This window comes from Cohnella sp. GbtcB17 (assembly GCF_019091135.1).
GTDB lineage: Bacteria > Bacillota > Bacilli > Paenibacillales > Paenibacillaceae > Cohnella.
This window is the reverse complement of the sequence record NZ_JAGXJW010000032.1, coordinates 1-56,249: the sequence shown is the minus strand read 5'-3', so window position 1 is coordinate 56,249 and position 56,249 is coordinate 1. Positions and strand designations below refer to the sequence as shown.

Annotated in this window: 57 protein-coding genes and 1 pseudogene (1 of these 58 running past the window's edge); 27 read left to right on the top strand and 31 right to left on the bottom strand. The window is 60.0% G+C overall.

Going from position 1 to position 56,249, the window contains the following annotated elements:
• Positions 1-191, bottom strand: the 5' portion of a protein-coding gene (locus KVT38_RS18350; RefSeq protein ID WP_217595194.1) for a CTP synthase C-terminal region-related (seleno)protein. 532 nt of this gene lie to the left of the window's left edge; only the first 191 of its 723 coding nucleotides appear in the window; the start codon lies at positions 189-191; the stop codon falls past the left edge of the window.
• A 352-nt stretch (positions 192-543) separates the two neighbouring features.
• Entirely contained in the window at positions 544-1,503 is a 960-nt protein-coding gene (locus KVT38_RS18345; protein ID WP_368859122.1) for a helix-turn-helix transcriptional regulator, read from the bottom strand.
• 167 nt (positions 1,504-1,670) lie between these two features.
• Between KVT38_RS18345 and KVT38_RS18340 the strand changes: the two genes are divergently transcribed.
• The 4 genes from KVT38_RS18340 to KVT38_RS18325 all read left to right on the top strand — a co-directional run bounded on the left by KVT38_RS18340 (position 1,671) and on the right by KVT38_RS18325 (position 4,422).
• Positions 1,671-2,909, top strand: a complete 1,239-nt coding sequence (locus KVT38_RS18340; RefSeq protein ID WP_254639334.1) for an epoxide hydrolase family protein — start codon at positions 1,671-1,673, stop codon at positions 2,907-2,909.
• A gap of 127 nt (positions 2,910-3,036) precedes the next feature.
• Positions 3,037-3,318 (top strand): hypothetical protein, encoded by a 282-nt coding sequence (locus KVT38_RS18335; RefSeq protein WP_217595192.1) that lies wholly within the window; start codon positions 3,037-3,039, stop codon positions 3,316-3,318.
• Between the two features lie 52 nt (positions 3,319-3,370).
• Positions 3,371-4,144: an AAA family ATPase gene (locus KVT38_RS18330; RefSeq protein ID WP_217595191.1), complete on the top strand. Its 774-nt coding sequence runs from the start codon at positions 3,371-3,373 to the stop codon at positions 4,142-4,144.
• A gap of 74 nt (positions 4,145-4,218) precedes the next feature.
• Entirely contained in the window at positions 4,219-4,422 is a 204-nt protein-coding gene (locus tag KVT38_RS18325) for a zinc ribbon domain-containing protein (protein ID WP_217595190.1), read from the top strand.
• Positions 4,423-4,483: 61 nt separating this feature from the next.
• On the opposite strand, the gene KVT38_RS18320 is transcribed toward KVT38_RS18325, so the two are convergent.
• On the bottom strand, positions 4,484-5,380 hold the full coding sequence (locus KVT38_RS18320) for a LysR family transcriptional regulator (protein ID WP_217595189.1): 897 nt from the start codon (positions 5,378-5,380) through the stop codon (positions 4,484-4,486).
• A gap of 105 nt (positions 5,381-5,485) precedes the next feature.
• On the opposite strand from KVT38_RS18320, the gene KVT38_RS18315 reads away from it, so the two are divergent.
• Together KVT38_RS18315 and KVT38_RS18310 are read left to right on the top strand one after the other, a co-directional pair.
• On the top strand, positions 5,486-6,481 hold the full coding sequence (locus tag KVT38_RS18315) for an acrylyl-CoA reductase family protein (RefSeq protein WP_217595188.1): 996 nt from the start codon (positions 5,486-5,488) through the stop codon (positions 6,479-6,481).
• A 34-nt stretch (positions 6,482-6,515) separates the two neighbouring features.
• A complete protein-coding gene (locus KVT38_RS18310; RefSeq protein ID WP_217595187.1) occupies positions 6,516-6,920 on the top strand; it encodes an SRPBCC family protein in 405 nt (134 codons plus the stop codon).
• Positions 6,921-6,972: 52 nt separating this feature from the next.
• Here KVT38_RS18310 and KVT38_RS18305 read toward each other — a convergent pair whose 3' ends face one another.
• Positions 6,973-7,680, bottom strand: a complete 708-nt coding sequence (locus KVT38_RS18305; RefSeq protein ID WP_217595186.1) for a GDSL-type esterase/lipase family protein — start codon at positions 7,678-7,680, stop codon at positions 6,973-6,975.
• Positions 7,681-7,713: 33 nt separating this feature from the next.
• Complete coding sequence (locus KVT38_RS18300; protein WP_217595185.1) at positions 7,714-8,301, bottom strand: TetR/AcrR family transcriptional regulator; 588 nt, start codon at positions 8,299-8,301, stop codon at positions 7,714-7,716.
• Positions 8,302-8,472: 171 nt separating this feature from the next.
• On the opposite strand from KVT38_RS18300, the gene KVT38_RS18295 reads away from it, so the two are divergent.
• Together KVT38_RS18295 and KVT38_RS18290 are read left to right on the top strand one after the other, a co-directional pair.
• Positions 8,473-8,832: a DoxX family protein gene (locus KVT38_RS18295; protein WP_217595184.1), complete on the top strand. Its 360-nt coding sequence runs from the start codon at positions 8,473-8,475 to the stop codon at positions 8,830-8,832.
• A gap of 666 nt (positions 8,833-9,498) precedes the next feature.
• Positions 9,499-10,107, top strand: a complete 609-nt coding sequence (locus KVT38_RS18290) for a hypothetical protein (protein ID WP_217595183.1) — start codon at positions 9,499-9,501, stop codon at positions 10,105-10,107.
• Between the two features lie 512 nt (positions 10,108-10,619).
• Here KVT38_RS18290 and KVT38_RS18285 read toward each other — a convergent pair.
• A complete protein-coding gene (locus KVT38_RS18285) occupies positions 10,620-10,799 on the bottom strand; it encodes a hypothetical protein (protein WP_217595182.1) in 180 nt (59 codons plus the stop codon).
• 526 nt (positions 10,800-11,325) lie between these two features.
• On the opposite strand from KVT38_RS18285, the gene KVT38_RS18280 reads away from it, so the two are divergent.
• The 8 genes from KVT38_RS18280 (at position 11,326) to KVT38_RS18245 (ending at position 19,834) form a co-directional block, all read left to right on the top strand.
• Positions 11,326-12,324, top strand: coding sequence for a beta-ketoacyl-ACP synthase III (locus KVT38_RS18280; protein WP_217595181.1), 999 nt, complete (start codon positions 11,326-11,328; stop codon positions 12,322-12,324).
• Positions 12,314-13,558 (top strand): ATP-grasp domain-containing protein, encoded by a 1,245-nt coding sequence (locus tag KVT38_RS18275; RefSeq protein WP_217595180.1) that lies wholly within the window; start codon positions 12,314-12,316, stop codon positions 13,556-13,558. The genes KVT38_RS18280 and KVT38_RS18275 overlap by 11 nt, the downstream gene beginning before the upstream one ends.
• Positions 13,555-14,553 carry an NAD-dependent epimerase/dehydratase family protein gene (locus KVT38_RS18270; RefSeq protein WP_217595179.1) on the top strand — a complete coding sequence of 333 codons (999 nt, stop codon included), beginning with the start codon at positions 13,555-13,557 and terminating at the stop codon, positions 14,551-14,553. Before KVT38_RS18275 ends, KVT38_RS18270 begins: the two co-directional genes overlap by 4 nt.
• On the top strand, positions 14,550-15,458 hold the full coding sequence (locus KVT38_RS18265; RefSeq protein WP_217595178.1) for an MBL fold metallo-hydrolase: 909 nt from the start codon (positions 14,550-14,552) through the stop codon (positions 15,456-15,458). Before KVT38_RS18270 ends, KVT38_RS18265 begins: the two co-directional genes overlap by 4 nt.
• Complete coding sequence (locus tag KVT38_RS18260; RefSeq protein WP_217595177.1) at positions 15,455-16,780, top strand: F390 synthetase-related protein; 1,326 nt, start codon at positions 15,455-15,457, stop codon at positions 16,778-16,780. Before KVT38_RS18265 ends, KVT38_RS18260 begins: the two co-directional genes overlap by 4 nt.
• Complete coding sequence (locus KVT38_RS18255; RefSeq protein WP_217595176.1) at positions 16,777-17,937, top strand: GNAT family N-acetyltransferase; 1,161 nt, start codon at positions 16,777-16,779, stop codon at positions 17,935-17,937. The genes KVT38_RS18260 and KVT38_RS18255 overlap by 4 nt, the downstream gene beginning before the upstream one ends.
• Before the next feature lie 21 nt (positions 17,938-17,958).
• The gene (locus tag KVT38_RS18250; RefSeq protein WP_217595175.1) at positions 17,959-18,822 is read left to right on the top strand and encodes an SDR family oxidoreductase; all 864 of its coding nucleotides are present in this window, start codon (positions 17,959-17,961) and stop codon (positions 18,820-18,822) included.
• 130 nt (positions 18,823-18,952) lie between these two features.
• Positions 18,953-19,834, top strand: coding sequence for a FecCD family ABC transporter permease (locus KVT38_RS18245; protein ID WP_306795332.1), 882 nt, complete (start codon positions 18,953-18,955; stop codon positions 19,832-19,834).
• A gap of 57 nt (positions 19,835-19,891) precedes the next feature.
• Here the strand turns inward: KVT38_RS18245 and KVT38_RS18240 are convergent, their stop codons facing one another.
• On the bottom strand, positions 19,892-21,376 hold the full coding sequence (locus KVT38_RS18240; RefSeq protein ID WP_217595174.1) for an MDR family MFS transporter: 1,485 nt from the start codon (positions 21,374-21,376) through the stop codon (positions 19,892-19,894).
• A gap of 117 nt (positions 21,377-21,493) precedes the next feature.
• Here KVT38_RS18240 and KVT38_RS18235 point away from each other — a divergent pair, with 117 nt between their 5' ends.
• Positions 21,494-22,045, top strand: a complete 552-nt coding sequence (locus tag KVT38_RS18235; protein ID WP_368859121.1) for a PadR family transcriptional regulator — start codon at positions 21,494-21,496, stop codon at positions 22,043-22,045.
• A 7-nt stretch (positions 22,046-22,052) separates the two neighbouring features.
• On the opposite strand, the gene KVT38_RS18230 is transcribed toward KVT38_RS18235, so the two are convergent.
• Positions 22,053-22,322 carry a hypothetical protein gene (locus KVT38_RS18230; RefSeq protein ID WP_217595173.1) on the bottom strand — a complete coding sequence of 90 codons (270 nt, stop codon included), beginning with the start codon at positions 22,320-22,322 and terminating at the stop codon, positions 22,053-22,055.
• A gap of 305 nt (positions 22,323-22,627) precedes the next feature.
• The gene (locus KVT38_RS18225) at positions 22,628-24,400 is read right to left on the bottom strand and encodes a glycerophosphodiester phosphodiesterase (protein ID WP_217595172.1); all 1,773 of its coding nucleotides are present in this window, start codon (positions 24,398-24,400) and stop codon (positions 22,628-22,630) included.
• A 166-nt stretch (positions 24,401-24,566) separates the two neighbouring features.
• Here KVT38_RS18225 and KVT38_RS18220 point away from each other — a divergent pair, with 166 nt between their 5' ends.
• Complete coding sequence (locus KVT38_RS18220) at positions 24,567-24,884, top strand: hypothetical protein (RefSeq protein WP_217595171.1); 318 nt, start codon at positions 24,567-24,569, stop codon at positions 24,882-24,884.
• A gap of 42 nt (positions 24,885-24,926) precedes the next feature.
• Positions 24,927-25,220, top strand: coding sequence for a transporter (locus KVT38_RS18215; RefSeq protein ID WP_217595170.1), 294 nt, complete (start codon positions 24,927-24,929; stop codon positions 25,218-25,220).
• Between the two features lie 59 nt (positions 25,221-25,279).
• Here KVT38_RS18215 and KVT38_RS18210 read toward each other — a convergent pair whose 3' ends face one another.
• From KVT38_RS18210 to KVT38_RS18180, 7 genes are all read right to left on the bottom strand, one after another.
• Complete coding sequence (locus KVT38_RS18210) at positions 25,280-27,298, bottom strand: AraC family transcriptional regulator (RefSeq protein ID WP_217595169.1); 2,019 nt, start codon at positions 27,296-27,298, stop codon at positions 25,280-25,282.
• Positions 27,299-27,444: 146 nt separating this feature from the next.
• Positions 27,445-28,713, bottom strand: a complete 1,269-nt coding sequence (locus KVT38_RS18205) for a hypothetical protein (protein WP_217595168.1) — start codon at positions 28,711-28,713, stop codon at positions 27,445-27,447.
• Positions 28,700-29,236, bottom strand: coding sequence for a sigma-70 family RNA polymerase sigma factor (locus KVT38_RS18200; protein WP_368859120.1), 537 nt, complete (start codon positions 29,234-29,236; stop codon positions 28,700-28,702). Before KVT38_RS18200 ends, KVT38_RS18205 begins: the two co-directional genes overlap by 14 nt.
• Before the next feature lie 91 nt (positions 29,237-29,327).
• Positions 29,328-29,777, bottom strand: coding sequence for a toxin-antitoxin system TumE family protein (locus tag KVT38_RS18195; protein ID WP_217595167.1), 450 nt, complete (start codon positions 29,775-29,777; stop codon positions 29,328-29,330).
• Complete coding sequence (locus KVT38_RS18190; protein WP_217595166.1) at positions 29,764-30,387, bottom strand: MerR family transcriptional regulator; 624 nt, start codon at positions 30,385-30,387, stop codon at positions 29,764-29,766. The genes KVT38_RS18195 and KVT38_RS18190 overlap by 14 nt, the downstream gene beginning before the upstream one ends.
• Positions 30,388-30,603: 216 nt before the next feature.
• The gene (locus KVT38_RS18185) at positions 30,604-31,413 is read right to left on the bottom strand and encodes a TerC family protein (RefSeq protein WP_217595165.1); all 810 of its coding nucleotides are present in this window, start codon (positions 31,411-31,413) and stop codon (positions 30,604-30,606) included.
• A gap of 284 nt (positions 31,414-31,697) precedes the next feature.
• Positions 31,698-33,656 (bottom strand): GTP-binding protein, encoded by a 1,959-nt coding sequence (locus tag KVT38_RS18180; protein WP_217595224.1) that lies wholly within the window; start codon positions 33,654-33,656, stop codon positions 31,698-31,700.
• A gap of 576 nt (positions 33,657-34,232) precedes the next feature.
• Here KVT38_RS18180 and KVT38_RS18175 point away from each other — a divergent pair.
• The 3 genes from KVT38_RS18175 (at position 34,233) to KVT38_RS18165 (ending at position 41,046) form a co-directional block, all read left to right on the top strand.
• Positions 34,233-35,711, top strand: a complete 1,479-nt coding sequence (locus KVT38_RS18175; RefSeq protein WP_217595164.1) for an Lsa family ABC-F type ribosomal protection protein — start codon at positions 34,233-34,235, stop codon at positions 35,709-35,711.
• Between the two features lie 176 nt (positions 35,712-35,887).
• Positions 35,888-38,959, top strand: a complete 3,072-nt coding sequence (locus KVT38_RS18170) for an AfsR/SARP family transcriptional regulator (RefSeq protein WP_217595163.1) — start codon at positions 35,888-35,890, stop codon at positions 38,957-38,959.
• Positions 38,960-39,159: 200 nt separating this feature from the next.
• On the top strand, positions 39,160-41,046 hold the full coding sequence (locus tag KVT38_RS18165; protein ID WP_217595162.1) for an S-layer homology domain-containing protein: 1,887 nt from the start codon (positions 39,160-39,162) through the stop codon (positions 41,044-41,046).
• A 306-nt stretch (positions 41,047-41,352) separates the two neighbouring features.
• Here the strand turns inward: KVT38_RS18165 and KVT38_RS18160 are convergent, their stop codons facing one another.
• The 5 genes and pseudogenes from KVT38_RS18160 to KVT38_RS18140 all read right to left on the bottom strand — a co-directional run bounded on the left by KVT38_RS18160 (position 41,353) and on the right by KVT38_RS18140 (position 45,561).
• Complete coding sequence (locus tag KVT38_RS18160) at positions 41,353-41,805, bottom strand: helix-turn-helix domain-containing protein (protein ID WP_217595161.1); 453 nt, start codon at positions 41,803-41,805, stop codon at positions 41,353-41,355.
• A gap of 217 nt (positions 41,806-42,022) precedes the next feature.
• On the bottom strand, positions 42,023-42,937 hold the full coding sequence (ligD, locus tag KVT38_RS18155) for a non-homologous end-joining DNA ligase (RefSeq protein ID WP_217595160.1): 915 nt from the start codon (positions 42,935-42,937) through the stop codon (positions 42,023-42,025).
• 302 nt (positions 42,938-43,239) lie between these two features.
• Positions 43,240-43,644: pseudogene (mgsA, locus tag KVT38_RS18150) on the bottom strand (methylglyoxal synthase); the annotation flags it as partial.
• A 221-nt stretch (positions 43,645-43,865) separates the two neighbouring features.
• Complete coding sequence (locus KVT38_RS18145) at positions 43,866-44,417, bottom strand: PspA/IM30 family protein (RefSeq protein WP_217595158.1); 552 nt, start codon at positions 44,415-44,417, stop codon at positions 43,866-43,868.
• 25 nt (positions 44,418-44,442) lie between these two features.
• Positions 44,443-45,561 carry a hypothetical protein gene (locus KVT38_RS18140; RefSeq protein WP_217595157.1) on the bottom strand — a complete coding sequence of 373 codons (1,119 nt, stop codon included), beginning with the start codon at positions 45,559-45,561 and terminating at the stop codon, positions 44,443-44,445.
• A 256-nt stretch (positions 45,562-45,817) separates the two neighbouring features.
• Here KVT38_RS18140 and KVT38_RS18135 point away from each other — a divergent pair, with 256 nt between their 5' ends.
• Positions 45,818-46,291, top strand: a complete 474-nt coding sequence (locus KVT38_RS18135) for a C40 family peptidase (RefSeq protein WP_217595156.1) — start codon at positions 45,818-45,820, stop codon at positions 46,289-46,291.
• Between the two features lie 223 nt (positions 46,292-46,514).
• A complete protein-coding gene (locus tag KVT38_RS18130; protein WP_217595155.1) occupies positions 46,515-48,746 on the top strand; it encodes a heavy metal translocating P-type ATPase in 2,232 nt (743 codons plus the stop codon).
• A 51-nt stretch (positions 48,747-48,797) separates the two neighbouring features.
• On the opposite strand, the gene KVT38_RS18125 is transcribed toward KVT38_RS18130, so the two are convergent.
• From KVT38_RS18125 to KVT38_RS18110, 4 genes are all read right to left on the bottom strand, one after another.
• A complete protein-coding gene (locus tag KVT38_RS18125; protein ID WP_217595154.1) occupies positions 48,798-49,667 on the bottom strand; it encodes a M56 family metallopeptidase in 870 nt (289 codons plus the stop codon).
• Positions 49,664-50,032 (bottom strand): BlaI/MecI/CopY family transcriptional regulator, encoded by a 369-nt coding sequence (locus KVT38_RS18120; RefSeq protein ID WP_306795333.1) that lies wholly within the window; start codon positions 50,030-50,032, stop codon positions 49,664-49,666. Before KVT38_RS18120 ends, KVT38_RS18125 begins: the two co-directional genes overlap by 4 nt.
• A 376-nt stretch (positions 50,033-50,408) precedes the next feature.
• On the bottom strand, positions 50,409-50,864 hold the full coding sequence (locus KVT38_RS18115) for a C40 family peptidase (RefSeq protein WP_217595153.1): 456 nt from the start codon (positions 50,862-50,864) through the stop codon (positions 50,409-50,411).
• Positions 50,865-51,034: 170 nt separating this feature from the next.
• Positions 51,035-51,517, bottom strand: a complete 483-nt coding sequence (locus KVT38_RS18110; RefSeq protein ID WP_217595152.1) for a PCYCGC domain-containing protein — start codon at positions 51,515-51,517, stop codon at positions 51,035-51,037.
• 74 nt (positions 51,518-51,591) lie between these two features.
• Between KVT38_RS18110 and KVT38_RS18105 the strand changes: the two genes are divergently transcribed.
• Positions 51,592-52,542: an ATP-dependent DNA ligase gene (locus KVT38_RS18105; RefSeq protein ID WP_217595151.1), complete on the top strand. Its 951-nt coding sequence runs from the start codon at positions 51,592-51,594 to the stop codon at positions 52,540-52,542.
• A gap of 22 nt (positions 52,543-52,564) precedes the next feature.
• Here the strand turns inward: KVT38_RS18105 and KVT38_RS18100 are convergent, their stop codons facing one another.
• From KVT38_RS18100 to KVT38_RS18085, 4 genes are all read right to left on the bottom strand, one after another.
• Positions 52,565-53,038, bottom strand: a complete 474-nt coding sequence (locus KVT38_RS18100; RefSeq protein ID WP_217595150.1) for a MarR family winged helix-turn-helix transcriptional regulator — start codon at positions 53,036-53,038, stop codon at positions 52,565-52,567.
• Between the two features lie 135 nt (positions 53,039-53,173).
• On the bottom strand, positions 53,174-53,776 hold the full coding sequence (locus KVT38_RS18095; RefSeq protein WP_217595149.1) for a DUF2812 domain-containing protein: 603 nt from the start codon (positions 53,774-53,776) through the stop codon (positions 53,174-53,176).
• Between the two features lies 1 nt (position 53,777).
• Positions 53,778-54,083: a PadR family transcriptional regulator gene (locus KVT38_RS18090; RefSeq protein ID WP_217595148.1), complete on the bottom strand. Its 306-nt coding sequence runs from the start codon at positions 54,081-54,083 to the stop codon at positions 53,778-53,780.
• Positions 54,084-54,212: 129 nt separating this feature from the next.
• Positions 54,213-54,566: a DoxX family protein gene (locus KVT38_RS18085; RefSeq protein WP_217595147.1), complete on the bottom strand. Its 354-nt coding sequence runs from the start codon at positions 54,564-54,566 to the stop codon at positions 54,213-54,215.
• Positions 54,567-54,707: 141 nt separating this feature from the next.
• Between KVT38_RS18085 and KVT38_RS18080 the strand changes: the two genes are divergently transcribed.
• Complete coding sequence (locus KVT38_RS18080) at positions 54,708-55,052, top strand: winged helix-turn-helix transcriptional regulator (protein WP_217595146.1); 345 nt, start codon at positions 54,708-54,710, stop codon at positions 55,050-55,052.
• A gap of 10 nt (positions 55,053-55,062) precedes the next feature.
• Here the strand turns inward: KVT38_RS18080 and KVT38_RS18075 are convergent, their stop codons facing one another.
• The gene (locus tag KVT38_RS18075; protein ID WP_217595145.1) at positions 55,063-55,308 is read right to left on the bottom strand and encodes a hypothetical protein; all 246 of its coding nucleotides are present in this window, start codon (positions 55,306-55,308) and stop codon (positions 55,063-55,065) included.
• 115 nt (positions 55,309-55,423) lie between these two features.
• Between KVT38_RS18075 and KVT38_RS18070 the strand changes: the two genes are divergently transcribed.
• Entirely contained in the window at positions 55,424-55,561 is a 138-nt protein-coding gene (locus KVT38_RS18070; RefSeq protein ID WP_217595144.1) for a hypothetical protein, read from the top strand.
• A gap of 64 nt (positions 55,562-55,625) precedes the next feature.
• On the opposite strand, the gene KVT38_RS18065 is transcribed toward KVT38_RS18070, so the two are convergent.
• On the bottom strand, positions 55,626-56,249 hold a 624-nt coding region (locus tag KVT38_RS18065), incomplete at its 5' end, for a LuxR C-terminal-related transcriptional regulator (protein ID WP_217595143.1).

The window sequence follows — 56,249 nt, the reverse complement described above, 5'->3', positions numbered from 1 at the left end:
GCCGGTGCGATCCATAGTGCCTGATATGCCGCCAGCTTTGACTCGTACGCATCCGCGAGCGCGGCCGTAGGAACCCAGTCGCAGTCGACCTGCAAGTCGAGCGCTTCGGCGGTCAGCCGCAACGCCTGCGGAATAGCGATATGCGCCTTGACCTCCGCTTTGTAATCCCCGATCACGCCGACTCGAATCATTGTTATCGCTCCCTGTTTGCGAAATTTGCTCTTCACGCAGCAGCGCTTTCCTCGCTTGCAGCGACTTCCGCCGCCCTCCGCTGCCCTCCGCGCCGCTCCAGCCGTGCTTTTATCGCTTACAGCAGCCCGCTTTTCACGCAGCAGCGTTTTCCTCGCTTGCAGCGCCCTCCGCCGCCTCCGCGCCGCTCCAACCGCGCTTTTATCGCATACAGCAGCTCGCTCTTCTCGCAGCCGCGCTTTCCTCGCTTGCAGCGCCCTCCGCCGCCCTCCGCGCCGCTCCAACCGCGCTTTTATCGCTTACAGCAGCCCAGCTACCGCCTGACCAACTCTCCACGCAGCTTCCCCGCTTCTATCACGTCACGGCCGCATCCGTCTCCGCGCCTTCATAGATCGCGGCGATCTGCGCCCCTACCGTGCGAATCCTCGCCGCTACGGCGGCCGGCTCCAGCACCTGGACGTCCGCGCCGTAGCCGAGGATCATGCCGTACAGCCAGTGGTTGTTCGGGTAGCTGGCCCGGACCAGCAGCGAGCCGTCCTCCCGCACCTCCACCCGGTCCGCGCCGAACGTCTCCTCCACGCGCACGCGCAGCCTCGGGCGAAACAGCAGCGTCAGCTCGATCTCCGGCCCCCGCTCCTGGTTGCCCCAACGCGCGTCGAGCTCCTCCATCCGCACGCCGCGATTCGCGAACCGCTCCATGTGCACGCGCAGCCCGTCCAGCCGGGACAGCCTGAACGTCCGGTAATCTCCGCGCAGCCTGCAATACGCATATAAATACCACGCATACCCTTTCCACGCCAGACCGATCGGCTCGACCTCCCGCTGCTCCGCCTCCCCGTCCGTATTCGTATACGCGAACGACACGACCGTGCGGTTTTTCGACGCCTGTCTCAGCTGCGCCAGAATCGTCCGATCCTTGATCCCGCCGCCGTGCCACAGGTTCGTATCGAAGATCAGCGTATCCCCCGCTTCCTCCAGCTGCTTCTGCTCCGACCTTGCGACCAGCGCCTTGATCTTCGTCAGCAGCCCGTCCATCTCCTCGTCGTCAAGCGAAGCCCGGACGCCCTTGAGCGCGGCGAGAATCGACTGCAAATCATCCAAAGTAACGATCTGCCGATCGATGCGATACTGCTCCATAATCTCGTAGCCTCCGTCGCTCCCCGTGAACGATACGATCGGAATGCCCGCGGCATTGATCGTCTCCAGATCGCGATAGATCGTCCGGTGCGAGACCTCGAACTTGTCGGCCAGCGTCTGGGCGTTCACCCGGCGCCGGCTCAGCAGCATCATCGTGATGCCGAGCAGCCGTTCCACCTTCAAGGACGCCACCTCCCTCTTTATCCCATATTTTAAGGAATCCTTGCAGCGGCGTCGAATCCTTTCTGATTTTTTCGGAGCCCGCTTCTCTCTGACAGACAGTTGTCAGAAAGGGTCCTCTACAATAAGTACATAAGCACCACCACCAAAGGGAGGCCAAAATCATGAACACAGGCATGGGCGAAAAAAAGAACGCGCAATACAAGGCGGCGGGGAGCGGGAACGGTACGGCGAGCAGCGGAGAAGCGGCGGCGAGCGCGATTCGCCCCTTCCGGATCGAGACCTCCGAGGCCGAGCTGGACGACCTGAAGCTGCGCCTCTCCATGACGCGCTGGCCCGACGAGCTGCCGGGCGCCGGCTGGGACTACGGCGCGCCCCTCTCCTTCGTCAAGGAGACGGCCGAGTACTGGCGCACCTCGTTCGACTGGCGCCGCCAGGAAGCGCGCCTCAACGAGCTGCCGCAGTTCACGGCGACGGTGGACGGCGCCAACATCCACTTCTTCCACGTCCGGTCGCCCGAGCCGAACGCCACCCCGCTGCTGCTTGTGCGCGGCTGGCCCGGGTCGCCGGTCGAATTCCTGGACTTGATCGGCCCGCTGGCCGACCCGGCCTCCTACGGCGGCGACGCGGCGGACGCCTACCACCTCGTCATCCCATCCCTGCCGGGCTTCGGCCTGTCGGGGCCGACGACGGCCAAGGGCTGGACACACGGCCGCGCGGCCGCCGCGCTCGCGACGCTCATGGGCCTGCTCGGCTATGCGCGCTACGGCGTGCAGGGCGGCGACATGGGCGCGATGATTGCGCCGGAGATCGGCCGCATCGCGGCGCCCAGCGTCATCGGCGTCCATGTCAACGCCGCCACCGTCGGCTTTATCCCCTTCGGTCAGGTCGAAGACGAAGCATTCGCGACGCTCACCGAAGCGGAGATGGTTCGCCTGGCGCGCCTCGGCCACTTTATGCAGGAGCGCTTCGGCTTCAACAAGCTCATGTCGACACGCCCCCAGACGCTCGCCTACGGCCTGCACGACTCGCCCGTCGGCCTGCTCGCCTGGACGTGCGAGCTGTTCTACAGCTTCGGCGACGCCCCGGACGCCGTGGACAAGGACCGCTTCCTGACCAACCTCATGCTGTATTGGCTGACCGGCACGGCCAATTCCTCCGCGCGCATGTACTACGAAGGCGCGCACGACCCGGCCGCCTGGATGCCGAAGGACCCGTCGCCTACGCCGGTAGGCGTCGCCGTCTTCCAGCAGTCCGACGTCGCGATCCGGCGCTTCGCCGAGGCCGCCAACCATATCGCGCGCTGGAGCGAGTTCGACCGCGGCACCCACTTCCCGGCGATCGACGCGCCGGACTTAATGATCGCGGACATTAGGGCGTTTTTCCGAGAACTTCAGCAGTAATAGTGAACCCCCTTCGGTCCTATCTGGAGGGGGTTGTGATTTGTATTTACATGATGCAATTCCACATATGGTAGTATTAGGGTGATCGCTGTACAGGATTACCAACTATACTACGAGGTGAGAAGTAATGACGCAGAAAAATGTTTTTGCTCTAATTATAATGATATGGGTGACCGTTCTAACGGTCTGGGCGGTTAATAAAGTCGTTGTTCCTCTTAGCTATCACAGCAGCTCGGTGTCGGTTCAAGGCATACCCGGTCAACCCGTGCCTCCAGCTATTTCTACGGTTCAAATAGATAAAGACACCGTATGGATTATCGACGCCAATAGCAGCTTCATCAAGGTGATTACGCATGATGAAAGCGGCTTCCATATAGTCGGCTCGGAGATGACTTATCAAGAGCGGTAACAAGCGAACAGGATTACGATCACCCTTTGATCGCTGAATGGAGTGAACCCCAGTGAACTTCGCGTCCTCCTCCTATTTACGGCAAGTTCAGCTGAGAAGGCAGCAAATCCCTGCCTTTAACCAGTATCCATTCAATCTGCCGGTTATCCGGAGTCTGGATACGCTTGATTTCCACCCCAAGGTCACCTATATCGTAGGCGAAAACGGCATGGGCAAATCGACCTTGATGGAGTCTATCGCCGTCGCTTGGGGATTCAACCCGGAGGGCGGGACGATGAACTTCTCTTTCTCGACCCGAGCGACCCATTCGAGCCTGTTCGACTACATTCAATTGGTCAAAAGTCCGCGGCGCCCGAAGGACGGCTTCTTCTTTCGCGCCGAGAGCTACTACAATCTCGCCACGACGATCGACGAGCTGGACAGCGAGCCTTCGTACGGTCCGCCCATCAAAGATTCGTACGGCGGCAAGTCCTTGCATGAGCAGTCGCACGGGGAGTCGTTCTTCGCCACCTTCGTTCATCGGTTCGGAGGAAACGGGCTGTACATCCTGGACGAGCCTGAGGCGGCCCTGTCTCCGCTTCGACAGATGGCGATGCTGACGCGTATTCATGAGCTTGTGTCGAAGAACTCCCAATTCATTATCGCGACCCATTCCCCGATCGTGATGGCGTATCCGGATTCAATCATTTACAATCTGACGCCCGACGGCATCGAGGTTCAGGCGCTGGAGGACACGGATCATTTTGTGATCATGAAGGAGTTCTTAAACAATAAGGATAAGATGCTCGGGGAATTGTTCGGAGAGGCGCGCGGGAACGGGGATTGAGACGCTGTCGCAAGAGCAACGCCCGCCCGCAAAGGGTATAATAGAGGCAAACCAAAAGGCTTGGAGGGAGTCCGATGAGCGACAAAGGATGCATCAAATGCGGCAGCCAGGACGCGAGGACGAAGGAAGTGGCGATGACCGGAACGGGGCTCTCGAAAATGTTCGACATTCAGCACAACCAGTTCGTTGTCGTCTACTGCGCGAACTGCGGCTATTCCGAATTTTATAACAAGCAATCGTCGGCCGGCTCGAACATTTTGGATTTGTTCTTCGGTTGAGCCGTCTTGCATGACAAAGCTGCCAGCCTGCCTGGCAGCTTCTTCGTGTTTAGTCTACGGTTTACTCCGCAGTTCCCGATCGATACCTCTCCCGAATGAAATCGAGAAAAACCTCGCACACCGGCGTCAACTGCCGGTTCTTCTTCCACACGAGGCCCACTGTCAGCTGGCTTGCGGGATCGTTCAATTGCACCCAAGCCATCGGATAATTGCCGACGCCCAGCGTCTTCGGCAGCAAGGAGACGCCGAAACCCGCCGATACCAAGCCTGCGACCATATCCAATTCATCCGCGCGATACAGGGTATTCGGTTCGACACCGGCACCCGCCAGCAGCTCTTCCACCGTATAGCTTAATGCGCAGGAAGGCTTTAATCCGATATACGCTTGCCCGCCGAGCTCTTCCAGCCGGATGCTTTTTTTGTCCGCCCAGGGGTGATGCAGGGGGACCGCCAGATAGAGCGCGGACTTGCCGATCAACTGCCATTGAAATTCATCGTTCACGGATTCCCTCGTCGTAATCCCAAAGTCGCAGTCGTTGTTCAGAATTCTCACGTTCAGCTCGGCAAGCGAGCATTGATTCAGTTCGAAGCGTATGTCCGCGTATCGCTCACGGAAAGCGCCTAGCATCGTGGGGAACAACTCAGCACCAAGAATATGGGGAAAACAAAGCGATAGGACGCCCGACCACGGGTTGATTTGATTCGCGATCTCTTGCTTGGCCTTCTCGATCTCCATCAAGGCGTTCTGCGCCCGCTCCAAGAAAAGCTGACCGTAGCGATTAAGCGCCAAATTGCGTCCGCGGCGTTCGAACAGCTCCACGCCCACTTCCTTCTCCAGCGCGGCGATGGAACGGCTTAACGCAGGCTGCGTGACGGACAGCCGACTTGCCGCATTCGTCATATGCTGCATCTTCGCTACTGCGATGAAATATTCGATCTGCTGCCATTCCAATTCCATCAACCTTTCGACTGATTACAAAATGTCATTAATTTAATGAGAATTATAAATTAGACGCATGAGCGAGGCAAGCTTAAGATGGAGGAAAGAAAGGAGACTTGCGAAATGGAAGTTTATCGAGCGTTAACGGTGGATTGGAAGGATTCGAAGCTGCAGCCGGAGATCCGCGACTATTCCGTAGACGATCTTCCCGAAGGGGAGGTGACGATTCGGGTCGCCTACTCGAGCGTCAACTACAAGGACGGACTCACGACGATCCCGGGAACCGGAATCGTCAGCCATTACCCGCATGTTCCCGGCATCGACTTGGCCGGCACGGTACTTGCCTCGTCCGATCGTTCGTTTAAGGAAGGGGATGAGGTGCTCGTAACCGGATACGGGCTCGGGGCGTCTCATCCCGGCGGGTTTAGCGAGCTCGCGCGCGTCCCTGCGTCGTGGGTCGTCCCTATGCCGTCCGGTCTGACTGCCAAAGCCGCGATGGCTCTCGGCACCGCCGGATTCACGGCCGCCTTGTCCATCCACCGCATGGAACAGAACGGCCTGAAGCCTGGCCAAGGTCCTGTCCTGGTGAGCGGGGCTACGGGAGGCGTCGGCAGCTGGGCCGTCTCGATGCTGGCGAAGTCCGGCTACGAGGTGACGGCCAGCACCCGCAAGAGCGCGGAGATCGAATACTTAAAAAGCATCGGCGCACAGGAGACGATCTCGCCCTCGGAGCTGGAGGCGCCGGAAGGGAAGTCGCTAAGCCGCGAGCGGTGGGCCGGTGCGGTCGATCCGGTCGGCGGACCTTTCCTGACGCACGTTTTGAACGCGGTCCGTTACGGCGGCTCGGTCACGCTTAGCGGCTTCACGGGCGGAACGGAGCTGGCTTCCACGGTCTACCCCTTTATTCTTCGCGGCGTTAACCTGATCGGCATCGACTCGGTGTTGTGCCCGATGGACGTGCGCCGCACGGTGTGGGACCGGATCGCCGCCGAATGGCAGCCGGACGGCGCGCTTCTGGACGCGATCGTGCACGAGATCCCGTTGTCCGAACTTCCCGCCGCGATCGCGCAAGTGCTGCAAGGACGCATGCGCGGTAGGTCGGTTGTCGCGCTGTCCTGATCCGTATCCGGGAACGCAAGGAGGAGATTGCCAGATGCCGTCGATTAGAAAGGAAATATACGTGGATCGATCGCCCGAGCAGGTGTGGGATGCAGTAAGAGACGTAGGGGCATTCCATGTTCGTCTCGTGCCGGGCTATACCGAAAATACGCTGCTGGACGGATACGAACGAACGCTTACCCTGCCGGATGGCGGCTCGGTGCGCGAGCTGATCGTGGCCGTCGATGAAGGAGAGCGCCGCATGGTATTCGCCGTAAAAGAAGGACGAATGCCGCTTCTTCATCACCATGCGTCGTTTCAAGTATTCCCTGACAGCGGTAGGGGCAGCATGCTCGTCTGGGTAACCGACTTTCTGCCCGAGGCGCTGGCGCCGCAAATTCAAGCGCAGGTAGACCGGGTGTCCGCCGTAATCAAACAAACAATCGAGAACGCCAATTGAACCAAACAGCGGCAGTCCGGGACCTTATTCAAGCTCCGGGCTGCCGTTTTGGCTATGGACGCTGCGGCAGCAGCGGACGCAGCGCTTCCGCCCAATGCCTGTAGCCCCGTTCCGTCAGGTGGCAGTAGTCCGGCGCGTTCTCCTGCGACAGCGTGCCGTCGACTTCGAGCAGCTGCGGGCCGATGTCGACGAACGCGTACCCGCGCTCCCGCGCGATCGTCGCGTACCGCTCGTTGATCTCGGCAATCGTCCTGCGCCTGGGATGGTCCGGCTCATGCTCGCGCGGGAACACCGCCATAACGACGATCTTCACGCCGGGCACCTTGGCCTCCACGCGGTCGCAGATCGCGCGCAGTCCTTCGGCGATCTCCTCCGGGCTGTTCGCCCGCGCATTTTCCGTCTCGCTCGTATTGTTCGTCCCGATCAGGATGACGACCGTCTGCGGGCGAAGTCCGTCCAGCTGTCCGTGATCGAGCCGCCACAGCACGTTCTGCGTACGGTCCCAGCCGAACCCCATATTGAGCACCCGATAAGGAGCGAACACTGAATTCCAGGCCGCCCGGCTCCCGTGCACATTTTCCGACCAAGGCTCTCCTCCCCAGAAATGCGTGATCGAGTCGCCGATCAGGACGACCTCCGGATCGATCGCCGCCTGCTCGTTCAGTACTTGCTCGTGCCGCGCCCACCAATCGTAGCTGTCTTCTTCGAGCTTGGACGCCGGGATGACCGCCGTGTTCACCGTTTTGCGCTCGTTCGTCATCGTCTCTCCTCCGTTTATTCGTGTCCTCGCCTCTCAGACCGAGAGCCCGATCCCGTCGATCTCCCGCATCGCCGCGGACAACGTCGCGCAAGCCTGCTCGGCCAGCCGCTCGGGCGGTACTTTTCGGCCCTCCGCCTTCCAATCCCTCGTTAGGCCGTACGCGATCCAGCTGAGCATGGCGGACATCTTCTGCGCCTCCGCGTCGTCCAGGTACGCTTTTTGAATCAGCAGCTGTTGGAATACGCCCTTTAAAAGCGTGATCAGCTTGTTCTCGATATAGGGGCTCATAGCCTCGTAGCTTCGCTCGCACTGCCTGCTGAAATTCTCGTGAAACTCGCACAGCGTCACGATAATGCCTCTCAGCGTCTCCCGGTTCAGCTCCGCGTGGCAGGACAGCTTCTGCATCAAGCTTTCTTTGAACATTTGCGAGAGCGCATCTTCCATCAGCTCGTATTTGTCCGCGTAATGGGCGTAAAAGGTCGCGCGATTGATCGTCGCCCGCTTCGTGATGTCCCCGATCGTAATGTCCTTGATATCCTTGTTGGGGACCAAGGCATAGAACGCATCCAGTATGAGCTGCCGCGTGCGCAGAACGCGCGGGTCCGTCCGGGTCTCCTCCATCTCTCTTTCCCCCTTCGCCGATTCGTCCACTTTCAAGACAATGCGGCCTTTTTGTTGCTTAAGCGATATTCTGCGTCAACTTGACGGTTGTCGGCTGGTTACCGTTATCTTATCATACCTAAAGCAACAGTTGTTGCATAAGCGCAATCACAAGAGAGGGGATAAGCTGTCATGGTTCTCGTTCTTCAAATCCTACTGGCATTGGCGTTCGCCGTCTCCGGACTCGGCAAGGTCGCGGGGATCAAGATGCAGGTTGAAAATTTCGGCAAATTGGGGCTGCCGCAATGGTTTCGCGTGGTGACCGGGCTGCTGCAGCTGGTCGGCGTCGCCGGTCTCGTCGTCGGCTTCTGGCGCGACAGCTGGGCCGCCTGGGGCGCCGTCCTCATCGGCGTCATCATGCTCGGCGCCGTCGCCTTCCACCTGCGCGCCAAGGACAAATTCAGCGCGGCCGCGCCTGCGCTTGTGCTGGCCATCCTCGCCATCGTGCTCGCCGCGCTGGTCGGCTCGGACCTGGGCGACTTCCCGAACTAAGCTTATGGAAGTTAAGAAAACCGTCAGGGAGTATCGCCCTGACGGTCTATTTAGGTTTGGCGGCGATGCGAAATGTCTATCGATGGCTCATCCGACAGCCGTTCCGATGAGCCGTCCGATCGTCGCCCGCCCCTTTCCTTCGCCGTAAAGTCTGCAAATATACATCTTATTTCGCCGTTGTCTACCCTTGCGAGCAGGAAAGATACAAATGGCAGTTTTTGACCCGCAAAACATTCGAAGCTCCAGCACGGCGCAAGCCCCTCCCTACCTTCCCGCCGACACTCCGAATGCTCGCTCGCCTTCCCTCCGCCCCACGCGTTGAAGGTTGAGAACTAACGAACACAGCGTTGCTGACATTCACATTATTATCAATACCAGCCACGACACGACAAAATAGACATGCGTGCTATATAATAGCAATGCTGCAGTAATCAGGACGGAACACGCAGTCGGGAGGCGACGCAATTGTACATCCATTTGGGCGGCGAGGCGATCATAACTGCTTCGGGTCGTGCCACTCGTACAGCGCAATCGATACGGCTGCGAGGAGGAGGCGGCGGATTTGTATATTCATTTAGGCGGGGAGAAGATCATACGGGCGCTGGATCCTGCAACCGGCGGACGTAAAGGAGCACTCACTTAATATTAATTGCAGGAGGTAGTGTCGTGGCTGTTGTTAAAGTCCAGCTTAAGGATACACTCATCGAGTTCGATGATGTGATCCAACTCGAAACTGCTCAGCTGCAGCAGATCATCGAGCGAGCAGAGACCAAAACGCAAGCGCAATGGCGGAAGCCGTCAACGAAGGGCGTTCGGATCCTGCTGACAGAGAAGCAAAAACAGGCCGTACTTGAATATAAGAACCGAATGGTGAACGGACATACTGGCGAGAGTTTGATCGAAGCAGACTTAATTCGGTTCAGTCACCATTCCAAAGAGCGGATAGCGTCGAGGATCGACAAGGACATTTTCCCGGATCCCGACACGCTTATAGGCCTCGCTGATCTGCTCATTCGCTCTCAGGAGCTCGGGGAGAACGCGGACTGGCGCGGGTTCGAAGGTTTAAGCTATAGCTTCAACGGGGACTATGATGGTAAGGCGTGCACAATGGCCATTGTGTTCGATGGCCCCATGGTCGTTGTCACGGTCATTACGGACGAGCCCACGCCGGCGGCCTACGCCTTAGGAACGCTGAACCCTTCAATGACGGAAAAGCTTCAGAAAGCGCGGCTAGAAGCTGTTGAACGAGCAAAACGGAACGGCAAGAGGAAGTGACGCACCGGACTCCGACGGACAACAGCGTTAATGACCGGTCATTAACGGACAGTAGCGGAAAATAGCGCCCTGTTGTATAATGACGTAACAATGCATCATAAAATAAGGAGGTTGGAACGATGAGTGCTACCATGGAGAGGAAGTCGAGAGCCGTGGAGACCGAAATCACCCTGGACGTTCGATTGGGTAAATTCCGGATCGTAGGCGTCCCACATTTAGCCTTGTCGCAGCCCTCTCCGACTGGTGAAACTGTGGTGCGGAATGGTTCGGTTGATCTTAAGCTAGCCAGAATGTACAAATACATGAAGGCAAACAGCATCCTAACGATGAACTACGCGGAATTCTAATCGCGCGGTATATGAAGAAGCTACCTGGGTGATCCCCACGGTAGCTTTTTCGTTTTAAACTATGAATTCCACGAATTCCGTGGTCCGTAAAATGCCGGCTTTCGTCCAGTTACGGAAGCGGACCTTCGCCTTGCTCCACGTATACGAAATTCCAGTCTTCTCCGGTCACGATCTTTTCGCGACGCCGTAGAAGGCCTTTTTGTGCGCGGCCGGACCGGCCGGTTCGATAATACCGGCCGGGTGCCCAGCGTGATGGGCGATCCACCCAAACTGGTCCTTCCGATAGCCTGCGGTCGCGATCTCCGCATACCGGCTGCCATAGGCGCTGTCTTTCCGCTTGGCCACGATTCCCTCGAGTCCTCGCTTCTGGATCCGATCGAAGAGCCCTTTGCCGGTGCCGTCGACGCGGATGACGCGGCTGTACTGCGTGTTACTCTCCAGGATGTCGTCCAGCAGCTACTTCCGTTGGGTAAACGGGAGCGCACGTCCTCGCCGTCATCGCGCAGCACGTCGAATACGAAATAATGGACCGGCTGCCTGACGACCACGGCGTGGATTCGAGCATCGTTCGTCATTTTAAATCGGCGCCATGACGTTCGAATTCGAGGATCAGTCATCCGGATTCACGACGGCAGCTTCGCCGTCCAGAAGGACGTCCTGAGCGCTGATCCGCACGCGTAGGAGCTCCGGGTACTGCCGCGTCAACTCGATGAATGGCGCGTATACGCTGCATGTCGAGAATTTTGTCAAAATTTAAGCGCTGTCCCCCGAAAACGATGGTACCATGAATAGTTAGTACTACCGGGTCCGCGCGCGATCCGGCACAATGGACGTAACAACGCAAGCGCCAGTCCGAAAGGAGCAACACGACATGACGATGCGCAAAGTCAAAATATACGGTAGCGGCAAATACTTGCCCGGCCGTCCCGTCACGGACGCAGAAATGGACGAACGGCTCGGCGTCGCCCGCGGGTGGACGCGCAAGACGACGGACGTCGCCGTCCGATACTTCGCGGACGGAGAGACCGCGTCCGGGATGGGCGCGAAGGCTGCCTATGCAGCGCTGGACGACGCGGGGCTGCGTTTTTCCGATATGGACTGCCTGGTATGCGCCAGCGGCACACGGGAGCAGGCGCTACCTTGCACCGCCGTCTACATTCAGCAGGCGATGGGCCAGGAGCGCTCCGGCGTGCCCGCCTTCGATATCGACGCGACCTGTCTCAGCTTCCTCAATGCGCTGGACGTCATGTCGTGCATGATCGCGGCCGGCCGCTACCGTCGCGTACTCATCGTGTCGACCGAGATCGCGTCGCTCGGGCTGGACTGGCGGCACAAGGAGAGCGCTGCGCTGTTCGGCGACGGCGCGGCAGCCGTCGTCCTGGGTCCCGCCGGGGAAGGGGAACGGTCCGCCGTCGTCGGCGCGTCCCTCCGGACGTATGCGGACGGCGCCACCTTTTCGGAGATCCGCGCCGGCGGCTCGCGGCGCCATCCGCGCGGACCGCTGCCCGCGGAGCCGGACGATTACCTGTTCCGCATGGACGGCCCCGCGATCTTCAAGATGGCCGCGCGGCTGCTGCCCGACTTCGCGGACGACCTGCTGCGCGCGACCGGCTCGCGCATGTCCGACTTCAAGGCTGTCGTGCCCCATCAGGGCAGCGCAATGGCGGTGCGGCTGCTGCGCAAGAAGCTGGGCATCGCGGAGTCGCAGCTCGTCTATATCACGCCCGATCACGGCAACACGATTGCGGCCTCGATCCCGATGGGTCTGCACGAGGCGATCCGCGCGGGCCGCATCGTCCGGGGCGACCGGGTGCTCCTGATCGGCACGGCCGCGGGACTGACGCTCGGAGGGCTCGTGCTTGATTACTGAGCCGGGGGCCGGCGGCAAGCGCGTCCTGCTCACCGGCGGCAGAGCGCCCACCGCGCTGGAGCTCGCCCGGCTGCTCCGGGCGGCCGGTCATACGGTGTTCGCGGCCGAGAGCGCGCCCTATCATCTCTGCCGGGCTTCGCGCGCGGTCGAGCGCAGCTTTATCGTGCCGGCGCCGGCGTTCGATCCGTCCGGCTTCGCGGCGGCGCTGGCTCGAATCGCGGACGAATGCCGCATCGACGCGATCGTTCCGACGTGCGAGGAGATTTTCCATCTCTCGCGGGAACTGGGCCGGTTCGAAGGGCTGTGCGAGGTGCTCGCCGCGCCGCTGGATGCGCTTGAGCGCCTGCATCACAAAGGCGCGTTTATCCTGCTAGCCGAGGCGGCCGGACTTCCCGTCCCGCCGACGGTCGTCTTTGAGGCGGACGACGGCTGGCTGCCGCTGCTGACGGACGACGCGTTCGCGCACGGGCTCGTGCTGAAGCCCGCGTATTCGCGCTTCGCGTCGCGCGTCATCGCGGTCGAGCCGCGCGAGGGGCGCTTATCCCCTTCGGTCAGGGAAGCGGTCCTCCGCAAGCTGGCCGAAGCCGGCGGCGGCGGCGTATCGCCCGCGCGCCCCTGGATCGCGCAGAAGCTGCTGCGCGGCGAGGAATGGTGCACGTACGGCGTCGCGCACGACGGTACGCTCGTCGCGTTCGCCGCGTACCGCAGCCGCTTCCGCGCCGGGCGGGGCGCCAGCATTCACTTTGCGGCCGAAGCGCAGCCGGCGCTGGCGGATTGGGTCGCGCGGTTCGTCCGCCATACGCGCTTCACGGGACAGATCGCGTTCGACTTCATGGCGGAGCCAAGCGGCGCGATTTACCCGCTCGAATGCAATCCGCGCGCCACGAGCGGCATCCATCTGTTCGGCCCGGCGGACGGCCTGGCGGAAGCACTCCTCTCGCCTGCGCGGCTCGCCGCGAGCGGGTCCGTAGCGACGCCCGTGCCGGGTGCAGGCGCCATGCTGTCCCCCGCGATGCTGACCTACGGGCTCGTGCAGGCATTTCGCGAGCGCGGGGTACGCGAGTGGGCGCGTGCCTTCGCGGGCAGCAGGGACGCGGTGTACCGGCGCGGGGACGCCGGCCCGGCGTTGGAGCAGCTGCGGCTGCTGGGCTGGCTCCGGCGGACTGCGAAAAGGCAAGGCGTGACGCTCCAGGAAGCGTCGACGATCGATATCGAATGGAATGGTGAACGATGACCAGAGCGTTAATAACCGGCGCGACCGGCTCTCTAGGAAGGGCGACTGCGCTGCGTCTCGCGGAGGCAGGCTGGACCGTGACCGGCGTCGGACGCAACGCCGAAGCCGGCCGGCGGTTGGAGGCGGCCGGCATTGCTTTCCGCCGGATCGATATCGGCACGCAGCCCGAGGAGATGGCCGAAGCGTGCGCGGGCCAGGACTATGTCGTCCATTGCGCGGCGCTGTCTTCGCCATGGGGCCGATACCGGGACTTCGAGAAGGCCAACGTCGCCGGCACCGCGCATGTCGTCGCCGGCTGCCTTCGCCACGGCGTCCGCAGGCTCGTGCACGTATCCACGCCGAGCGTGTACTTCGACTACCGCGATCGGCTGAACGTGAAGGAAACGGCGGCGCTACCGCAGCGGCCCGTCAACGCTTACGCGGCGACTAAGCTGATCGCGGAGCGCATCGTGCTGAACGCGACAAGCCGGGGGCTGGATGCGGTCATCCTGCGTCCGAGAGCCATCTTCGGACCCGAGGACGGCTCGCTATTCCCGCGGCTCATGCGGGTGAACGAACGTCGCGGCATCCCGCTGATCGGCGGCGGGCAAGCGCTGCTCGACCTGACCTACGCGGACAACGTAGTAGACGCGCTGGAGGCTGCTTGCCTCGCGCCTGCCGCGGCGGCCGGGCAGATTTTTAACATTTCGAACGGCGAGCCCGTCCCGCTCATCGACCTGCTGCGACGCCTGTTTGCGCTGCTGGAGCAGCCGCTTCGTACCCGGGCGGTCCCGCTGCGCGCGGCGCTGGCCGCTGGATCTTTGATGGAGCGCGCCTACCGGCTCCTGCCGTTTCTCGGCGCGGAGCCGCCCTTCACGCGCTATACCGTCGCCTTGCTCGCGTACAGCCAGACGCTCGACATCTCGGCCGCGCGCCGGACGCTCGGGTACGAGCCCCGCGTGAGCATCGACGAGGGGCTGCAGCGATTTGCCGCCTGGTGGAGGGAGAGCCGATGAGCGCATTCACAGACATCGTGCCGGTCGAGCTGAAGCTGATGGCGGCAGGCTACTGCGTGCACCCCGAGTTCGTAACGATCCGGGGCGGTTCGCTTCGCACCGCGGCGTATCCGGCCGGGTTCGCGCTGATCCGCCATCCCGCCCAAGGCTGGATCCTGTTCGATACCGGCTATTCCGCCCGTTTCGAAGCGCTGACGCAGCGGCTTCCTTTCTCGTTGTATCGTCGGCTCACGCCGGTCCGCTACCGGGAAGAGGACGCCGCCGTGCGTCAATTGGCGAGGCTGAGCATCCGCGCGGAAGAGGTCGGCACCGTCATCCTGTCGCACTTCCATGCGGACCATATCGGCGGCGCGCGGGATTTCCCGAACGCGCGGTTCCTGTATCCCGAAGCCGCCTATGCGCCGCTGCGCCGGCTCGGTCCGGTGCGGTCGACGCGCGCGGGATTTCTCCCGGGCCTGCTGCCGGACGGCTTCGCGGACCTGGCGACGCCCATCGAGCGGGCCGCATGGACGCCGCTACCGGGGTCTTCGCCGCTGACAGGCGGCTGGGACCTACTGGCCGACGGCAGCCTGATCGCCGTCAGCCTTCCCGGGCATGCCGCGGGCCAGATCGGTCTGCTGCTTCATGCTTCTGACGGGCCGACGCCGAAGACCGCAGCCCTGTCTCTCGCTGGCGGCCCGACGCGTTATCTGCTGTGCGCCGACGCCGCTTGGTCCAGCCGGGCGCTGCGCGAGAACCGCCCGCCGCATCCTGCCGCCGGCATCGTCATGGACGACCGGCGGGCGTATCGCGACAGCTTCGCGCTGCTGCGGCGCTGGCAAGCCGCGGACCCGGCGCTCGTCATCGTGCCAAGCCACTGCCGCGAATTTTTTCCCATCGACGAACGGGAGGTGCCTATGCGATGAAAAAAGCCGCCAGCTTCATCCTCCACTACCTGCTTGCCCGGCGCGGCGCCCGCCGCTGGCGGGATCGCGCGGCATTCGACAGCTGGCGCGAGGCGCGCGTGCTGCGTCACGTCGCCCGCGTGCGACGCGAGTCGCCGTTCTATCGCGAGCTGTGGGAAGGCGTCTCCGATGCGGATTGGCGCGCGTTTCCCGAGATCGACAAGACCGCCATGATGGCCGGCTTCGACCGACTGAACACTGTCGGCATCGCCAAAGCCGAGGCGTTCGCCGTCGCGGAGGCGGCAGAGCGTTCTCGCAACTTCACGCCCGCGCTGCGCGGCATGACGGTCGGCCTGTCGTCGGGCACCTCCGGCAACCGCGGTCTATTCCTCGTCAGCCGCGAAGAGCAGGCGGCCTGGGCCGGCACGGTGCTCGGCAAGCTGTTGCCGGTGTCGCCGCTCAGCCGCTTCAAGATCGCCTTCTTCCTGCGCGCCAACAGCAATCTGTATGCGTCCGTCGGAGGCCGGCGGTTGTCGTTCGGCTTTTATGATCTGCTCGATCCCTTAGACGCGCACATCGAACGGCTCGGCCGGGAACAGCCGGACCTGATCGCGGCGCCGCCGTCCATGCTGCGCATGCTGGCGGACGCGGCGCGCTCGGGCAGCCTCGACGTTCACCCCCGTCGCATCGTCGCCGCCGCCGAGGTGCTCGACCCGTTGGACCGCGCCGCGATCGAACGGGCCTTCGGCCAGACCGTGCATCAGGTGTATCAATGCACCGAAGGCTTCCTTGGGTGCACCTGCGCGCACGGCACGCTGCATCTGAACGAAGATCTCGTCTATATCGAAAAGGACTACGTGCCCGGCAAGCCCGGTACGTTCGTGCCGATCGTCACCGACTTCTCGCGCCGGACGCAGCCGATCGTCCGCTATCGGCTGAACGACCTGCTCGTCGAGCGTGCGTCGCCCTGCCCCTGCGGCTCGCCCTTTACCGCCATCGAGCGGATCGAGGGACGATGCGACGACATTTTCTACGCCTCGGCTTTGCTGTATGGCGCGGCGCCCGTCCCCGTCTATCCCGACTTCGTGGCCCGGGCGATCATCGGCGCGTCTGGCGACATCGAGCAGTATCGGGTCGTGCAGACGGCGCCGGATCGATGGACGGTCGAGTTCGACCTGCGAGACAACGACCTGCGCCAAGCGGCCGAGTCCCGGATCCGACAGGCGGTCGAAGCCCTGTGCGAACGCCTTGGCTGCATCGCCCCCGCGCTCTCTTTTACCTCCTATGCTCGCACGCCCGGCGACCGGAAGCTTCGCCGCGTCGAACGGAGGTACGCACCGTGAGCGTATCGGTCGTTTTTCACGACAGCACGAATATCGAAGCATGTCCCTGGCCGGACACGGCATACGGGCGGTATGCGAAAAGCTATCTGGTCCCCGTCATGAAAGAGAGCAGCGAAGGGTTCGTTGGCAACGTGCGCACGCGCCTCCTCGTCATGAGCGTCGACGGCATCCCCGTGCCCGTCACCGTTAACGACGCGGAGTACGCCAACTCCTACGTCTGTTCACCCTACACGCACTATGTGAGCTACGCCAAGCAAGAGCTCTCGCTGCTCCGCAACCGCGCGCTCATCGCCGCCTTGTCCGCGGTGCTGACCGGGATCGGCGGCTTGCTGAAGGCAACGCGATTTAACCGCGTCGTGCACGTCAACAACTGGCTGCTGTCGACCAACCTGTACCCCGCACTGTCGGACGAACAATGGTCGGCAGCGCTTGACGGCCTGATTCGCGCGTTTCCGGGCCACGCCCTCGCCTTCCGTTCGCTCAACGCCACGCTGAACGCGCGCGAGATGTCCTTGCTTCGCGGGCGGCGATGCCGTCTCGTGCCCAGCCGGCAGATTTATCTGCTGCGCACGGACGATCCCGAATTCGCAAACGCCAAAGCCCGCTGGTTGCTCAAGCGCGACCGGGCGCTGGCTGATCGATACGGCTACGTCGCGGTGGGACCCGCGGATATCGTGGCGGCAGACCTCCCGCGCATCGCGGAGCTGTACAAGATGCTGTATTTGGACAAATATTCGCTGCACAATCCGCAGTTTACGGCGCGTTTCTACGAGCGGGCGCTGACGGAAGGCACGCTGGAGCTGCACGGCTACCGCGACGTCGCCACAGGCAGACTTGAGGCGATACTCGGGTTCTACGCGCGGGAGGGCGCCATGACGACGCCCTTATTCGGCTACGACACCTCGCGACCGCAGGAGCACGGCCTGTACCGGATGCTGTCGGCCCTCCTGATCGGCATCGCTCGCGACCGCAGCCTGCTGCTGCACGAGAGTTCGGGCGCGGCGCAGTTCAAACGCAATCGAGGCGCGTTCGCCGACATCGAGTACACGGTGCTGTACGACCGGCACCTGCCAGCATGGCGAAGAGGCAGCTGGTCCGCGCTCGAAGGGCTGCTCGGGAAGATCGGCGTACCGCTGATGCAAAAATACAAACTATAGTCGGGTCCGGAGGAACGAGGAATGACGACGCTTGGGAAGGTTGAGAAAACGGCGCTGGTTACGGGCGCTTCGAGCGGCTTCGGCCTGCGCATCGCGGTCGAGCTGGCCAAGCGCGGCTACCGGGTCGTCGCCGCGATGCGGGATCCGCGGAAGCAGGTGGCGCTCATGCAGGAGGCGGAGCGCGTCGGCGCTGCCGGGCGTATCGAGGTAGCCCAGCTTGACGTGACCGATGCGGCAACGATTGAAGCGGCTGTGTCGGACATGCTGCGGAGTTACGGACGAATCGACGTGCTGGTGAACAATGCGGGCATGGCGGTCGGCGGCTTCGTCGAGGAGGTGCCGATGGCGGCGTGGCGGGCGCAGACGGAGACGAACTTCCTCGGCCTGGTGGCGATGACGCGCGCCGTCCTGCCGGCGATGCGGGCGAAGGGCGGCGGCACGATTATCCAAATGAGCAGCGTGAGCGGCCTGTGGGGGATCCCGGGGTTCGGCGCCTATGCCGCGTCCAAGTTTGCGGTCGAAGGCTTTAGCGAGAGCCTCCGCCATGAGGTTGCGCCCTTTGGCATCCGCGTCGCCCTCGTCGAACCCGGCGCTTATCGCACGGCGATCTGGGCGAAGGGCTTCGCGGACATTCATGCGCAGCCGGACTCGCCCTATGCCGGCGCGCTGCAGGCCGTGCTCCGCATGGCCCGGCGCACGGCCGACACGGCGCCCGATCCGCGCGAGGTCGCGGAGCTTGTGGGGCGTCTGGCCGACAAGCGTCGCCTCTCGCGGCTGCGCTACCCGATCGGCCGGGGCGCGCGCCTGCTGCCGCTCGCCGTCAGGCTGCTGCCCTGGCGATTGGTCGAGGCGGCGACGCGGCGGGCGATGCGCGGCCGAAATTGAGTTCTCGTCACGCCGAATGCGCTCAAATCGCTAAAGCGGCACATGTATCGTGCAAAACTGCACGATACAGCGGAGAAACGGCGCTCGGCGCCATGCTACCCTGCAAAAACTCTAAGGCCCCCTAATCGGATTGGAGTCCCTCCTCGGCCATGGCACGGCGCTGCATGAAAAGGTGCTCATCGATCTTCGATTGCCGCGCCTGCTGACGGCAGCAAGCGTCGGCGTCGCGCTGGCGGCCAGCGGCAGCCTGATGCAGAGCGCCGTGCGCAATCCGCTCGCGGATCCGCAGATCGTGGGCGTATCCAGCGGCGCCGGCGTGGGGGCGATGCTGCTGCTGATCGCCTTCCCCGCGCTCCCGCCCGGCTGGGTGCCGGTCGGCGCCTTCGTCGGCGGCCTGGCCGCCGCCGCGATCGTATACGCGGCGGCGTGGCGGCGCGGGCTAAGCCCGACCGTGCTGACCCTCGTCGGCATCGCGGTCGCAGCATCCGGCAGCGCGCTGATCAATATCCTCGTCGTCTACGCCAAGCTGACGCTCGCCCCCGCGCTCGCCTGGCTCGCCGGCAGCACCTACGCCCGCAGCTGGACGGAGCTCGGACAGACGCTGCCCTTTATCGCCTTGCTGCTCCCCCTCGCCTGGTGGCTGGGGCGGCGGGTCGATCTGCTTTCGTTCCACGACGAGAGCTCGACCGGACTCGGCCTGCCTGTGCGCAGGACGCGGCTTCTCGTCGCGCTGCTCGCCGTGCTGCTCGCGTCGGTCGCAGTCGCCGCGGTCGGTGCCGTCGGCTTCATCGGCCTGCTCGCGCCACACGCCGCGCGCATGCTCGCCGGCGCCAATCATCGCCGTACGCTGCTGCTGTCCTCACTCATCGGAGCCGTGCTGCTCGTCGGCGCAGACTGGATCGGACGCATCGTTCTGTCGCCCAAGGAGATCCCTTCGGGCATCGTAGTCGCCCTCATCGGCGCGCCCTACCTGGTGTTCCTGATGTTCAGGTCGCGGGCGTCCAGATCATAAAAAAGATGGCTTGGCGGAAATATCCGCCTTGCCATCTTTTTTTTGCGCCTCTCGGATTTATCCCTCTACCGTCGCTGCCTCCGCCTTCACCGTCTCCGAAGCGAGCACGGCGTGCGGCTTCTTGAGCTTGGCGACGAACAGGCTGAGCGGCAGAGCGGCGACCGCGACGAACGTCGCGATGAGATACACGTCGTTGACGCTCATCGTGAACGCCATCATCTCGATATGCTCGCGGTTCTGGTCGCCCGCCATGGCGAGCGCCGTGCCGTGGTCGATCGAACGCGAAGCGAGCAGCGTCGTGAAGATCGCGATCGCGAAGGAGCCGAAGACGTTCCGCGTCCAGTTCGAGATGGAGGAGGCGTGCCCCGAATTTTCCCGGGAGATCTCGTCCATCGCCGCGTTGCTCGACGGCATGACGACGAACGCGATGCCCAGGTTCCGCACGATCATCCACCAGATGACGTAAGTATGCGAGACGTCGATGCTGAGCCAGCTGAGCGCGAGCGTGCCGACGGTGAGCAGGACGATGCCGATGGACATCAGCACGCGCGGGCCGACGACATCGTACAGCTTGCCGACGATCGGCATCATGAGCGCCATCGCGAGCGACGCCGGGAGCAGGATCAGGCCCGTGTCCATCGCGGACACGTGCTGGATGCGCTGGAGGAAGACCGGTGTCAGCAGCGTACCGGAGTACAGGCTGATCGTGATGATGTTGGCGATGATCGTGTTCAGCGTGAAGCGGCCGTTTTTGAACACGCGCAGGTTGAGCAGCGGCGCTTCGGCCGTCAGCTCACGCCAGATGAACAGGCCCAGCACGACCAACCCGAGCAGCAGCAAGCCGAGAACCTTCCACGATCCCCAGCCCCAGCTGTGGCCTTGGCCGAGCGCCAGCAGCAGCGCCGTGCTGCTGACCACGACGGTGATGAAGCCGAGGCCGTCGAACGACTTGGGCACGCTAAGCCGGTAATACGGAATGTACAGGTATACGAGTAAAATGGCGATCAGGCCGATCGGCAAGTTCATGATGAACAGCCATTGCCAATCGAAGTTCTGCAGCAGCCAGCCGCTGATCGTCGGCCCGAACGCCGGCGCCAGCATCGCGGACAAGCCCCAGAAGGCGATGGCCATCGGTTGTTTGCCGCGCGGGATGATTTGATAGATAATGGACATGGTAGCCGGGATGATCAGGCCGCTGAAGGCGCCTTGCAGCACCCGGAACAGGATCAGAGAAGCCTCGCTCCATGCCATCGCGCACAGCGCGGAGGTTGCGGTGAAGCCGATGAGGGAGAACAGGTACAGTCGTTTGTAGCTGAACCGCTCGCCCAGGTAGCCGACGATCGGCGCCGTCGTGCCCATCGCGAGCATGAAGCCCGTGAGGGTCCATTGGACCGAGCTCAGCGTCGTGTGAAAGTGCTCCTTGAGCGGCTCGAGCGCGAGATTGATCGTCGCCGAGGCCAGGACGCACAAGAAGGAACCGATAAAAATAGACAACATGACCGGCCAAAAGCGAACCTCCGGCGTCTTCTTTTCCGTATTCATAATAGCTCTCTCCATCTCCCAGTTCTATATGTCTATATTTACATATATAAAACGCCATAATCTTACTACGCTTCCTCGCCTGTGTCAAAGCAATTTTTCCGATAAAGGAGCAACGACGTGAACACCCTCTCTTATGGTCTGCTGAGCCTGCTCGCGCAATCTTCCTTTTCCGGCTACGATCTGATGCTTCGCATCCAGCCGTTCTGGCCCGCCAAGCATAGCCAGATCTATCCGCTGCTCGCCAAGCTGGAGCAGGGGGACTATATCAGCGTCGAGCTGGTCACGCAGCGCGACAAGCCCGACAAGAAAGTGTACTCCCTGACCGGCAAGGGCCGGGATGCGCTCAAGGACTGGTTCGATCAGCCGACGGCCGATCCCGCGCTGCGCGACGAGATGATGCTGAAGGTGTTCTGCATGTCCTATGCCAAGCCGGCATCCGCCCGGAAAATGCTCGCCGACCGACTGGCCTTCCATGAGGAGCAGCGCAAAAAGTACGAGAGCAAGCTGGTCGAGCTGAAGGCGAGAGCCGACTGGCCCGCTGCCGGCTTGCCCAAGCCCTCGCACCCGTTGTTCGGCGCCTATCTGCTCACGCACAAGGCGATCATGTCGAACGAGACCAATACAGAGTGGTGCAGGTGGGCGCTTAGCCTGCTGCCGGCGGAGGATTAAGCGGTCCTTAACGCGCTCGCCCTCGCGCCCGCCCGATCCGGCTCATCGCCTTCTCTACGAGAGGCGTTTGCCTCCGCACCCGCCCGATCTGGCTCATCGCCTTCTCTACGAGAGGCGTTTGCCCTTGCATCCGCCTCATCCGGCCCATCGCCTTCTCTACAAAAGGCGTTTGCCCTCGCATCCGCCTGATCCGGCCCATCGCCTTCTCTACGAGAGGCGTTTGCCCTTGCATCCGCCTCATCCGGCCCATCGCCTTCTCCACGATAGGCGTTTGCACTCGCACCCTCCCGATCCGGCTCATCGCCTTCTCTACGAGAGGCGTTTGCCCTCGAACCCGCGTGATCCGGCTCATCGCCTTCTCTACAAGAGGCGTTTGCCCTTGCATCCGCCCGATCCGGCTCATCGCCTTCTCTACGAGAGGCGTTTACCCTCGCGCCCGCCCCATCCGGCCCATCCCCTTCTCTACGAGAGGCGTTTGCCTCCGCACCCGCCCGATCCGGCTCATCGCCTTCTCTACGAGAGGCGTTTGCCCTCGCGCCCGCCTCACCAATCGCCCGATCCGGCCCCATCGCTCGCTACGCCCTACAGGTCCACCTCGACCATCGACTGCGCCACCGCCGGATTGTCGGTGATGATGCCGTCGACCTGGAACTTCAGCACTTCCTTCAAGTCCCGCCTGTCGTTCACCGTCCACACCCACACCTCGCGGCCGCCGGCATGCGCCTGCTTCACGATCTGCTTGGTCAGCATGATCTGCTCGATCGTGTAGAAGTCGACGTCCAGCGAGGACAGGTTGCCAAGCGCGAAGTAAAGAATCTGCCCGATCTTGATGTCGGGATCGAGCGCCCGGATATGCCGCAGCGCGTTCCCGTCGAACGACTGGACATAAGCGTCCTTCTCCATGCCGGTGTCCCGGATCAGCCGGACGACCTCCTCGGCCAGCGCATCGCCGTTGCCGTACGGCTTCAGGTCGACGATCAGCTTGATGCGTCCCTGCGCCTCGGACAGCACTTCGCCCAGCGTCGGGATCCGTATCGTTTCGCCGTTCACGTCCTCTCCGATGTCCAACCCGCCGAGCTGCGCGTAGTTGAGGTCGGAAATACGCGCGTTTTTCCCGGTCATCCGCAGCAGATTCCCGTCGTGGAACAGCACAGCGACCCCATCCTTGGTCAACTGGACATCCAGCTCGACCGCCATCATGCCTTTGTCGATTGCAGAGAGGATCGACGGCAGCGAGTTTTCCGGGCCGCCGGCCGCGTCGCCCCGGTGCGCCGCGATCGTCACGCTCCACTTGGCGTAGACGAGACCGCCCGTCGCCCGCAGACCGACGAAGATCGACAGGCTCATATAGACGAGCGCCATGCACGCGAACAACAGGCGCCTTTTTCGCAGCCCTTTTATATAACGTCCGATACGTCCCTCCAGCCGCCCGAGCCGGCTGCGGTATACGGTCAGGCGGTCCTGCGGCTTCACGCCCAAGGAACGGTTGAAGTTGTAGAACAGCCGCGTCAGCAGAATGATGTTGACCGGCAGGAGCAGCAGGGCGAACATATACGTCAAAATGGTCGACAACGTCAGCGCGTAATGACGGGAAAAGATCGTCAGTACGTTAATGTCCAGCCAGGAGGGCAGGTAAGACAGCGACGAGATGGCCGCCGAGCCTGCCGCGAACACGGTCGCGTTGAACAGGAACAACGACAGGAAGAGCTGCGTCCGCCTGCCGCGCGTCAGCGCCTGGCTGCTGCGGATCGCCTGGGTCGTCGTCTTGCCCTCCAGCACGATAAAGTGCAGCGCGAAGATCCACCGCAGCAGCGCGTACAGCGCGGCGACGATCAGAATCGCATACACAAACGTCATCGTGAATGACGCGTCCAGCACTTCGCGATTCAGGAAGACCGGAACGTTGAACAGCGCGTAAAAGGAAGCCGATAGCGGCGAGTCGATGAACGGAATCAGGATCAGCAGCAGGAATAGCAGTTGAAAGATACCGAAGCCGAGCAGCCGCGGCGTTTGCAGGATCGTCGTCTTTACCGCGTCCGCGATCGCGATGTTTTTGCCGAAGTAATGCTGTTGCACGAGAACGATCAGCACGATTAATTCGATCAGCACGACGAGGGACGCGACCAGCCCGATCAACGCAAGGCCGAGCACGCCGTTGTAGCTAATTCCGAGCCTATAGACATCCCCGTTGAGCAGGGAGCCGGAGCCGACGACCGTCAAAATCCGGTTGAACATAAAGGTGATGACCGGCACGACGATGAAGCTGGTGGCCAGCATGTACAAATATTCAAAAAGCAGAAGCTTCGGATAGGTGGCGCGAAAATCGCGGAAGGCTCTGCCGAGCAATCTGAACATAACGATTCATCCCAGTTCTAAGTGATGTATGAAGGCTTGCGCAGCCCGGGTCCTCTAATCATACCATCCTCGTAAAGGGGCGCCGATGCGATCTTCGCCGCACGCGGAACGCCGGACTAGGCATACGCATACTTTATCCTATGTTCAAATCGATGGAGGTATCGCCATGAGCTCGCCTTACACCACCGCCGGCGGCGCGACGACGCCGCTCTATCAATGCGCATCCCATGTCCATGACACGCTGAAGTCCGTGAAGGACCACATGCACGGGCTTTGCGCCCAACATGCCGGCAAGCTGGCCCGGGTCGAGACGCTCGAAGGAGACGTATTCGAAGGCCATCTCATGCATTGCGACAGAGGCATTCTGTACATGAACATCCCGGACAGCCGCGCGTTCTTCCCCGGCCCGCAGGTACCGTTCGGGAATCCCGGCTTCGTGCTGCCGCTCGTGCTCTTCAACCTGCTCACCATCTCGCTGCTCTGATCGGAGCCGCCAGCCAATTTTTATTGACGAGGAGTGAGAAATATGGCCTTCATGCCTCCTTTCGGACCGCAAGGCACGCAGCAGGCGCCTACGGCGCCGCCGCCGCAGTCTCCACCGCCGAGACCGCTCACCGCATCGACCTTGGCCGTCGATCCGGGCGCGATCCGCGGCTGCCTGTTCCGCACCACGTACATCTGGCCCCGCAACGGCCAGGGCTTCTGGTTTTACCCGACGTTCGTCGGCCGGACCTCGGTGTCGGGCTTCCGGTGGAACGGCTTTTTCTGGATGTATTCCGGGATCAGCTTGGATCGGATCGATTCGTTCACTTGTTACTAAAAGCTTTCGCAAAAAAGAAGCGGGCGCCGGCGCCCGCTTCTTTTTAAGCTGATCGGAAGTTACGAGAGGAGCGTCAGCCCCTCCTTGCCCAGAAAACTCTCCACGATAAATGCCAGCTGCGCATCGAGCGAGATCGGGTCATTGTAGTAGGAGCCGGCCGTGTCGATGAAGAAGGTTCGACCTTCCTTGACGGCGGGAAGCCCCTTCCACAGCGCGCTGCCGTATACGACCTCCGGGTCTCCGTCGTCCCAACCCCAATTGCTGGTGAAAATATAATCTCCCGCATAATCGGGCAGCTGCTCAAGCGACAGGTTCGCTCCGAATTCCGGACCGTCGATCAGCTTCTGCCGAATGATCGGCGGCGCCTTGAGGCCGAGATCGCCGTACACAATCTCCCCGCCGCGGCCGCCTTTATCTCCCCAGGCATAGATGCCCTTGGCGTACGGTTGAAGAATCGATACCGTGCGGTCTCCTACCGTCTCGACGATCTTGGGCTTGACGCGCTCGATCTTGCGATTCCATTCGTCGATCCAGGTTTGGGCTTGATCCTCCCTGCCCGTGAAGTCGCCGAACTTCTTCAGCAGCTCCGCGGGTCGATCCGCTCCGTAAGCGAGCCGCACGACTGGTGCGATCTCGATCAGCTTTTCGTACTGGGCCGCTTCCAGGTAATCGAATACAACGATCAGATCAGGCTGAAGGCTGAGGATCTTCTCGTAATCGGAGCCTTCGCCCAGATTAACGACGCCGCTTAACTGCTCTTTGTGATACGGACTCTTCATCGACGAGTCCATGGCAGCGACGGGTTTGATGCCAAGCTCGAGCAGGTTGCCGATGGCGCTGCCCGTCAGGTCGACGATGCGTTCAGGATGAACCGGTATCGTGACAGTGCCTTGGCTATCGACATAAGTCCGGGTACCGGAGGCTGCGCTCTCCGTGGAGGCAGGCGAACTTGCGGCCGGCGAGGATACAGTTGCGGAAGCAGGCGCAGTGGCGGCTGAAGACGAGGTTGCCGGCGAACTGCCCGTGCCCGGGTTTGTATTGCCGTTGCCGCACGCGCCCAGCAACATGGTGATGCCGAGCAGCAGCGCCGCTGCGGACATGGATGAAGTTCTTTTCTTTTTAAGCATGGTTGCCCCTCCGCTTGCTCTATCGTGAGAATGATTATCAACGATAATGTAGCACCGTGGGGAATCGGGGACAAGGGCATATTCCGGACGCCGATCGGGCAATTCCGGTACGAGGTCGTCCCGCCCCGCGAGGAAATGGACCGGTGATTGCCCGAAGCGCTTCTTGAAGCTGCGGCTAAGCGAATGGGCGTCCGGATAGCCGACCCGCTCGGCGATATCCTGCAAAGACGCGCCCGGAAGCGCAAGCATGCGAGCCGCGTGACCCATGCGTATATGTGTCAGATAGCGCATCGGGCTGAGACCGGTCCTGCGGCGAAACTGCTTGGTCAAATAGCTCTCGCTGCACCCGAACAGCTCCGCGATTCGCGCCAGCGACATCGGCTCGGCATAATGCTCGTCCATGTACCGGACCACCTGCGCGATCACATCCGGACGGCTCGGCTGGGCGCCTTGCTCCCGCAGCTGCCGGAGCAGCTCGTGCACGAACTGTCCGAACAGAAGCCGCGCGTGCAGCTGATCCAGCTGGTCGGCGCTCAGCCAGTCCTCGCGCATGGTCGCCAGCTTGTCCGCAAAGGCTTGCGGATACGAGGGCAGCATGCCGTAGTGGCAGCGGAAGGGGTCGTCGGCTAACGCGCGCGAGCCGAGCTGTCGGGCGTAATGCGTGAGCGGCTCGGCTTTGTACAGAACCATGTAGTAGGACAGACGCTCATCCGGATACAGGTCGAGCACCGCGCCACGGCCGCCGTGCAGCACATGGTGCCTGCCGAATGGATGCGGTTCGTCGTCCAGTCTCGCGATTCCGCCGCCTTCAGCTGCGTAGAAGAACGCATGGGCCGGCAGCCGGTATGCACGCAGCGCGTCTCCGTTCGCCAATGTCGCCAGCCGAACGTCTATCAATCTAGCATTCGAATGATTCCAGAGCGTTATCTGCTCGTCGACCTTCATAACCATGTTCGGTGCCCCCGCCCGCCGCCGTTTACCGTATTATAATTGATAATCATTATCAGCGTAAAGCGAATGGCCGGGCGGCTGCTTCCCACAATCGCCGTCAAATTAGCAGCAGCGGAACCGTCTGCGTGACAGGCGCCCGCCCGCTATCATGGCTGAATCTCGTCCGCGGTCCATGCGAATGTCCAGGGACCGCGCAGGGCGGCGGTTGGCCTCGTGAACGTCACGGTGACCGACTTGGCGTCGGGTTCGACCTCGAACTCCATGTACTCGACCGCCCAGGTGCGCTCGTTCAGCTTGGCCGTCGAACCTCTGTCGATGCCTAGGTTATACAGCATGCTGTCCGGCCGCCCCTCTGTGTGAAGGTCAGTATAAATCCGCAAACTGCCCGGCTTCGTTCGTTCGGTCTTCGTGATCGTGACCGGGTACCCTGCGATCTCAAACGTCTTGTTCAGCTTCTCGCTCGTAACGGCCGGAAGCTTCACGGTCACCTCGTCGGGATAAACGACGCTGATCTCCGGAATGCTCATCGTATACGAGGCCCCTGGCCGGTCGGTCAGCGGAAAATAAAACTCGCTCTGCGGAGCGCTCATGCCTCGCACGAACGATAGCCCGAGCGAAGTGCCTGCATCGTCCTTGACGATAAGAGGCTCGTTCGAGCCATATCGCGCCGATGTGATAATCCCGTAGCTGTCGATCCGAAAAGAGGATTGAGGCGGCGATACGAGCGAAATCCTCGCCCGGTCGCTCACGCGGTCCGCGATCGCCGTTAGGGATAGCCCATTTACGGTCGCGGTCTTGCCCAGCTCCGCATACCCGGCGACGGCAGCCGCTTGCTCGAGCCGCGCCTCGACTTCCCTCGCGGGCTGCAGCGGCAGCCGCAGCCTGATTGCGCCTTTAAGATCGAGTTTGCCTTTGAGCCAGAAGGATGCCGTCCACTCGCCCGCCGTCCACGTGCTCATGCTGCGCGGTATGTCGAACACTTCGCCCTGCTCGTTTACCAGTTCCAGACTTTCCATGCGCGGAGACCGTTCCCCCGCCATCGTAATATACGTCATTTCCCGATCGGACAAGATGCCCGTAATCGTGATTTTGCCCTCGCCAACGTCCAGCACGATCGGCTTCTTCAGCACGTACCGTTCGGACGGCGTCTCCTCCTCCGACACAATCCCCGTGCCCGGCGAAAATTGAAACGTCTTGCGTAGCGCCGCCCACACCCGGTCGTGATTCGCGATAACCGCCGACAGGACGAACAACGCAAGCAAGGCCGCGACGATCGCCAGCGCGCGCCTGCCCCGGCGTCCCGCCGACAGCTCCCGCTCCAGCGCCGCCGCCGCGATCCCCGCGCGGCTCCGCTCGCGAAGCTCGTCCGGGAGGGGGATCGCCTCCATTAGTCTTTTCAAATCATCGGTAGGCATCCTGCCCCTCCTCTCCCGCTTGCTGCTTCAGCTTCGACAGCGCGCGATACAGTATCGTCTTCGCAGTGCCAAGCGGCAGCTCCAGCACCTCGGACACTTCGCGGATCGTCAAGTCATAGTAATATCTAAGCACGACGACCTGCTTCTCCGTCGCATCCAACGCTTCAAGCAAGGCTTGCAGCGAGATCGCCAGCGGAATATCGGTCTCGTCCTCCGCGAGCAGCTTCCCCTCGTACGCCGGGCTCCACGGCGAGACCTGTTTTCGCCTCCGACAGATGTCCGTGGCGCAGCGGATCGCGATTTTCATCAGCCACGTTTTAAAAAATCGCGGCTCTTTTAATCGACCAATCGCTTTGTAGGAGCGGTATGCCGTCTCTTGCACGGCGTCCAGCGCGTCCTCGGCATTGCCCAGATACACGAACGCCGCGCGGTACAGATCTCCCTCATACTGCCCGAACAGCTCCGCATAGGCTTCGCTGTCGCCTTTTTGCGCTCTCTTGATCAGATCGCGAATCTCCGTCACCGCCTCGCCAGTTCTTACCTCAATAGATTAGACGGCCGAACGCTTAAATTGGCTTTGAACACGGCTTTTGAATACAATAAAACCTCGGTGTTTACCGAGGCCGCGGCTTGTCCTTCTGTTTTTGTTTGGAAATTTCCAGGTGCATGTGAATGGTTTCCATAATGGTATACAAGTCATGATGACCGTAATTCGTTAACCGCCGCTCATCCGTTACCCCCACAGGTTTATGATGCATATGATCGGGTTCCGTTGCTGTCTGGTACTGCTTCTGCTCATGCGCTTCATTGTGCCACTTCCATAGACTACCCCGTTGATATTCCCAATCATATTGATATTTTTTCTTCTTGCCTGACTTTGTATCGACGAGCTCGAACACCGTCATGTAGGTCTCGTCGACGAATTTAATCGTCTTGCGTACAATTGCCCCTCTGCTCGGTTCTTCACCGAAGAACCCATCCTCGATGGAGTCAATCAGGTCGGGAAAAGAACGCTTCAGGAAGTCGAAGTTTGTTGCGAAGAGGTCTTGATTACTTCGCTTCATTGATTTCCCTCAGCTCTTCAAGCAAGGCAAGCCAGATCGAGGCATCCCGCTCTTCCGGGGCGGTGCGTTCGTTTTTGGCCCCAAGCGTCATTTCGTACGTACCCCCGTGCTTCTTCATGAGCCGCGATATCTCATCCAGCACTTCGTCACGATGATCAACCGTGACGTCAACTTGCTGTTCTAGCAATTGCCGTTCGTACATGGCGATCGCCTCCTCAAGCGGAAGAACCTCGCCGGTCCGCATTGCGAAGGACACGGTTTCAGGGATACGGTTGTGCCGATGGTTGCCCTCCCGCTTATATCCTAGAAACCTACCCTCATCGATCCATTTATTAATTGCTTGAACGGACACGCCGAAGATCCGAGCCAGCTCTCCAGTGGAGAACGTCCGCACAGGCTTTGCTTGATTGACGGTTTCTGCCATGAGGCGAATTAAATCCCGGAGGTCTTGCCGAAATGCAAGCTCCTTCCGTGGATTGGTAACGACGATATAATCACGCAATACGTTGCTTAGGGCATGGTAAAATTCGGGGTCCGCTTGTTTAACCGTATGCTCCAGCACCTGTTCGCTCTTTTCGATGACCAGTTCGCGTTCCTGCTTTGAAGACATGAACATCACCTCTTTCCTCCATTCTACTCAACTTAAACTAAAACTTCAACCAAATTTAAACCTATTCTTAAACATTAATATGCCGCATTATTTCCGACCATTACGGCTTCTATTCCATCATTAAAACAACAGAGCATGCGCAAGCACGGGGAAAGTAAGAAAAAGCCGGACGCATCCGCGCCCGACTTAATACCCGTCCCGTCAGCAGACTCCCGCCTACTCAGGCTTCGCCGCCGACACCGCCCGGCGCGCCTCGCCGCCCGTGCCCTTGCCCTTGCCGCCGGACAGCAGCCAGCCGCCCACGGCGATGAGCACCAGCACGACGTAGAACGTCAGCTTCCAGCCCGTCGACTCCGCGAAGTCGTGCGGGATGACGTGCAGCGACGGATGCGCCAGCGTGTGCACCGCGAGCTTGACGCCGACCCAGCCGACGATGACGAAGGCGGCGATCTCGAGCGACGGCCGGCTCTCCAGCAGCTTCACGAACAGGTTGGCGGCGAAGCGCATGATGAGGAGGCCGAGGAAGCCGCCCAGGAAGATAACGGCGAAGTGTCCGCCGTCCATACCGCCGATTCGCGGCAGGCTCGTCTCCGGCAGCGCGACGGCGAGTGCCACGGCCGCGAGGATCGAGTCGATCGCGAAGGCGATGTCGGCGACCTCCACTTTGATGACGGTCGGCCAGAATCCGGCCTTCGGCTTTGCGCCCGTATGCGGCTCCGCGTCCCGCTCGCCCTTTTTCACGATCGCTTTTCTGAAAATGTGGTTGAGTGCGATAAACAGCAGGTACAGCGCCCCGATCGCCTGCACCTGCCAGACGTCCACCAAAAACGAAATGGCGAACAGCGAGGCGAAGCGGAACACGAACGCCCCCGCGAGGCCGTAAAACAAAGCTTTTTTCCGTTCCTTCTCCGGCAGATGCTTGACCATGATCGCCAGCACGAGCGCGTTGTCGGCGGCGAGCAGCCCCTCAAGCGCGATCAGCACGAGCAGCACCCAGCCGTACTCCATCAGCAATGCGAAGTCCATGATTGCTCCTCCTCTTATCGAGTTTTTCCAATCGTCCGCCTGCCGTCCATTCTTCCCTTGAACAAAACAAAAGAGACCTCTGCCTTGTTCAAGGGCAAAGGTCTCGCTAACAATGCCATAGTCGGCAATGCCAATAAAGCCGGAGAGCGCGCTCTCGTATTGACGACTTTATTGTGGCAGCTACTCCCCTTCGGAGACGGTATGCAACATCGAATTGCGGCGAAGCGCGATCCTGAGTTTGTACGGTCTGGCGGACGGAAGGTTTCATAAAAATTTTGGCCGCCTCACAGCAGATGCATCTTCGCCTCCACCTCCTGCCACGGCACCGAGTAGCCGCTCCCCTTGGCGCAGAAGATCGAGGCGGAAGTGTATAGCGGGTCCGCGTCCTTCCGGTAGCCGATGCGCTCGATGACCTCCTGCGCATTGTGGCATTCGTCGTAGCCGCCGAAGACGCAGCGGATGCTGCCCCGGCCGTGCGTGAAGGCGGCCAGTTCCGCCGCATAGTTCATGAAGGTCGCCACAGGCACCCGGCCGGCGACGATCGCGTGCGTGCCGGTCGTGAGCGGCGGCTCGAAGCGCCCGCTGGCCCGCTGGATATCGGACAGCACCCGGCCCATCTCGTCGATGCCCACGCGAATTTTAAAGTCGTAAAAGGGTTCGAGCAGCACATTGTCCGCCTTCTCCAGCCCCTGCCGCAACGCCCGAAACGCCGCTTCGCGGAAGTCGCCGCCGTGCGTATGCTCGTTGTGCCCGGCGCCCCGCAGCAGCGTGATCTTGAGGTCCGTGACCGGCATGCCCGTCAGCAGGCCGTGATGCTCCCGCTCATACAGATGCGTCCGCACGAGATTCTGGTTGCCGACGCTGAATTCGTTCGGGTGACACGCGCTCGCGAACGCGATCCCGCTGCCCCGCTCCCCGGGCTCGAGCAGCAGATGCACCTCGGCGTAGTGCCGCAGCGGCTCGAAGTGTCCGTACCCTTTGACAGCCGTGCGGATCGTCTCCTTGTACAAAATCTCCGGAGGACCGAAGGACACGTCCATGCCGAACCGCTCCTTCGCCACCTGCTCCAGCACCTCAAGCTGGATCACGCCCATGACATGCAGATGGATCTCCTGCAGACGCTCCTCCCAGACGACGTTCAGGGACGGATCTTCGGCATTCAGCATTCGAAAAGCCCGCAGCACGTCCTTCACGTTCAGCGACTCGGCAAACATGACCTTCGACTGGAGCGTCGGCACCATCTCGTAGGCGTGCTTGTCCGTGCAGCGGCCAAGGCCCTGCCCGGCTTCGGCCGCGGACAGTCCGGCGATCGCGACCAGATCGCCCGCCATCGCCCGGTCGACCGCCTGGGAGCGGCTCCCGTTGAACGCCAGGAGTCGCGTGACCTTCTCCGCGTACCGGGTGCCGCCGCTCTCGTAAGCCAGCTCGTCGCGGACCTGGAGCGTGCCGCTCAGCACCTTGACGAAGGTCTGCCGCATGCCGTTCGCGTCGTGGCGGATCTTGTAGACGCGCCCGCCGAACGGCGCCTCCTCGTCATAGTCTGCGCCCGTCAGCAGGTGCAGCTGCGCCAGAAATTCGGCCACGCCGACGTCCTGCAGCGCCGACCCGCTCGCGCACGGGAACAGCCGGCCTTCGCGAATCAGCGTCCGCAGCGCCTCCAGCCAATAGGCCGGATCGCCGCGCCCCTCAAGGAACGCCTCAAGCAGCGCCTCGTCCCGCTCCGCCATCCGTTCCCGGAGCGCCTCGCCCACGACACCTTCCGCCCCGAGCCCTTCCGCGAGCGGCACCGCATCCGGCGTCAGATGCGTGCGGATCTCCGCCAGCACGCCTTCCGCGTCCGCGCCGACCCGGTCCGTTTTATTAATGAAAAAGAATGTCGGCACGCCATGCTTGCGCAGCAGCTGCCAGACCGTCTCGGTATGCCCTTGAACGCCTTCCGCCGCGCTGACAATAACGATCGCGTAATCCATCGCCAGGACGGCCCGCTCCATCTCCGGCGAGAAGTCGACGTGTCCCGGCGTATCGATCAAATAGTAGGTATCGTCCTTGTACGACAGCACCGCCTGATCCGCGAATACCGTTATCCCTCGCGCCCGCTCGATCTCGTGGCTGTCCAGGTAGGCGTCCATGTGATCGACCCGCCCCCGCGCCCGAATGCTGTTCGTATGATAGAGCAGCTGCTCCGCAAAGGTTGTCTTACCCGCATCCACGTGCGCGAACAGTCCGATCGTCTTTCGCATAATGAGTTCCCTCTCCCGTCGCTCCATGCAGTAAACCTCTGCTCCCATTAAAACATATTCCGCCGCGCAGGTAAGATAGTTGTTAAAATGCATTTAATCTCCTCGCGTCTCGACTCGGCAATCCGATAATGGTCAAAAGGCATTTAATTCCCCGACAAAAGCGGCCAGAACGCAAATTTCGTGCCAAATAAATGTCTTTTGACAACTTTTTTTCGTTTGCATCGCCACTGGCGAAAAAATAACTGCCTTTTAACCACTATCCCGTCCGCGCAGATATGAGCGCCTACGCACCATCCGATTAAAAGCTTGAGGTTGCCTCCGCCCCCGCGCATGATTTACAATACGGATAACTAAAGCGGATTGGAGTTGAAGATGAATGTGATTTTTCTTGCCTCTGCGAAGGAAGACGGCGATCGCTCGCCCGTATTCTTTGCCGTGCAAGAAAGTTACGTTCTTCTTCGCTCGATCGGCGGGCCCTGATCCATCTTTGGATCGGCGGATTTTTCCTGTACCTATTGGAGCTGCGAGAAGTAACTTTCTTGCGGCTCTTTTATTTTTTCCCAGGGAGGAATCCGCCATATGTCATTGATCCAAGTGAAAAACCTGACGTTCGCCTACGACGGCAGCTACGACAATATCTTCGAGGACGTGAGCTTCCAGATCGATACCGATTGGAAACTCGGCTTCACCGGCCGCAACGGCCGGGGCAAGACGACGTTCCTGAACCTGCTGCTCGGCAAATACGAATACCGCGGGCAAATCACGGCCTCCGTCGGCTTTGAATATTTTCCTTTTCCCGTCGCGAATCCCGAGGATCTGACTCTCTTCGTCATGGAAAACATCGTGCCGGAAGCCGCGGAATGGGAGATCAAGCGGGAGCTGTCGCTGCTCAAGATGTCCGAGGACGCGCTGTATCGCCCCTTCGAATCGCTGTCCAACGGGGAGCAGACGAAGGCGCTGCTGGCCGCGTTGTTTCTCAAGGAAAACAGCTTCCTGCTCATCGACGAGCCGACCAACCACCTCGACGTGCACGCCCGCAAGCTCGTCAGCGACTACCTGCGCACGAAACGCGGCTTCATCCTCGTATCCCACGACCGGGCGTTCCTGGATAACTGCATCGATCACGTGCTGTCCATCAACAGGGCCGATATCGACATCCAGAAGGGCAACTTCTCGGATTGGCAGGAGAACAAGCGGCGGGAGGACGAATTCGAGCTCGCGGAGAACGACAAGCTGAAAAAGGACATCAAGCGCCTGTCCGAAGCCGCCAAGCGCACGAGCGACTGGTCCGATGCCGTCGAGAAAACGAAAAACGGCACGCGTGTCGGCGGCCTGCGCCCGGACAAAGGGTACATCGGCCACAAGGCCGCCAAAATGATGAAGCGCTCCAAAGCTGCCGAGCACCGGCAGCAGGCCGCTATCGAAGAGCGGGAGGGGCTGCTGAAAAACGTCGAGAGCGTGGAAAGCCTGAAAATCCCGCAGCTGGCGTATCACCAGGAGAGACTCGTGGAGCTGGCCGGCGTATCGATTTTTTACGGAGACAAGACCGTCTGCGAAAATGTCGGGTTCGCCGTCGAGCGGGGAGAGCGCATCGCGCTGTCGGGACCGAACGGCTCCGGCAAGTCGAGCATCCTCAAGCTGATCTGCGGAGAGGATCTGACCTATACCGGCACGCTGCGGAAGGGAAGCCAGCTTAAGATCTCGTACGTGTCGCAGGACACCTCGCACCTCCGTGGCGGCTTGTCCGACTACGCCGCGGCGCACGGCATCGACGAAAGCCTGTTCAAGGCCATCCTGCGCAAGCTCGACTTCGCCCGGGTGCAGTTCGAGAAGGACATCGCGTCCTACAGCGGCGGCCAGAAAAAGAAGGTGCTGATCGCCAGAAGCCTGTGCGAAGGGGCGCATCTGTACGTCTGGGACGAACCGCTCAACTTCATCGACGTCCTGTCCCGCATGCAGATCGAGGACCTGCTGCTCGCGCACGCGCCGACGATTCTGTTCGTCGAGCACGACAGCGAGTTCTGCAGACGGATCGCGACGAAAGTCGTCGAGCTGTAAGACCGGAAATTGTGCAAAAATGCGGATTTTGTCGAAGGAATTCAGGCTCCGTGCATCGAAATTAAGGGGATTAGAATAGCTCGGCGAGGCTGAGCGACGGAGGGTCCCCATTGATCGTACGCACCAAGCTCGCGATCCCGCAACTACGAAGCGCTCCCGTTCCAAGGCCAAGGCTGATGCGAAAATTGAACGAGGGACTGAACGCCAAGCTGACGCTCGTGTCCGGCCAATCCGGCTATGGGAAGACGACGGCGCTGAGCCAATGGGCGCACGCGGCGAATCTTCCCGTGGCCTGGCTGTCGCTGGACCGGCAGGACAACGACTGGATCGCGTTCTGGAGCGGCGTGACGGCCGCCGTCGAGACCGTCGCGCCGGGCTTCGGCGCATCCTCGGTCATGCCGCTGGTAAAGGAAGGCCCGTCGTCCGCCGCGGCATCGGTCTCGGCGTCGACCCCCGCCTGGTCGTCGGAGCCCGCGATCAAGGCGCTGCTGAACGCGCTGCACGACCTGGCGGGAGAGCTCGCGATCGTGCTCGACGATTATCAATTCATCGAGCTCCCCGCCATCCACCGCTCCTGGGCCTACTTCGTCGAGCGCTTGCCGGATACGGTGCATCTCTACGTCGCGAGCCGCGTCGATCCGGCGATCCCGACGGCGAGACTGCTGGCCAGGCAAGAGCTGCACCGCGTCACGACCGACGATTTGAGGTTCGATGCGGACGAGGGACGCGTCTTCTTCGAACTTAAGGCGGGGCTGGCGCTTACGGGCGAGCAGACGTCCGCGCTCGTGCGCCAGACGGAAGGTTGGATCAGCGGACTGCAGCTTGCGGCCATCTCGCTCGGGCGCAGCCCGGACCCGGCCTCGTTCATCAGCCAGTTCAGCGGCCGGCAGCAGCACATCGCGGATTACTTGCTGGAGGAAGTGTTCCGGGATCTCGAGGCGCCGCTGCAAGCGTTTCTGCTCGAGACGTCCGTCCTGGCGCGCATGAATCCTCCGCTGTGCGAAGCCGTGACGGGCCGGACCGACTGCCGCGCGCTGCTCGCAAGGCTGGAGCAGCTCAACCTGTTCCTGATCCCGCTGGACGAGGAGCGGCAGTGGTACAGGTACCACCATCTGCTGTCCGACTTTTTGCGCGGCCAGTTCGCCGGCAGCGACCCCGGAGGATGGGCAAGCGCGCATGCGAGAGCTGCCCGGTGGCTGGAGGAACAAGGCAGCATCGAGGAAGCCGGCGAGCACTATCTGGAGGGACGGCAGTATGAGGACGCCGTGCGGCTGATCGAGCGGCATCTGCCCGGGCTCATCCAGAGCAGGGGCGCGACGCTGAGCCGCTGGGTGCTGCGGCTGCCGGAAGGCTGCCTCGAAGGGAAGCCGATGGCGGAAATGTTTTATCTGCTGCTGCTGACCGGCAGCGGGCAGAAGGAGCTTGCAGCGCGCAAGATCGGCGAAGCGCTGGCGCGCTACGAACGGCTGCAAGGCGCGATGGACGAGACCGCGTGGCGCTCGGTCATGGGCAATCTTTATTTTTTGAGCGGGGTCTCCTGTTATCTGCTGAAGGATCTGACGGGCGTATCCAGGTACTTCGAGCTCGCGGAGCGCCTCTTTCCCGAAGCGCGGCTGCTGCGATCCGTCTCGTTCAACAACAATCATGTGCTCGACGAGTTCGACGATCATATGGGCTATCTCAACGACTACCATGCCGCGAGCGAATTCATGGACAAGTGGCTTGGCGTCTGGGGCGAGAACCTCGCCCACCCGTTCGTCCTGTCGCTCAACGTTTCGCACAGCAGGCTGCTTTACGAATGGAACCGGCTCGATGAGGCGGAAGCTTGCGTACGGCGATTGCTGGGACGCAGCGATACGCCCCCCGTCGCCCGGACCCTCCTGCATCTCTACGGAAGCGCGTCGCGCATCATGCAGGCGCAGGGATATTCGGGGGAGGCGGCAGAGCTGCTCGTTCAGCTGCGAGCGCGCGTCGATTCGCCGGACTACGACCTGTACATGCGCAGAATCGAGGCGGAGGAAGCCTGCCTGCATGTACGGCAAGGCAACCGGCGTCGAGCGGCGCAGTGGCTGGCGCGCTGCGGAATGTCGCATGCGGACGAGGTGTCGATCGGCAGCGTGACGGAGCTGCTCGCGCTGGCCCGGGTGCTGGCCGCCTGCGGACGCGACGCGGAGGCGCTGGACTTGGCGGAGCGGCTGTACGCGCTGCTCTGCAGGGAGGACCGCCTGCGGGACCGGATCCAGGCGCTGATCGTGCAAGCCATCGCGCTGCACGGGCTCGAACGGACGGTCGAGGCGCTGGACAGGCTGGACACGGCGCTGCGTCTGGCGGAGCCGCAGGGGTTCGTCCGCAGCTTCGTCGACGAAGGCGAAGTGATGGCGGAGCTTCTCTCCGCCTATGTCGAGGCGGAGGCGCGCGGGGCCGCAGGCACCTTCGCCTATGCGCGAAAGCTGCTGCAGGCGCTGTCGGACGAGGCGGCGGGCAGGAATGCGGCGGTCGACGAGGCGGCGGAGCGTTCCGTGCCCGCCCTCCAACGGCTGCGGGTAAGCTGCTTTGGAAGATTCAAAGTATGCGGCCCGGACGGCCGGGAAGTCCGGTGGCGAACGTCCAAAGCGGAGGAGCTGCTGGCCTACCTGGTACATCACCGGGGAGAAGCGGTGGATCGGTACCGGATCATGGACGCGCTGTGGGACGACGACTCCGCCAAGACGTCCGCCAACCTGAACACGACGGTGCACCTCCTGCGCAAGACGCTTGGAACCGTCGGCATCGAAGGCGTCGTTCAGCACAACCGCGGCTTTTACCGCGTCGATGCCGACGTTCTGGATTGCGACTATCTGTCCTTCGAGGCTTGGATATCCGCCGGCACGGCTCCGACCGACGACAATATCGACCGCTGCTTGGCGGTCGCCAAGCTTTACGCGGGCCCTTATCTGTCGGACAACGGGTATCCTTGGTCCGATCCGGCCGGGAAGAGCCTTGAGAACGAGTTTGTAACCCTGCTGCTCCAGATCGGCGATTATTACATGGACGACGGAAATTATTCTGCCGCCATCGGCGCGATGAAAAGAGCGCTCAAGCAAGCGTCCTGGCGGGAAGACGTGCATGTGCGGCTTATCCGGGCGCATCTGGCCAACAAAGACCGGATCGCTGCCCTCAAGCAATACGATGCGCTCAAGCGGATGCTGCGCACCGAGTACCGGCTGGAGCCGGGAGATGAGGCCAAAGGACTGTTGAACCTCCGCTGATCGTCGACATTTAACGTCAAAAATACAAAAACGAAGCGTTTGTAAAATAACGGAAAATGCATGAATCCGAGGCGAAATCCCTTGCCGGACAGGGCTTTTGCTGATTCCCCCTCCTAACCGCATGTTATATTTTGTTCAGTCCAATTTGCTACTATAGGCGCAGTGTGAACGAGCTTGCAGAGGAGGCATATCCATTTACGATGAAAAAGAAAACGGTTGGCTTGTTTCTTGCTTTGTCCCTTTCTTTGCCTAGCGCGGCTGCGTTCGCGAAAACGTCCGCCGACTTCACCGACCTGAAGGATTTGGACGCAGCGACGAAGGCCAAGTTCGACGCGATGATCGCAGCCGGCATCTTCGATGGCGTGTCCGACACCACCTTCGGCCTGAAGGATGAGATGAACCGCGCCCAGTTCGCCAAGGTCGCTGCCCTGATCTACGGTTTGAAAGTCGACAAGGATCTGAAGACCTCCAGCTTCTCAGACGTAAAGGCGGACGATCAGGCCAACGGTTATGCGCTGCCGTACATCGAGGCGGTCAAAAAAGCCGGCATTACCGACGGCTACGGCTCAGGTATATTCGACCCTGCGGGAGAAGTCACGAAGGAACAGCTGGCGGCGTTTCTCATTAAGGGGTTGGGCCAAAAGGAAGAGGCGCAAAAAACGCCGGGCGTGAAAGACGATACCGTGTCGGACTGGGCCAAGGGTTACGTCGCCCTGGCGATAGAGAAGAAGCTCCTGGAAAATGGCGCAGACGGAAAGTTCGGCGGCAAATCGAACGCGACGCGCGATCTGCTCCTTACCGGTGCTTACGAGGCTAAAGAGCAGTATGTAGCGCCGGGATCTACACCGACGCCTACTCCAACGCCAACACCGACACCAACGCCGACTCCGACGCCGACGCCGGTCTATCAGCCGCCCGTGTCTACGCCTACTCCGACGCCGACACCAACGCCAACACCAACACCAACACCAACACCAACACCTACTTCGACGCCTACACCAACGCCGACACCTTCCGAGGAACCTACGTCGACGCCGGCTCCTGCGATCGAGAACGTTGATGCCGAAGCCGGCACGGTTGCTTACACGACTCGCATCATCTATACGCCTGGCGCAGGCCATGCGCTGCGAATCCAAACGCAGCCCGGCGCCTTCTTGGTTCCGAACGTAGGCGATGACGCGAGCGGCATCAGCGAGGCCTACCAATCCGGCTCCAATATCGCGAATGTCGAAGACGGCTATCATATCGGGCTTTACGAAGTGAATGCGGAAACCGGCGCGGTGATTCGGTTTAGCGATATTACAATTGATGAGCAACAGATTGGGCAGTTGCCTTACGTGCTACACCATCCCGCCAATTTCTATGAACTGGAACCAGGCTCCGCCCCGGGAACGGTAATGCTGTCGGCGTTGAATCCACCTCCTGATGAAAGAGCCACAGAGTGGCGGATCATTACCGGCGAAAACTTTATTGATGTGCCTGCTACCGGAGCGATCTTTAACGGCGAAGTATATGTAGCTGGAAATGATATCCCGATGAGCGGTACCAGCATCGTCGTTGCACTGGCCGCTACGGACGCTCAAGGTCATGTCTATGGCTTCGCGCATCTCGCATACGCAGAGACGACCGATTCGCTTGCTTCATTAGAGATGTTGTATGCCGGACAAAGCCGCAATATCATTAACATTCAATTCAACGATGAATTGGCCTCCGAGACACTTCAGGAGACCGATATCAGTCAATTAGTCGAATCGATCGTCATTAACCCGGACAAGCCTAATGCCGTCACGTTGGACTTAAGCGCCAGCGGCTTCGAGTGGATAACCGACCCTTCGGGTCCTTTCGATCCTTCAGGTCCTTTCGATCCTTCGGGTCCCTCCGGTCCTTCTGATCCATTCGGCTCTCCCGAGTTCCCAACGGGATTCCCTTCGCCGTACCTGTTCCCCAGGGCTCAGATAACCATCCCGGCCACGAACTTGGCCGCAGGAGATCTGGTACGCGTGACGTTCAAGAACGGCGCGGTAAAGAACGTCTCCGGTAAATATCAATTAAGCTGTGAGACCACGGTCGTAGCCGTCATTGACTAAAACCGCAACAGAAAACCGTCAGGGAATCCTCATCCACCTGACGGTTTTTCATTTCCCCTGCCCTGTCCGATTTTAAAACAGCTTCTTTCGATCATTCTTGTCTATCCCCCAACGGCTCCGAAGTCGCGACTGCGATCGTCCTGAATGTGCCGTGGTGAACGGCGCGATCGCCCGGTCGGCTCGACCTGCATGCGCAATAAAAGTGATAGACGGGCGGAGCGCCTGGCCGAGCCGAGCCGGAGCCCTTGAATGGCGACGTACGCCCCGCCAAGACGGGCAGCAGTCGCGACTTCGCGTCCCGCTCCGTCAGTCCGCCCTATACTTCTCCTTCAATATACCCGCCCCGATACCCCCGACGACCATCAGGATCAAGGAGGAGAAGTTCCAGAAGAAGCGCCCGCCGACCAGCTCCAGGTCCAGGGACGCGAGCTTGTTCAACGCCACGACGCCGAGCTTGATCGCGAGCAGGACGATGCCGATCAGAAACAGCACGTCGAATACGGCCTTGAGCCGCGGATAAGCCAGTCGCTTGCTATCTTTGATCACTTTTCGCGTCAACTCCTCGTCGCTTCGCAGCAGCTCGTCGATCGTCAATTCGAATAGATCGCTCACCTTGATAATGATCTCGATGCTCGGATAATTCTGTCCGTTCTCCCATTTTGATACCGCTTGCCGGCTGACATACAGCTTGTCGGCCAGTTCCTCCTGCGACCAGCCCTTCCGATTCCGTTCCGTTTTCAGCTTCTCCCCGAACACCATTTAGCAGCTATCCTTTCCGCGGCGGGTATGCCCCCATTATCGAGCCCGATCCGGCCGCAAGTAAAGAACCTTCTCGTTGCGACGCGCCGCAACGCCAGGTTGCGCGGTCATTTTACGCAAAAATACAGAGCTCGCGAGGGTCGCTGCATCCCTGCTGCTCTGTATCCTAGCTTGATATAGCCATCCGCGCGAAATGGCCCGCTTGCCATGCCAGCCATTAGGTCTCCCCGGTTTTTCGCACAAACGCCAGCACTTCGTCCACCCGCTGATCAACGCGGTGCGCCTTCGACGACACGCCTCTGAACAAATCCCCCATCGTCCGCAGACGCTCCGGCACCGTCGCGATCGTGAAGTCCGCCGGCTCGAAGCCCTTGGCGACTTCCGCCCAGGTCACCGGCGTCGACACGGTCGCCTTCGGCGTTCCTCGCACCGAATAGACGGCCGCCATCGTCCGCCCCCGCCACAGCTGCAAATAGTCGAAATACAGCTTGTCCCCCCGCTTCTCCACGACGCGCTCGAGCGTGATCCGCCCCGGCAGCTGCTCCTGCATGTATCTGGCGACGAACGCGTTGATGAGCCGGGTATCCTCGAACGTATATTTAGGCTCGATCGGCACATATACCTGCAGCCCCGTCGCGCCGGATGTCTTGGGAAAGCTCGCGAGCGACAGCCCGTCCAGCGTTTCCTTCAGCTTCAGCGCGACCTCGCGCACTGCTTCAAAGGGCATGCCCGCCGCCGGGTCCAGGTCGAAGACGAGCTCGGTCGGCACATCCTTGCGATCGTACCGGTCGAACGGCACGTGGAGCTCAATCGCGCCGCGGTTCGCCAGCCAGACCAGCGTCGCGGCATCGTTCAGCAAAATCCGCTCCTTGCCGCCGTACGCGACCCGCGGCAGCCAGTCTGGCGCCTCGCCGTGCACCGATCGTTCCTCGACCCGCTTCCCGCCGATCCCGTCAGGATAACGCCATACCATGAGCATGCGATCCCGCGTATACGGCAGCATATACGGCGCGACCTCGATCAGATAGCGGATCAGGTCCAGCTTGGAGATGCCGGCCTCGGGCCAGACGATGCGGTCCGGATGCGAGATCTCCAGCTCTTTTCCTTCGATCGCGTAGCGTTGCTTGTCCATCGGGGAAAACTCCTTTTTGGCCCAGCTGGTCATTAATTTGCGCGGGGCGGCCCGGAATATGTAAAAAGAGAAGCCAAGTAACGGGGCGGCGCGCTTAGCGTTACTTACCATGATCGGAGTACCGCCAAACTGCGCATCAAAAAAAGCCGCAGGCTGTGCGGCTTCTTGGGTTTATCTGTGTATGTCGGCAAGGCAAGGGGGAATTAGATCGAATCGGCACGCGGAAGGCTGAGATCCTCGTCGGCCGGCTTCCCGAGCCCGGCAGTGGCGGCGGAAGAACGTTTGAAGTGGGCGACATTGGCAGGGCGGCGTTGATGAATGATGTCGCGCCAGTGGAAGTCCCCCCGCTCCAGCGAATGAACGAGCAGCTCTGCAGTCGCCATGTTCGTCGCGACGGGAATGCCGTATACGTCACATAGCCGAAGCAATGCGGTGATGTCCGGTTCGTGAGGCTGCGCGACGAGCGGATCGCGGAAGAAGACCAGCAGATCCAGCTCGTTCTGCGATACCATGGCCCCGATCTGTTGATCGCCGCCCAGCGGTCCCGACTTGAAGGTCATGATGTCCAGGTCCGTATTTTCCATAATAAGTCGTCCCGTCGTGCCCGTAGCGAACAGCGTATGGGGCTTGAACAACGACTGGTAAGCGATCGTGAACGCGATCATTTCTTCCTTCTTGTGATCATGCGCGACAAAAGCAACGTTCATTCGAATCACCTCGATGATGTATGTGTATGTTATATAATATTACATAATACTATCATTATTCCGAGGATTCGACAACTAAATATTCTGATAGTTTTATAATGCGTAATATAATATAACACAAAAAAAGATGGAGCCCGGCAGCTCCACCTGTATCCTCGATATTTTTCGAATGCTATCCCGCAAACATGCAGCATCCAGGACGGGGTTTACGCTGTACCGGACTAGTAAGGCCGGCTGCGCTCGAGCTCCGCTTTGGCTTCGGCCAGAAACAAATCGGCTTGAAGCTGGCCAGGGGCATCCTTTGAATCGCCGTCGGACAGCGCTTGTTCGGCAGCGATCACGGAAGCGGCGCGGCGGCTTCTCGCCTTATACTGCTCGATGACCGCTTTTGCGGTTTGAATTTTGCCGGACAGCGCATCCCGCTTCTCCAACAATTCCTCCGCAAACACCTGGTTGCGCCTGGCGTCCTCCTGCAGCTGTTCAAATAGCAGCGTCCGGTCGTGGACCTCCTCCAGCCACCGGCGCGCCAGCTCGGCGTTCGACGCCCGGGCGGCTTCTTCCGCTTTGTCGCGTTTCTTCTTTATTTCCGCCTGCACGGCGTTCATTTTCTCGGCAATGACCAGGCCCTCCGACTGCGCGCGCTTCGTCGTGACAGACAACTCGCGCAACGCTTCGGAGCTTGCTTCAATGTAGGCGTTTAATATCCGCCCCGGATCTTCCTCGGATGGACGCTTCGCTCCGAACCATCGGCGCAAATGTCGAGTCAGTCCCAAGTGCGGGTCGCCTCCTTCCTTACCTTCATTCATCCTCGCAATATTTGCGGTCGGCGCCCGAATTGAACGAAGCGGCCGTTATAAAGTTGCTGGGGGCGCCGTCGTCTCCGTACTCCAATACGAACACATGCCCTCGCGGAATGGTCCTTCCCAACACTTGCACGGAAGCGGTCGAGTTGCGAACGCGGTAGACAGACGGAAAGGGGCAGCAATACCAATAACCGTTTTCTTCGATCAGATTCCGCTCGAGCAGCTCTTCAACGGTGATCTCGTACTCTCGCTCCACTTCCGTGATGAGACAGGCCGACCAATGCTCTTGAAGGTCCTCGACGGCCTGCCTCCACTCCCCCGCCCTTTGAATTTCTCTTTTGGCGGTGCTCGAAGTCACTTTCCAAATATCGTCGGAGTCCAGCTTGCACAGGCGTCGCAGCCTAGCGGACCGATCTCCCGAGGCCGGGAGCAAGTCGAGCTGGATGACTTCGGGCGCTTTGAGCCCTTGCGCAACGAGCAAGTAATCGGAGAGCGCCAGCCAGTACTGCTTCTCGGCATCCTCATGCGTCTCCTCGGACACCCGCCGGCCGCTCGATATGCTCCCGACGATCGCGTCTCCCGCTTGCTTGCGCGTTCGAGCCGCTTCATACGAGAGGATCACCGACTTGAAGCGGTCTCCCTGGGACCGAGCTGCGTCGACCGCCGCTTTTGTCATCTCATCCATCCGTTCGGCAGCGCGGCGAAGGCCGGTCAGATGCGCAACCGGGCATGGACTCGGGCCTTCCAGCTGCGGGCCCAACCGAATCGGAAGCTCGATGCGGGCTGCCCGCTCGAAGGCAGCCTCCTGTCGGGCCGCGATCATCAGATCGGGTATTTTGCCGTACCATACATCCGCCTGGTCGTGGGTGATGACGGGGACCGGCTTCGCCTGCCCTCCGAAGCCGGATAGCGCATCGCCTAGAAGCGCATCGGCCATCGTCTGCAGGGAGCGTGCCGCCTGCATGTATGCGAGAGCGCGGCCGCGATCGCAGTCGGCCATCTCCACGTGCAGATCGTACACCTGCTCGCCCAGCCTTCTATAGCTTTCCAGATGTTCGATCGGACACACCTTTTCGCCTGTCATGCTTTCCCGAATCCAACTGAACAGTCCCATCCGCACGACCTCCAACCTCGTATTGTTTTCATCATAATACAAATGCTTACGCAACAAGGATAAAAAAGTCGGGAAAATAAAATTTTTCCTGTCAAATTCCTTTGAAACACCCATTAAAGAATTATCAGCAAAGCTTCAGAAATCGCAAAACATGCAGCACTCATTCGAATCTGTCTTCTCATTGGAAAATGGGTTCCATTTAATTTGTGCTATGGTAGTTAAACCTTATTATGTGGCGAGGAGGAACATCCAGAATATGCAATGGTCCAGATTAAAATCGGTCTTCATCATCGCACTGAGCGCTGTCATCGGCACAACGGCTGCCCTTTCCGCCGGCGCCTCGAACGCCGAGGCCGCGACTGCCGCATCCAAAGCGGTCATCGCCTCCGGAAAAAAATACTTGGGCGTGCCCTATCGCTTCGGCGCCCCGGCCAACATCACCTACGCTTTCGATTGCTCCTCCTTCACTCAATACATATTTAAATTGAAGGGCGTCAAGCTTCCCCGCACCTCGATCACGCAAGCCACAAGGGGCAAGAAGGTAGCGAAAGGCTATCTCAGCACCGGCGATCTGATCTTTTACAACACGAGCGGCAAAGGGATCAGCCATGTCGGCATCTATGCGGGCAACGGAAAAATGCTGCACAGCTCAAGCAAGGGCGTCGCCCTCTCCAGCATCAATACGTCATATTGGAAATCCAAATACGTGACCGCACGAAGAATTCTTTAGGCGGATACTGCAGCAAGAGGACATGGCCGTCCTCTTGTTTTTGGCATTTTCTGAGAATTTCTGCCGCTGACGCTGTTTAATAATACTATGATTTGTAGTATATTAACGGTATACATGATCGATTGCTCATATTTTTGTTTGAAATGATTGACACTCTCCTTTATTCGGCATATCATATGAGCATATACTCATATGTTAGCGATGAGAATGGAGTTGCATTGAGATGACGTTGGAGCTTCGGGTGAACGGACTGTCCTGTCCAAATTGTACGAATGAGCTCGAACAAGAGATCAAGCGGCTGGAGCACGGACAAACGGCGAAGCTGAGCTATAACTCCGGAAAACTGACAGTAGATGAGAAGATCAACCTTGAACAGGTGAAACGGATTTTAAAATCGGACGGCGCTTCTCTGGCGCTCCCTCCGAAGCACGCGCATCGCGATCAAGGGCAGCATGCGAAAAAGGGGCATGACGGACACGATCACAGTCATGACGATGGACACGATCATGGACACGATCACGATCATGACCTTAACCACGATCACGACCACGGACACGATCATGGCGCCGGACATGGACACGGTCATGACCATGACCACGGAGCCGGCGGCACCAAACGAATCGTCTGGCTGCTTGGCATCTCGACCGCCCTGTACATCAGCGCCATGTCGACCCAAGACTTGCTGCCGTCCGCCGTCTCCATCGCGCTTTATATCGTCGCTTCGCTCCTTAGCGGGTACTCCACCTTCTGGCGCGGCTTAAAAAATCTCGCGAAGCTCAAGTTCAACATCGATACGCTTATGACGATTGCCCTCATCGGCGCGGCAGCGATCGGGGACTGGAAGGAAGCGACGCTCGTCGCCATCTTGTTCGGGCTCAACGAGCTGCTCGAGGGCATGGGCATGGAGAAAGCGCGCAAGTCGATGGAGACTTTGCTTCAGGTAGCTCCCAAAGAAGCCGTGAAGCTGGAAAACGGCCTCGAGACCGTGGTCCCCATCGCCAGCCTGGCGGTCGGCGATATCGTCATCGTCAGGCCCGGCGAGAAGATCCCTTCCGACGGCACGGTCGCCAGCGGCAAGAGCTCCGTGAATGAAGCCGCGATAACCGGCGAATCGCTCCCGGTGGAGAAAGCGAACGGACAGCCGGTTTTCGGCGGGAGCATCAACAACGAAGGCGTCCTTCAGGTGCGTATCGACAAAGCCTATCAGGATTCCTCGCTGGCCAAAATTTTGCATCTGGTCCAGGAAGCGCAGGAGACCAAGACGCCTACGGAATTGTTCATCAACAAGTTTTCGAAGTATTATACGCCGCTCATCATTGTCGTTGCTCTTCTGGTGCTGCTCGTTCCGCCCCTGCTGTTCGGAGGCGATTGGCAGAAGTGGCTCTATCAAGGCCTGGCGGTGCTGATCGTCGGCTGCCCATGCGCGCTGATCCTGTCCTCTCCCATTGCGATCGTATCGGGCATTACCCGCAATGCGCGCAACGGGATTCTGGTCAAGGGCGGCGTGTTCCTCGAACAGCTGGGCAAGCTGGACACGCTCGCCTTCGACAAGACTGGCACGCTGACCAAGGGCGAACCGCATGTCGAAAAGACCGTCGTATACGACAAAGAGAAGTTTTTTGTCGTCGCAGGCGCGATCGAAAAAGCCTCTATTCACCCGCTGGCCAAAGCGGTGATGAAGGAAATCGACCGGCTCGGCATCGCGGCCGGAGAGGCCGACGACATCCAGACGGTGTCCGGCCAAGGGATCACAGCCAGCTATGAAGGACGCAAATACTGGCTGGGCAACGAGAAGAGCATCTCCCATCTGTCCTTCACGGAAGAGGTGCGCGCTGCCGTTCAAAGCCTGAAGGAAGACGGCTTGACGCTCGTTCTGCTCGCGGATGAGCGAAGCGTGCTCGGGATGTTCGGCATTGCCGACGAGATTCGCGAGGAGAGCGCGGGCGTGATCCGGGAGCTTCACCGCAGCGGCATCCGCCGCACCGTGATGCTGACCGGCGACCACCAGAAGACGGCGGAAAAGGTGGCGAAGGCGGTCGGCGTCAGCGAATACCACGGCGGCCTGCTCCCGGAGGACAAAGTCGCGAAGGTGAAGGAATTGGCCGCGACAGGCACGGTCGGCATGATCGGAGACGGCATCAACGACGCACCTGCGCTGGCCTCCGCCCAGCTCGGCATTGCGATGGGTAAAGGAACGGACAGCGCCATTGAGACTGCCGATATCGTCCTGATGCAGGACCATCTCGGCAAGCTGCCGGCCGCAGTCCGGATCGCGCGCAGGGTGAACCGGATCATCCGGTTCAATATTAGCGTGGCGCTCGGACTGAAGCTGATCGCCTTGCTGCTCACCATCCCCGGATGGCTGACGCTGTGGATCGCGATCCTGTCCGACATGGGCGCTACGATCTTCGTCACCCTGGTCAGCTTGACGATCCTCATTGAGAAACGCTCATAGCGCTAAGGAGCCCTGGCATGCGATCGCAGCGCCAGGGCTTTTGATTTGCGCTTATCGGATAGAGATCAGGATCATGAACGTAAGGAGGACGACGATCGCCGATAGAACGACGGAGCGCTTGGTCGCCATCGGAATACGAAGCTGCGAATCCGGCTCGATCAGCTGGCGCAAGCGGTAATTAATCGCCTCGTTGGCGAAGGGGACCCCGGCTTTGGGTACGCCGGGATTGGCTCTTTTTACGAAGTCCAGCAGCACCTTTCCCAATGTCCATTCAGTTCCCATGCGACAGATCACGAATCGGTCGGCCAGCAGCTCCAGCCAGATGCCATAATAATGGACGAGCTGCTTCACGACTGGCAGGAAAGCCAGCATGCTCGACACGAGACGCAGCAAAAACAGCTGAAGGGGATGACGGAATTGGCAATGAAAATACTCGTGCAAAATGATCGCTTCCAATTCGCTCGCCTGGAAGCGCGCGATCAACGCGTCCGATAAAACGATCCGGGGAGACCACCCGCCGAAGGCGACTGCAACGTCGGAATGATGCGAGATGACTTGAATGCGGATGGTTCCCAAGTCGAACCGTTCATTAAGCCGCTTTTCTAATGCCGGGACCGAGTGCCTGCGGATGTAATTCGACCACCGCCGCTTGTCGCGGGTGTAGCGGATCGACTCGGCCAGCAGGGCCCATACCATATAAGCAAGGAGCGCATTCAAGACGATCTCGGAGAGATGATGGTTGACGAATACGTCCGTTAAGACGGCGATCAGGAAACGTACGACATCGGGACTCGCGGGCAGGTCCGCCATCTGATGGACGAGGAGATAGCCCAACTGGGCCAGCATCCACAGGCCGAGCGCGCCGATGACGATCAGCACGAGCTTAGGCGTTCGCGGCAGCTTTATCGCCGACGGATTCATGGCTTCTTCTTCAACTCGCTCAGCTTCTCCTCCAGCCGCGCGATGAGCTCGGGGTCCGCCTTGTCCAGGTTATCGACGAGATGGCTGACCATTAAAGATCCGAAGTCTTCCACCAACCCGTCGGTTACGGACTTCGTTTGTTCCCTTATAAATTGCTCCCGCGTCTGGACAGGCGTAAAAAACGTCAGTCGATTGCGCCCTCCTCCGCTCGATTCCTTGTGAAGGAGCCCTTTATCGGCGAGCCGCACCATGACCGTCAAGACCGTCGTGAGAGAGATCGGATCCGCCCGATTCAGCATCTCGTGCGCTTGTTTGATCGTCAGCCGTCCTTTTTCCCAGAGCAAGCTCATGATCTTGGCTTCCAAGGAACCCAGGAAGCGAAGCAATCCTTCTTCGTTCAAGTGCAAGGTTTTGACTTTTATGATCCATCACCTCGGCCTGATTTTTCTCACGTCGGCGGTCGACTGAAGTGCGTGAATGCGGGAATAGCACAATTCTACGCTATTTTGCGTCCCGAGCGAGTGGGCGGCGGTCGACTGAAGTGCGTGCATGCGTGAATAGCACAATTCTACGCTATTTTGCGTCCCGAGCGAGTGGGCGGCGATCGACTGAAGTGCGTGCATGCGGGAATAGCGCAATTTTGCGCTATCTTTGCGTCTGGAGCGAGTGGGCTGCGGTTGACTGAAGTGCATGCATGCGGGAATAGCGCAATTTTGCGCTATCTTTGCGTCTGGAGCCATTTTAAAGGAACTTCTCCGTCGTGATCCTTCTGGCCGTTACATAGCGCTTGGCATAATAGGCTTCGGACAGCTTGCTGATCGTAACGCCTTTATTGCTCGAGGAATGAGCGAACGCTCCTTCTCCGACGTAGATTCCGGCGTGAGAAATCCCCGCTCCGCTCGTATTGAAGAAAACGAGATCGCCCGGGAGCAGCTCGTCCTGATCGACTTGCGTCCCGGCCAGCGCCTGCGCGCTGGACGTGCGCGGCAGCTCCAATTGGAATTGGTCAAAAATATAACGGATAAATCCGGAGCAATCGAATCCGCTTGTCGTCGTCCCGCCCCATTTGTAAGGCGTGCCGATGACCTCGTCAATCGCTTGAGCGAGTTCAGGCTTCTCGGAGGCATAAGAGGTATTGTCGGTACCCGCAAAAAGGATGGCGGCGCCAAGCAACAGTAAACCGGCTTTCTTTTTCAAACTTGCTTCTCCCTTCACACTGCGAGGCTAGCTATAGGCTCGTGGGCAAGCCGAAACTCGACAGATTTTTATATTACGTTGTGTAGTATAATTCTTCAAATGAACGCACACTCCTCTCGCAGAAACATTAAAAAGCCCTCATTTTAGCTTAGGGCTTCGCGTGAATTTCCTTAAACGGGCGGCATGGGCGTATCCGTAGGTTTGCCGAAGCCCGTTTTATACGTCTCGTCGATAAAGGTCCGGATCTCTTTATTCGAAGCGCCCTTTTGCTTCATCTGGGCGGACTGGACGGCGATCTGCAAGCATACCCCGCAGCGTGTTCCGTGATCGGTCCAGATAACCGAGCCGTCGTCATTCGTTTGCTGAATAAAGCAATTGTAGTGGCTCCTGTGACCGGCACTTTCACCGCAGCCGCAATAACATGGGATCCATTCAAGAATATCCTTTGCTGCCGCCGCGATTCGGTACACGGTACGAACTTCGTCCGGCTGACCCGACAAGAAAGCAGGCTGCAATTCTGACGACGAAGTGGTCTCCAGCAAATCGGTGTCCGTATGCTCGTGCGCGTGAGAATTTTCTTTCTTCGAAGCGCAGGCGCTGGCGAACAATACGATGACCAATAGCAAAACAAAAGACTTACACCCGTGTTTCAAACGCTCACCTCGTATTCCGTCTTTTACAAATGGCCATACTACGCGCTAACGACCCGCAGAAAGGGACAGGGAGCATGAAGCTAGACCCGGTTATCCCCTTTGAACCTATACTAACAGACAAAACGCCGCAAGGGGACCATTGGATATCGCAGATCAAATGGGACGGCGTTCGAATGCTCGCCTATTACGACGGCACGGACACGCGCTTGATCAACCGCCGCCTGAACGACCGAACGCGGCAATATCCCGAATTTTTATCGCCTGCTCAATATTGCTCAGCCTCGTCTTTCATTTTAGACGGAGAACTCATCGCATTCGATGAAAAGAAACCGTCCTTCCATGAAATCATGAAGCGCGATCGTCTTCGAAAACAGCAAAACATCGCGTCCGCGGTAGCTGAAGTGCCCGTGACGTACATGGTTTTCGATCTTTTATATCTAAACGACAGCTGGGTGACTTCGGACAGTCTAAGGCAAAGACAGGCCTTGTTAAACCAAATCATCAAGCCCAACGATAAGGTTCAGCTCGTCAAAAACTTTCCCGGCGGCGATGCTTTGTTCGATCTTATGAAGGCGCACGGCATGGAGGGCATCGTCACTAAAAACCTGGACAGCAGCTATGCGATCGACGGCAAGGATGCGCGATGGCAAAAGCGAAAGTTAAACCAAGATTTATATGCCGCCATCGGCGGCGTGACGTATCGAGGGGACACGGTCAATGGGCTTTTGCTGGGGGTGTATGCGCAAGATTCGTTGATCTACATCGGTCATTCCGGAACAGGAAGGCTGACCGGCGCCCAGTGGAAGGAACTCACGCAAAAAGTCGAACCTTTCATCGTCCCGCGCTCTCCTTTTGCGAATGTCCCGGAACGGCACGAAGAGGCGACTTGGGTTCAACCGCGCTTCGTCGTCAAAGTTCAATTTCTGGAGTGGACGCCGGGGAGAACGATGCGCCATTCGAGCATCCAGAGCATGATGGAGAGTATGGTCCCGACCGAATGTACGATCGATCAGGTGACGATATGAAAATATGCCATGAACGAGCTTGTTAAACTACAGGATGCCGATGCTCGAATGAATATCGCTCGATCTCGGTCAGAATCTGATCCTGCAGACTCGAAAGCATGTCCTTCAAATTCAGCAGATCCTGCTCCGACAGCTGCTGGCTGGCAAGCCGGTTCACCTGGTCGGGGATCGGCTGCAGCTCCCGGATCAACGATCGGCCCTCTTCCGTCAAGTAAATCAAGAAGGATCGCCGGTCGTTCGGATTGGGATGTCTGTGCAGCGCTCCGCGCTCCTCCAGACTGTCGATGATCCGCGTGATGGTCGTCTTGTCCTTATCCGCCATATAGGACAGATCCTTCTGGGAGATCCCGTCTTTCTCCTGCAGATGCTTCAGCACGTTCCACTGCTCCGGCGTAATGTCGTAAGCCTTCAGGTGCAGGGACATCAAATACTGAAACGTACGGTTGACACGATAGAAGATAACGGCCAGCTGCTCGGACGGATGCTTATTTTCCATAAAGGTTCCTCGGTTCCTGGTTCGTGTCAGCTGCGGCGATCGCACGCGCCTACAGCTATTATAAGCATCCGGTTGCAGATTTGAAATGCTGCGGGACAGCGTTTATCGATGGGATCGGGGCACGGCACCGTGCGGTTACGCATACTCCTTTTTCCGCTTCACGTATTGGAAGTAGCTGTAGAGGGCCATGACGATGGCGAGTCCGAAAATCCAGGCCGGCAGGAAGCGAAGCATCGCGAACGGAGTCTCGAATAGAAAGGCGCGCCAGAACATCGCTCCTTCCATCTCCCACAGGCCCTCGGTTAAGTAGCTCGCTTTAATGTCGAACAGGGCCGCAAAAATATTGCCGTTAAACAGGATGAAAGTGTAGATGAAAAAGAGACTAGCGGTCGTCAGCGCGTAATGCGTCAGACGCTGATAGAACGCGACCTGCGAGCCGGCGTCGGAGAAAATCTCGTCGCGTCCGTCGGCGGGCTTTTGCCAGTATTGGACGCTGCCCCAGCGGCTGCCCTTCAGGTGTGTCCATCCAAAGTCCGCGTAGGTGCCCTTATATTCCTCGTATTTCTCCGCGCTCATCTGACGCTGATAGTCGAGCCGGATGACCATCGGGCGCTCGGAGCGCTCGAATACGTACCCGCCGAGCGAACCGACCCTGCGGCAAGCGTAGCCTTCGGCCAGCCGGTCGTTCAGCCACTTCTCCTCTTTGAGCAGGTTGATGAACCATTTGCGCTTTTTCATGTTAATCCCTCGTTTCGTAGAGTGCCAGCAAGTGCGCCAGCCTTCTCCGCTCAATGGCCAGGACGCGTTCTCCGTCCGCCGTGATCCGGTAAACCTTCCTCCGTCCCGTCTCGCCCGGCACCGGCGCGATCCAGCCATGCTTGCTCAGGTTCTCGATAGCGCCGTACAACGTGCCGGCCGCCAGGATAACCGTCCCTTCGCTCATCTGCTCGACGGTCTGCATGATCGCGTATCCGTGGAGCGGCTGCTTGAGCGCCAGCAAAATATAATGCATCGTTTCCGACAACGGCAGCAGCGGATGCTTCATGCGACGCCCCTTTCTATATACAGTCTAACTGTACAGTTGAACTTAATACGATTATATACAGTTCAACTATACATTTCAACTGAATAGTTAAATAAAAGGCCTTCATGAACAAAAAAAGCCGGTCAGCCCTTAGAGCCGACCGACGGCCACCAGTACGGCGAGCGCCAGAAACACGACGTTAATGCCGATCTCCCGGTATTCGCTGCGGAAGATATGGAAGAGCGCGCCGAACAGAACGACGGCGGCCAGCGAGATCGCGGCAATCGGCGTCAAGACCGGCGCGATCCCCGTCGCCTCGGGCAGGATCAAACCCGCCGCGCCGAGCAGCTCCAGGACGCCGACCGAGACGACGAAGCCTTTTGGCACCTCCTTGACCCAGCCCCATGCGGCCGCTCCCTTTTCATACTGGACTGCCTTCATCCACCCCGCGTATAGAACCCCCACCGCAAGCAATCCCTGCACGATCCATAATGCGATATTCATCGTTCGATTCCCCTCTTCCCCAGTGTCGTCAACCCTCATCCATAGCCTATAATAGAAGGTAGAACGACGCGCCGGAAGAAGGCACTTCAACCATACAAGGTATAGAAAAGAAAACCTTAGACCACGACTGGGGGCCGGGGCATGACGGCTTATTGCAAATTCGAGACGACGCTCGAGATTCTCATCGGCAAGTGGAAGCCCGTGATCCTGCTGCGCCTGCTCGCGAGCGGCACGATGCGGTTCAGCGAGCTGCAAAGGTCGATTCCCGACATCACCAAAAAGATGCTCTCGCAGCAGCTGAAGGAGCTCGAATATCACGATATCGTTCACAGAGAGGTGTATCCGTCGATTCCGCCCAAGGTGGAGTATTCCATCTCGGAATACGGGCAGCGCTTAACGCCGATCCTGCAGGCCATGAACGACTGGGGCGTCGGGCATCTTGCGCATTTGACCGAGCTGTACGGGGAGGAACGCTCTGCGGAGTGAGCCTCGCCCGTTAGTCCCGATCGTCGCGGCCCGCGTCGTTCGGCAGCGGATCGGCAGCGGACTTGAACAGATCCTTGCGCCAAAATTCGACGACGGTATGGTCCGCCAGTTCCATGGATGCCCACGAATTTTTGTATCTCAGCCCGTACCCGTCCATCATGTCGATCGCGCTTTGAACGTCCGTGTTCCCTACCCGCAGCTCCATCGACACCACTTGGCCCATCATCTTCAACAGCCGTTCCAGCTCAGCGCTCATCCGCCGATCAGTCCTCCGATCATGCTTTCCCTTTTTGACAGGGTTTCATGATCCCCTATTTTGTGGTAAATCATTCCCCGTAATCAATCACTTCACTGCGGAAGGACGGATATTGATGAACAACGGCGCTTGGGCAAAAATGAAGAAGCTCGCTACCGACGCTCGCATGAAAGTCGTGTACGGCGGCATCGCGATGGCCTACCTTTTCCCGATCATCTACGGCAGCGACTGGCCTGAAGTCGGCTGGTGCTGAGCGAAGGCAGCGTTCTAACGACGACTGGCCGAATCTCCCTATGGAGGTTCGGCTTTTTAGCGTTCTATAGAGACTCGGGCGGTCTCGTTCGCTCCACCAGCTTGCGCGCTTCGTGGCGGTCGAGCACCTGCAGCTTGCTTAGAATCGTGGACACATGGTTCGCGACCGTCTTGGCGCTGATGAACAGCCGCTCAGCGATCCGGGCGTTCGTGTCGCCGCTCGCGATCCGCGCCAGAATCTCCGCCTCGCGGCGCGTCAAGCCGGAGAAGGTGTCGCTGGCCGCCAGCCGCCGCCAGTCCGTATCGCCGTCGGTGGCGTAACCATTGGCCCTGCGACTGGAGCCACTGGAGCCATCGGTCCCGTCGGTCGCGCCGCCCCCGTCGCCAGAGCCGACGGCGTTCCCCGTGTGCGCCGCGAAGTACTGCATCATCCGCTCCGCGATGCCCTTGCCGAAAACCGCGCGGCCGCTGCCCACCATACGAATGGACTGCAGCAGCTCTTCTTCGTCCGCGTCCTTGAGGACGTAGCCCTTGGCGCCCGCCCGCATCGCGGTGAACACAGACTGGTCGTCGCTGTGCATGGACAGGATGAGCACCTCGGTCTGCGGATGCCGCTCCCTTATATGCCGCGTCGCCTCGTTCCCGTTCAGGCCGTGCATGCGGGTGTTCATCAGGTCGGGGTCCGGCAG

Bases quoted from the DNA above. Each gene is read 5' to 3' on its own strand.
- KVT38_RS18195 (WP_217595167.1), bottom strand. From the start codon at position 29,777: ATGAAGCGAAGTAATCAAGACCTCTTCGCAACAAACTTCGACTTCCTG.
- KVT38_RS18140 (WP_217595157.1), bottom strand. From the start codon at position 45,561: ATGGGACTGTTCAGTTGGATTCGGGAAAGCATGACAGGCGAAAAGGTG.
- KVT38_RS18185 (WP_217595165.1), bottom strand. From the start codon at position 31,413: ATGGACTTCGCATTGCTGATGGAGTACGGCTGGGTGCTGCTCGTGCTG.
- KVT38_RS18325 (WP_217595190.1), top strand. From the start codon at position 4,219: ATGAGCGACAAAGGATGCATCAAATGCGGCAGCCAGGACGCGAGGACG.
- KVT38_RS18270 (WP_217595179.1), top strand. From the start codon at position 13,555: ATGACCAGAGCGTTAATAACCGGCGCGACCGGCTCTCTAGGAAGGGCG.
- KVT38_RS18315 (WP_217595188.1), top strand. From the start codon at position 5,486: ATGGAAGTTTATCGAGCGTTAACGGTGGATTGGAAGGATTCGAAGCTG.
- KVT38_RS18070 (WP_217595144.1), top strand. From the start codon at position 55,424: ATGAACAACGGCGCTTGGGCAAAAATGAAGAAGCTCGCTACCGACGCT.
- ligD (WP_217595160.1), bottom strand. From the start codon at position 42,937: ATGGACAAGCAACGCTACGCGATCGAAGGAAAAGAGCTGGAGATCTCG.
- KVT38_RS18335 (WP_217595192.1), top strand. From the start codon at position 3,037: ATGACGCAGAAAAATGTTTTTGCTCTAATTATAATGATATGGGTGACC.
- KVT38_RS18300 (WP_217595185.1), bottom strand. From the start codon at position 8,301: ATGGAGGAGACCCGGACGGACCCGCGCGTTCTGCGCACGCGGCAGCTC.
- KVT38_RS18080 (WP_217595146.1), top strand. From the start codon at position 54,708: ATGACGGCTTATTGCAAATTCGAGACGACGCTCGAGATTCTCATCGGC.
- KVT38_RS18105 (WP_217595151.1), top strand. From the start codon at position 51,592: ATGAAGCTAGACCCGGTTATCCCCTTTGAACCTATACTAACAGACAAA.
- KVT38_RS18125 (WP_217595154.1), bottom strand. From the start codon at position 49,667: ATGAATCCGTCGGCGATAAAGCTGCCGCGAACGCCTAAGCTCGTGCTG.
- KVT38_RS18170 (WP_217595163.1), top strand. From the start codon at position 35,888: ATGCGAAAATTGAACGAGGGACTGAACGCCAAGCTGACGCTCGTGTCC.
- KVT38_RS18100 (WP_217595150.1), bottom strand. From the start codon at position 53,038: ATGGAAAATAAGCATCCGTCCGAGCAGCTGGCCGTTATCTTCTATCGT.
- KVT38_RS18190 (WP_217595166.1), bottom strand. From the start codon at position 30,387: ATGTCTTCAAAGCAGGAACGCGAACTGGTCATCGAAAAGAGCGAACAG.
- KVT38_RS18210 (WP_217595169.1), bottom strand. From the start codon at position 27,298: ATGGTTATGAAGGTCGACGAGCAGATAACGCTCTGGAATCATTCGAAT.
- KVT38_RS18075 (WP_217595145.1), bottom strand. From the start codon at position 55,308: ATGAGCGCTGAGCTGGAACGGCTGTTGAAGATGATGGGCCAAGTGGTG.
- KVT38_RS18205 (WP_217595168.1), bottom strand. From the start codon at position 28,713: ATGCCTACCGATGATTTGAAAAGACTAATGGAGGCGATCCCCCTCCCG.
- KVT38_RS18130 (WP_217595155.1), top strand. From the start codon at position 46,515: ATGACGTTGGAGCTTCGGGTGAACGGACTGTCCTGTCCAAATTGTACG.
- KVT38_RS18215 (WP_217595170.1), top strand. From the start codon at position 24,927: ATGGCCTTCATGCCTCCTTTCGGACCGCAAGGCACGCAGCAGGCGCCT.
- KVT38_RS18135 (WP_217595156.1), top strand. From the start codon at position 45,818: ATGCAATGGTCCAGATTAAAATCGGTCTTCATCATCGCACTGAGCGCT.
- KVT38_RS18095 (WP_217595149.1), bottom strand. From the start codon at position 53,776: ATGAAAAAGCGCAAATGGTTCATCAACCTGCTCAAAGAGGAGAAGTGG.
- KVT38_RS18085 (WP_217595147.1), bottom strand. From the start codon at position 54,566: ATGAATATCGCATTATGGATCGTGCAGGGATTGCTTGCGGTGGGGGTT.
- KVT38_RS18160 (WP_217595161.1), bottom strand. From the start codon at position 41,805: ATGGTGTTCGGGGAGAAGCTGAAAACGGAACGGAATCGGAAGGGCTGG.
- KVT38_RS18250 (WP_217595175.1), top strand. From the start codon at position 17,959: ATGACGACGCTTGGGAAGGTTGAGAAAACGGCGCTGGTTACGGGCGCT.
- KVT38_RS18320 (WP_217595189.1), bottom strand. From the start codon at position 5,380: ATGGAATTGGAATGGCAGCAGATCGAATATTTCATCGCAGTAGCGAAG.
- KVT38_RS18260 (WP_217595177.1), top strand. From the start codon at position 15,455: ATGAAAAAAGCCGCCAGCTTCATCCTCCACTACCTGCTTGCCCGGCGC.
- KVT38_RS18295 (WP_217595184.1), top strand. From the start codon at position 8,473: ATGGTTCTCGTTCTTCAAATCCTACTGGCATTGGCGTTCGCCGTCTCC.
- KVT38_RS18165 (WP_217595162.1), top strand. From the start codon at position 39,160: ATGAAAAAGAAAACGGTTGGCTTGTTTCTTGCTTTGTCCCTTTCTTTG.
- KVT38_RS18240 (WP_217595174.1), bottom strand. From the start codon at position 21,376: ATGAATACGGAAAAGAAGACGCCGGAGGTTCGCTTTTGGCCGGTCATG.
- KVT38_RS18305 (WP_217595186.1), bottom strand. From the start codon at position 7,680: ATGACGAACGAGCGCAAAACGGTGAACACGGCGGTCATCCCGGCGTCC.
- KVT38_RS18175 (WP_217595164.1), top strand. From the start codon at position 34,233: ATGTCATTGATCCAAGTGAAAAACCTGACGTTCGCCTACGACGGCAGC.
- KVT38_RS18225 (WP_217595172.1), bottom strand. From the start codon at position 24,400: ATGTTCAGATTGCTCGGCAGAGCCTTCCGCGATTTTCGCGCCACCTAT.
- KVT38_RS18310 (WP_217595187.1), top strand. From the start codon at position 6,516: ATGCCGTCGATTAGAAAGGAAATATACGTGGATCGATCGCCCGAGCAG.
- KVT38_RS18340 (WP_254639334.1), top strand. From the start codon at position 1,671: ATGAACACAGGCATGGGCGAAAAAAAGAACGCGCAATACAAGGCGGCG.
- KVT38_RS18220 (WP_217595171.1), top strand. From the start codon at position 24,567: ATGAGCTCGCCTTACACCACCGCCGGCGGCGCGACGACGCCGCTCTAT.
- KVT38_RS18280 (WP_217595181.1), top strand. From the start codon at position 11,326: ATGACGATGCGCAAAGTCAAAATATACGGTAGCGGCAAATACTTGCCC.
- KVT38_RS18090 (WP_217595148.1), bottom strand. From the start codon at position 54,083: ATGAAGCATCCGCTGCTGCCGTTGTCGGAAACGATGCATTATATTTTG.
- KVT38_RS18265 (WP_217595178.1), top strand. From the start codon at position 14,550: ATGAGCGCATTCACAGACATCGTGCCGGTCGAGCTGAAGCTGATGGCG.